At 42.1% G+C, this 57671-nt stretch carries 47 protein-coding genes and 2 pseudogenes; 32 read left to right on the forward strand and 17 right to left on the reverse strand.

All coding sequences use genetic code 11. The features are described from left to right. Positions 1-635: calcium-binding protein (locus G511_RS22760; RefSeq protein ID WP_036551988.1), on the forward strand; the 635-nt coding region annotated here is incomplete at its 5' end. Positions 636-1102: 467 nt separating this feature from the next. On the opposite strand, the gene G511_RS0112430 is transcribed toward G511_RS22760, so the two are convergent. The 5 genes and pseudogenes from G511_RS0112430 to G511_RS22765 form a co-directional block, all read right to left on the reverse strand. Then, positions 1103-1657: a M23 family metallopeptidase gene (locus G511_RS0112430; protein ID WP_169565773.1), complete on the reverse strand. Its 555-nt coding sequence runs from the start codon at positions 1655-1657 to the stop codon at positions 1103-1105. 335 nt (positions 1658-1992) lie between these two features. After that, positions 1993-3186 (reverse strand): hypothetical protein, encoded by a 1194-nt coding sequence (locus tag G511_RS0112435; protein WP_028469919.1) that lies wholly within the window; start codon positions 3184-3186, stop codon positions 1993-1995. Beyond that, positions 3183-4610 (reverse strand): hypothetical protein, encoded by a 1428-nt coding sequence (locus G511_RS0112440; protein WP_028469920.1) that lies wholly within the window; start codon positions 4608-4610, stop codon positions 3183-3185. The genes G511_RS0112435 and G511_RS0112440 overlap by 4 nt, the downstream gene beginning before the upstream one ends. A 21-nt stretch (positions 4611-4631) precedes the next feature. After that, on the reverse strand, positions 4632-5780 hold the full coding sequence (locus tag G511_RS0112445; RefSeq protein WP_028469921.1) for a hypothetical protein: 1149 nt from the start codon (positions 5778-5780) through the stop codon (positions 4632-4634). 862 nt (positions 5781-6642) lie between these two features. Then, positions 6643-7192: pseudogene (locus tag G511_RS22765) on the reverse strand (transposase); the annotation flags it as partial. Positions 7193-7262: 70 nt separating this feature from the next. On the opposite strand from G511_RS22765, the pseudogene G511_RS0112455 reads away from it, so the two are divergent. Continuing rightward, positions 7263-7532: pseudogene (locus G511_RS0112455) on the forward strand (transposase); the annotation flags it as partial. A 216-nt stretch (positions 7533-7748) separates the two neighbouring features. Here G511_RS0112455 and G511_RS23885 read toward each other — a convergent pair. The 3 genes from G511_RS23885 to G511_RS0112470 are packed head-to-tail and all read right to left on the reverse strand — an operon-like array spanning position 7749 to position 9862. After that, positions 7749-8774, reverse strand: a complete 1026-nt coding sequence (locus tag G511_RS23885; protein WP_051222005.1) for a toll/interleukin-1 receptor domain-containing protein — start codon at positions 8772-8774, stop codon at positions 7749-7751. Further along, positions 8764-9249, reverse strand: a complete 486-nt coding sequence (locus G511_RS0112465; protein ID WP_028469924.1) for a hypothetical protein — start codon at positions 9247-9249, stop codon at positions 8764-8766. Before G511_RS0112465 ends, G511_RS23885 begins: the two co-directional genes overlap by 11 nt. Before the next feature lie 19 nt (positions 9250-9268). Continuing rightward, the gene (locus tag G511_RS0112470) at positions 9269-9862 is read right to left on the reverse strand and encodes a TIR domain-containing protein (protein ID WP_028469925.1); all 594 of its coding nucleotides are present in this window, start codon (positions 9860-9862) and stop codon (positions 9269-9271) included. A 250-nt stretch (positions 9863-10112) separates the two neighbouring features. Between G511_RS0112470 and G511_RS0112475 the strand changes: the two genes are divergently transcribed. The 17 genes from G511_RS0112475 (at position 10113) to G511_RS0112555 (ending at position 27955) form a co-directional block, all read left to right on the forward strand. Continuing rightward, a complete protein-coding gene (locus G511_RS0112475; RefSeq protein WP_028469926.1) occupies positions 10113-10862 on the forward strand; it encodes a hypothetical protein in 750 nt (249 codons plus the stop codon). 5 nt (positions 10863-10867) lie between these two features. Continuing rightward, positions 10868-11377 carry a PIN domain-containing protein gene (locus G511_RS22775; RefSeq protein WP_051222007.1) on the forward strand — a complete coding sequence of 170 codons (510 nt, stop codon included), beginning with the start codon at positions 10868-10870 and terminating at the stop codon, positions 11375-11377. Positions 11378-11455: 78 nt separating this feature from the next. Further along, complete coding sequence (locus G511_RS0112485) at positions 11456-12238, forward strand: hypothetical protein (RefSeq protein ID WP_028469927.1); 783 nt, start codon at positions 11456-11458, stop codon at positions 12236-12238. Between the two features lie 215 nt (positions 12239-12453). Then, positions 12454-14547, forward strand: a complete 2094-nt coding sequence (locus G511_RS0112490; RefSeq protein WP_028469928.1) for a COR domain-containing protein — start codon at positions 12454-12456, stop codon at positions 14545-14547. A 1319-nt stretch (positions 14548-15866) separates the two neighbouring features. Continuing rightward, complete coding sequence (locus tag G511_RS22780) at positions 15867-16679, forward strand: peptidoglycan-binding domain-containing protein (protein WP_036551990.1); 813 nt, start codon at positions 15867-15869, stop codon at positions 16677-16679. A 21-nt stretch (positions 16680-16700) separates the two neighbouring features. After that, complete coding sequence (locus G511_RS0112505; RefSeq protein WP_156905211.1) at positions 16701-17159, forward strand: hypothetical protein; 459 nt, start codon at positions 16701-16703, stop codon at positions 17157-17159. Positions 17160-17772: 613 nt separating this feature from the next. Further along, positions 17773-19857, forward strand: a complete 2085-nt coding sequence (fusA, locus tag G511_RS0112510; RefSeq protein ID WP_028469930.1) for an elongation factor G — start codon at positions 17773-17775, stop codon at positions 19855-19857. Positions 19858-20304: 447 nt separating this feature from the next. Continuing rightward, entirely contained in the window at positions 20305-21153 is an 849-nt protein-coding gene (locus G511_RS22785) for an MFS transporter (RefSeq protein WP_211224904.1), read from the forward strand. Beyond that, positions 21154-21531 carry an MFS transporter gene (locus G511_RS24640; protein WP_211224905.1) on the forward strand — a complete coding sequence of 126 codons (378 nt, stop codon included), beginning with the start codon at positions 21154-21156 and terminating at the stop codon, positions 21529-21531. Between the two features lie 387 nt (positions 21532-21918). Continuing rightward, positions 21919-22212: a hypothetical protein gene (locus tag G511_RS0112520; protein WP_028469931.1), complete on the forward strand. Its 294-nt coding sequence runs from the start codon at positions 21919-21921 to the stop codon at positions 22210-22212. A 56-nt stretch (positions 22213-22268) separates the two neighbouring features. Continuing rightward, positions 22269-22832, forward strand: coding sequence for a c-type cytochrome (locus G511_RS0112525; protein ID WP_245574007.1), 564 nt, complete (start codon positions 22269-22271; stop codon positions 22830-22832). A gap of 222 nt (positions 22833-23054) precedes the next feature. Then, positions 23055-25088 carry a DNA polymerase III subunit gamma/tau gene (dnaX, locus tag G511_RS0112530; RefSeq protein ID WP_028469933.1) on the forward strand — a complete coding sequence of 678 codons (2034 nt, stop codon included), beginning with the start codon at positions 23055-23057 and terminating at the stop codon, positions 25086-25088. Between the two features lie 16 nt (positions 25089-25104). Then, positions 25105-25431 (forward strand): YbaB/EbfC family nucleoid-associated protein, encoded by a 327-nt coding sequence (locus tag G511_RS0112535; protein WP_028469934.1) that lies wholly within the window; start codon positions 25105-25107, stop codon positions 25429-25431. Positions 25432-25434: 3 nt separating this feature from the next. Further along, the gene (gene recR, locus G511_RS0112540) at positions 25435-26031 is read left to right on the forward strand and encodes a recombination mediator RecR (RefSeq protein WP_028469935.1); all 597 of its coding nucleotides are present in this window, start codon (positions 25435-25437) and stop codon (positions 26029-26031) included. 9 nt (positions 26032-26040) lie between these two features. Then, positions 26041-27219, forward strand: coding sequence for a ribonuclease D (gene rnd, locus G511_RS0112545; RefSeq protein ID WP_051222009.1), 1179 nt, complete (start codon positions 26041-26043; stop codon positions 27217-27219). 5 nt (positions 27220-27224) lie between these two features. Next, positions 27225-27512, forward strand: coding sequence for a YcgL domain-containing protein (locus G511_RS0112550; RefSeq protein ID WP_028469937.1), 288 nt, complete (start codon positions 27225-27227; stop codon positions 27510-27512). Next, the gene (locus tag G511_RS0112555) at positions 27512-27955 is read left to right on the forward strand and encodes a YcgN family cysteine cluster protein (RefSeq protein ID WP_028469938.1); all 444 of its coding nucleotides are present in this window, start codon (positions 27512-27514) and stop codon (positions 27953-27955) included. The genes G511_RS0112550 and G511_RS0112555 overlap by 1 nt, the downstream gene beginning before the upstream one ends. Positions 27956-28059: 104 nt before the next feature. Here the strand turns inward: G511_RS0112555 and rpsA are convergent, their stop codons facing one another. The 3 genes from rpsA to G511_RS0112570 all read right to left on the reverse strand — a co-directional run bounded on the left by rpsA (position 28060) and on the right by G511_RS0112570 (position 32788). Then, a complete protein-coding gene (rpsA, locus tag G511_RS0112560) occupies positions 28060-29742 on the reverse strand; it encodes a 30S ribosomal protein S1 (protein WP_028469939.1) in 1683 nt (560 codons plus the stop codon). 181 nt (positions 29743-29923) lie between these two features. Continuing rightward, a complete protein-coding gene (locus G511_RS0112565; protein WP_028469940.1) occupies positions 29924-30622 on the reverse strand; it encodes a hypothetical protein in 699 nt (232 codons plus the stop codon). A gap of 93 nt (positions 30623-30715) precedes the next feature. Next, positions 30716-32788 carry a carboxy terminal-processing peptidase gene (locus G511_RS0112570; protein WP_028469941.1) on the reverse strand — a complete coding sequence of 691 codons (2073 nt, stop codon included), beginning with the start codon at positions 32786-32788 and terminating at the stop codon, positions 30716-30718. Positions 32789-32931: 143 nt separating this feature from the next. On the opposite strand from G511_RS0112570, the gene bamJ reads away from it, so the two are divergent. Both bamJ and G511_RS0112580 read left to right on the forward strand, forming a co-directional pair. Continuing rightward, positions 32932-33459, forward strand: coding sequence for a BamJ family beta-barrel-assembly machinery protein (gene bamJ / locus G511_RS0112575; protein ID WP_036551992.1), 528 nt, complete (start codon positions 32932-32934; stop codon positions 33457-33459). Further along, entirely contained in the window at positions 33452-34741 is a 1290-nt protein-coding gene (locus G511_RS0112580; protein WP_028469943.1) for a M18 family aminopeptidase, read from the forward strand. The genes bamJ and G511_RS0112580 overlap by 8 nt, the downstream gene beginning before the upstream one ends. A 100-nt stretch (positions 34742-34841) precedes the next feature. Here G511_RS0112580 and G511_RS0112585 read toward each other — a convergent pair whose 3' ends face one another. Continuing rightward, complete coding sequence (locus G511_RS0112585) at positions 34842-35072, reverse strand: hypothetical protein (protein ID WP_028469944.1); 231 nt, start codon at positions 35070-35072, stop codon at positions 34842-34844. A gap of 304 nt (positions 35073-35376) precedes the next feature. Here G511_RS0112585 and G511_RS0112590 point away from each other — a divergent pair, with 304 nt between their 5' ends. The 6 genes from G511_RS0112590 (at position 35377) to G511_RS0112615 (ending at position 42627) form a co-directional block, all read left to right on the forward strand. Next, positions 35377-35859: an FKBP-type peptidyl-prolyl cis-trans isomerase gene (locus G511_RS0112590; RefSeq protein ID WP_028469945.1), complete on the forward strand. Its 483-nt coding sequence runs from the start codon at positions 35377-35379 to the stop codon at positions 35857-35859. A gap of 149 nt (positions 35860-36008) precedes the next feature. Then, positions 36009-36917 (forward strand): AAA family ATPase, encoded by a 909-nt coding sequence (locus G511_RS0112595; RefSeq protein WP_028469946.1) that lies wholly within the window; start codon positions 36009-36011, stop codon positions 36915-36917. Between the two features lie 2 nt (positions 36918-36919). Next, on the forward strand, positions 36920-37876 hold the full coding sequence (locus tag G511_RS0112600; RefSeq protein ID WP_028469947.1) for a DUF58 domain-containing protein: 957 nt from the start codon (positions 36920-36922) through the stop codon (positions 37874-37876). Further along, entirely contained in the window at positions 37876-39918 is a 2043-nt protein-coding gene (locus tag G511_RS0112605; RefSeq protein ID WP_084629101.1) for a transglutaminase TgpA family protein, read from the forward strand. The genes G511_RS0112600 and G511_RS0112605 overlap by 1 nt, the downstream gene beginning before the upstream one ends. Next, positions 39911-40633 carry a M48 family metallopeptidase gene (locus G511_RS0112610; protein ID WP_028469949.1) on the forward strand — a complete coding sequence of 241 codons (723 nt, stop codon included), beginning with the start codon at positions 39911-39913 and terminating at the stop codon, positions 40631-40633. The genes G511_RS0112605 and G511_RS0112610 overlap by 8 nt, the downstream gene beginning before the upstream one ends. A 203-nt stretch (positions 40634-40836) precedes the next feature. After that, positions 40837-42627, forward strand: a complete 1791-nt coding sequence (locus G511_RS0112615) for a methyl-accepting chemotaxis protein (RefSeq protein WP_028469950.1) — start codon at positions 40837-40839, stop codon at positions 42625-42627. 96 nt (positions 42628-42723) lie between these two features. Here the strand turns inward: G511_RS0112615 and G511_RS0112620 are convergent, their stop codons facing one another. After that, a complete protein-coding gene (locus G511_RS0112620) occupies positions 42724-43527 on the reverse strand; it encodes a response regulator (RefSeq protein WP_028469951.1) in 804 nt (267 codons plus the stop codon). Positions 43528-43806: 279 nt separating this feature from the next. Between G511_RS0112620 and G511_RS0112625 the strand changes: the two genes are divergently transcribed. Next, positions 43807-44985 carry an MFS transporter gene (locus G511_RS0112625; RefSeq protein WP_028469952.1) on the forward strand — a complete coding sequence of 393 codons (1179 nt, stop codon included), beginning with the start codon at positions 43807-43809 and terminating at the stop codon, positions 44983-44985. A 20-nt stretch (positions 44986-45005) separates the two neighbouring features. Here G511_RS0112625 and G511_RS0112630 read toward each other — a convergent pair whose 3' ends face one another. Together G511_RS0112630 and ptsP are read right to left on the reverse strand one after the other, a co-directional pair. Then, the gene (locus G511_RS0112630) at positions 45006-45422 is read right to left on the reverse strand and encodes a hypothetical protein (RefSeq protein ID WP_028469953.1); all 417 of its coding nucleotides are present in this window, start codon (positions 45420-45422) and stop codon (positions 45006-45008) included. Between the two features lie 165 nt (positions 45423-45587). Then, complete coding sequence (gene ptsP, locus G511_RS0112635; protein ID WP_028469954.1) at positions 45588-47837, reverse strand: phosphoenolpyruvate--protein phosphotransferase; 2250 nt, start codon at positions 47835-47837, stop codon at positions 45588-45590. Between the two features lie 192 nt (positions 47838-48029). On the opposite strand from ptsP, the gene G511_RS0112640 reads away from it, so the two are divergent. Genes G511_RS0112640 through recD form a run of 4 tightly spaced genes read left to right on the forward strand, consistent with a single transcriptional unit; the run spans position 48030 to position 57004 of the window. Further along, positions 48030-48254 (forward strand): hypothetical protein, encoded by a 225-nt coding sequence (locus tag G511_RS0112640; protein WP_028469955.1) that lies wholly within the window; start codon positions 48030-48032, stop codon positions 48252-48254. A gap of 47 nt (positions 48255-48301) precedes the next feature. Beyond that, positions 48302-51631, forward strand: coding sequence for an exodeoxyribonuclease V subunit gamma (gene recC, locus G511_RS0112645; RefSeq protein ID WP_028469956.1), 3330 nt, complete (start codon positions 48302-48304; stop codon positions 51629-51631). Next, positions 51621-55157: an exodeoxyribonuclease V subunit beta gene (recB, locus tag G511_RS0112650; protein WP_028469957.1), complete on the forward strand. Its 3537-nt coding sequence runs from the start codon at positions 51621-51623 to the stop codon at positions 55155-55157. Before recC ends, recB begins: the two co-directional genes overlap by 11 nt. After that, positions 55154-57004, forward strand: coding sequence for an exodeoxyribonuclease V subunit alpha (gene recD, locus G511_RS0112655; RefSeq protein ID WP_028469958.1), 1851 nt, complete (start codon positions 55154-55156; stop codon positions 57002-57004). The genes recB and recD overlap by 4 nt, the downstream gene beginning before the upstream one ends. 30 nt (positions 57005-57034) lie before the next feature. On the opposite strand, the gene G511_RS24375 is transcribed toward recD, so the two are convergent. Next, complete coding sequence (locus tag G511_RS24375) at positions 57035-57187, reverse strand: hypothetical protein (RefSeq protein WP_156905212.1); 153 nt, start codon at positions 57185-57187, stop codon at positions 57035-57037. A 42-nt stretch (positions 57188-57229) separates the two neighbouring features. Beyond that, positions 57230-57472 carry a GrxA family glutaredoxin gene (locus G511_RS0112665; RefSeq protein WP_028469959.1) on the reverse strand — a complete coding sequence of 81 codons (243 nt, stop codon included), beginning with the start codon at positions 57470-57472 and terminating at the stop codon, positions 57230-57232. Between the last annotated feature and the right edge of the window lie 199 nt (positions 57473-57671).

Consider the following 57671-nt stretch of genomic DNA (forward strand, 5'->3'; position numbering starts at 1 on the left):
AGTCAACTGGCGGTAGCGATACCCTTTTGGGTGGGGCCGGAGATGATACCTTAATAACCCATGGTGTCGGCGATGATATTTTGGATGGAGGCGCCGGTAATGACACCCTTACTGCTGGTTCTTACTCTAATGCGGTACTGTTAGGTGGAGAGGGTGATGATACGCTGAGTGTCTACAACAGTAAGTACACTAAGGATCGCCAATACAGTCACACGGGAGGTAAAGGGAACGATCAGATCAATGGTTTTTATGGGGCTGATACTTACCATTTTAATCGAGGAGATGGCCAGGATACGATTTATGATTACAGTGGAGGTTACAGTAACGAAGACCGGATTGTGTTTGGTGAAGGAGTTGAAAAAGAAGAGTTGTGGTTTTCACATGATGGCAATGATCTTCTTATTCAAACCTTGGGCACCGAAGATGAGATCCGTGTAAGTGGTTGGTATAGCTCTGCCGACTATAAAGTAGAAGAAGTTACTGTGTCAGACCAAAAGCTGGGTCTTGGATCACTGGAGCAGCTTGTGAGTGCAATGAGTGCATTTAGTGCTCCATCTGATGGTGCTATATCACTTACTAGTGAAGAACGTGCTCAAGTAAATGTTGTCATTTCTTCTGCATGGCAACCTGCTTAGTTGGGTATTATCTGGGGAGCCGAAAGGCTCCTTATTTTATTGCTCTAACTTAGGTTGTTATATTGAGTGATTGGTGATTGTTATATGCTAGTTCGAGTACCTGTAGCGTTCTTGTACGTATGGCAGTAAGTACTCATATTTTCTCGTAAGTGGAGAAAATGGTCCGTATGTAGTAAAGCTACATAATTAGTTTTAGATTTGTTCGTAGGTAACTTTATGCAATCTTTTACTGCGTTTTTATGCAAACTTATACTGCATATTTCCCCGTAACTCATTGTTTTGTTATTGTCGCTTATGCAGACTTTCGGTGCAAACGACAAAATGCTGGCTAATATTTAGTTTTTTGTCATTAAGGAATGTGAACTCCCTTAGATAACGTTTGAATGCTGATTTTCGACTTCCCGTTACTATGCTGATAGGGTTCATTTCAATAAAACTAGTGGCGATCACTAAGAGCTATATTTAAGCTACTCTACAGAAAGACCTACTCCTATGAGAAACTTTTCGGGGTTAATACGTTTTGCAGGGGGGGGCATTATTGAGTTTTTTAAACTTCCAGAACCAGTACGTCCTGAAGGGGCACTAATCAACTCAAAATGTATTTGATGTCTTGCCTCTGGGTGTGTTCTCCGGGCATTTCCTGTTGAATCAATGTCCGCATCCGTTCGAACAAAGTACCCCAGAATTGTTCCTGTACTTAGTTCATCACCGACCTGTAAGTTCAGATTGTCTCCTGGGCTTCTAGGCGTAAACGGGTCATTAGCAAGGTGAGCATAGGCCGAGTAACAATCATTTCCATGGTCTACAACAATAATGTTGCCATAGCCTGCCTCCTCGGTACCGTTCATTCTTACATAGGCCACTTTCCCACTTGCTACAACAAATACAGCATATGCAGATTTTTCACTATGGCTTGCTCGAACAACGATATCGGTTCCTCCATGAACTCCCTCTTTGCGTTTTGCTCCAAACTGCCCATTCCCTTGACGAATATGTGTTGTCTCCGTATCTGTTGGCGACATATTGATACTATTAAACGAGCATCCATCATTGGCGTTTACGATAGGAGACTGAGATATGCCAAAAAGCGAAAGGGCTATTACCAAAAGAATTTCATTTAATTTATTTTCTGTGATCATTTTATTTAACCCTCATAATCCACCGGCCAACTACATGCGGAGGTTGATACTCCGAAGTTGATAAGTCGAAGTTTTGTTCGTTGATGATGTGTGAGCCTGATAGATTCCCATTTAACAAAAATGGATAATTAAATATAGTGACTTAGCGAAAAGTATCATAACAAGCAAATTAAGACAGGAAGCTAACAGTTATTTCGGTTCCGTTTCTCTATATATTTTTATTTGTTATTGTGTTCTACCTCAGTTATTTTACTAGAAATATTGAGCGTAGGAATTTTAGGCAACACACGAACGATGTATCCAATTAGATTAATCTCTTTAGGGGTTGCATATATTCCGAGGGGATGTCCTGGAACACTCGTCAATCCATCCGGTAAAGAAATATCTCTAACTAAAATTAATTCTGTGGCAAATGAAGAAAATCGTCCGCTGGGTAAAACCCCCGATGAGGGAGTAGTGCCATCACTCAAAACTAGTTTCTCCTTGGGTTTGAACTTTAATCGGCCTGATACTAGTCTTTCAATATCCATCCAAGGCCGGTGCAATTTGACTGTCGCTACCTGATATGAGATCCGTTGTTGTTCGTTGCCTATTTGGGCACGTGTTTTTATCCATGACCCCATGGTACCCCAAGCTGACGGTGGTGGAATAATGTATGTTTCAGGAAGATTTATATGTTGTTCGATAGGTACTCTATGTGCATCAAAATGAGCTCTTGCAATTGACCACTCTTTCCATCTTGCCCCACCCGCAGTTGCTTCAAAACTCCACAGAGCAGAATCTACTTCAGACTTGAATCCAGATTTTTGCCAATCACTTAAGACACCATATATAGCGGAATCGTAATCCTTATACTTCTTTAAATTTGAATGAAGATTCCATAAGCCACTACTTTTTCCGTTTATTAGAATATGGAATAACTCTTGGGAAATTTGATACCTTTTCACATATTTTGAAGGTTCTCTGGTGTACCCAACTACTTTTCCTCCTCGTATTATAGGCTGAAACAACCACTTGTAGACTTTCCAGCTCTCTCTCCGGTCCCTAGGTAACGGCGGTGCTGGGCGTGTTTTCTCGAGAATGTCCTCCCATAAGGACTCCATTGATCGCGATCCAAGCTTTCCATAGCCATTTTCAATCATAATTGGTTTATCAAATATACTGTTGTTAATAGCCTTCTGAATAAAATTGTCTGGCAAACCATCGTAAGCCGACGAGACTTGAGCAATTGAGGTTCCTGGCGGTACAATTACAACACCTTTCCAGCCAGTTCCTGGGTCCATTTCGACAAAGTCGTGAGAACCTCCAAAAAAGAGTGTCGCCAATTCACTTGAGAGGCGGGTTACTTCACTTCCCCTTACTTCTAATGTAAAAGTAGAGATACAACATAGCGCAAATATTATAGTTTTCATTTCACTAACCATGCATTTTGTGGCCACTTATCCTCTAAGTTTGGTTCGGGAAGTATTGGCAGTTTCTCTGAAATGAGCCCGATTACGGCGATAGAAGGCGCTTCAATTTTGAAAGTTACATCAGTACTCGTTTCATCAATTTTCGTAGTTGACCATGTCTTCTTTTTACCTCCAAATATTCCGAAAAATCCCCCACCACCTCCAGATGAACCCGAAGAGACAATTGAAGCATAGCTGTCCTTCGATACTGTCGCTATCAGATTACGGTTACGTGCTATTACCATCTCTGTAGGAAGTAAAGTACAATCGATCGGCACATTGTTATAAACGCTAACGGTACTTGGCTTAGGTACTCCTTCCGAATCAGGGCCAGGAGATACTTGGGGATATTCAGGTGTATTGTCAGCTTTTTTCCAGGTCCAACCTTGGGGTTGGTAAAAAACCTCTGTATCCAACCAAGGTCGCCTAATAGTAACGCGCCCAATATCAAATGAGTATGAGAACTTAGAAACCTCAACTTTACGAGTTTCGGTAGAATTTCCATTTCCTTTGTTCACACCAAGCTGCAAAAAACCAAGGGAACCAAATGCAAACTTTCGTTTTTGTGTGTTTGTAGCATCATAGTCTGTGGTGACTTCGTCTTGAGAAAAGCTAACATTTACCCAGTCCGTTGCCTGTTCCCATGTTTCAACCTTAGGCGAAACCTCAGATCTAGGAGATTTGTAAGCTCCTTCTATATCCCCATTGTTAAAGTCCAGGCCTAGCCTTTTATAACTGTCCAAAAGCTGCTTTCGTTTTTCGTTTTGAGCATTTCCAAAATAATCACCCAAATTTCTCAACACAAAGAGCGCAGCATCAACTTCTTGCTTCTGTCCTCTTATTCTCCAGTTTCTTTCCGCAATTCTTATATCATTTTCTGCTTTTGCCTTTTCTATCTTTGATTCGGCGAATTTATAGCGTACCGCAGCATCCAAATAAACTTTCTCCAGTGCACCGTACCGAACAAATAGGTCAGTAAACGTGTTATCAGCTTTCTCTAAAAGAGCTAATGCGGCTTTATATTCTTCAGTGGTTGGCCTGAGTGGTCCTGTCATACCTCCTAGAATATTATTATATATTCCATCCAGCTTACGAACACGCGCATAGCTCTCAATATTGGGCTGTGCAGTTGGGCAAAAATTTGCCAAATCATTTATAGATGCAGGATCATCTTTGTCAGCAACAGCGCCCACTATCGATAGACTAAGCCAGTGCTTACTCTTATTATCGGCACTGTCTTCAAACCCAAGTACTCTGCGCTGTGCGTCATAAAATGTCGAAATAGCTTTAACAGGATCCACATCTTGTGCACTGGCGGAATCGCCGTATGTTAAACTTAATGCGAACACTGAAGCAGGTATCATTGTGGATAAATTATTGTTCATTTGAATCTCCCTATTTTCCAGTCACCATTTAATATTATGGTTCTGTGCAGCGGGTATTCTGGGAAGCTCCCTTTGAATTTTCGCTACTATCAAATAGCCAACAACTTTCAGGATATTCCCTTGAATATAAAAGGGCCCCGTAGCTAATTTTTCTCCAGATTTGTTAATCAAACTATTGGTCGACGAAGTTTCATCAAAAACAATTTCAAGATCTTTTAAGATGATCGACTTTGAGTAATATGACGAAATAGCCTCTTCTGTATTTTGAAAACCGGGCTTGCCGTTTGATATCACTTTGCCGTGTATATGTCTCCAAAGTGGGCTCATAAAAAATGAGTGATCAAAGATATTATTTTTATGATTAATGATAATAAAAGAAAATGATAATCTCTTGATATTTTTACCGAAATTGAATGAGTTATCATTAATTTCAAAAGCTACTTTTACGTTTTTTATTAAGTTACTGCTTTCAGAAAGTCTAATCCAATTTGTATCATCAAGGCCTGCCAATATTATTTCAGCAGTGTTCCGATTACTCAAAGTAGATAATCTTTTTGTTAAACTATCATTTAGCTTATCAGCATCTTCTGTTGTGGTTTCAGCAACCTCTCTAAGCGCATGCTCAAACTTAAATCGTTGACCAAACGCTTCCCAATCTCGTTCTAACCTGATCAACCGGCTTTTCAGGTTGACTGTGCGTGCAGAATTAATTTCTTTGCCAATTTCATTTTTTAGCTTCTCATATCTTTCTTTATATTCAGAATATTTCTTATAGCCCTCTGTTTTTTCCTTTGCCTTAATATCTTTGTATAAAAGGTCAAGAGTGGATGAATAAGAAGAGGATTTTTTTTTGCTGATATTTCCAAATTCCAGTTCAGAACGAAACTCATCAATCACCAGATATAGATTATTTTTTGAATCTGGAATGTTATCAATGTATCGGGAAGACTCAGTAAATAACGGATCTGAAATCGCGTTATTAGGTATCAGCAATGCATTTTTAAATGGTGTATAGTTTTCTGAACTATCTAGTCCTTTATTTATTACTTTAGAAATTAAAAAATTTGTCGCCTTAGTTAACTCTATGTCGGCATTATTTGAAGATGCTGCGAGTGGTTTTAAAAGAGCCAAGACGAAAATTACTAACTGAGGAACTAATTTGTATCGCATACATTTTCCCTCCGATTTGAATGTATGTGAGCATATTTTTTAATAGAATTCAATATTTATCTAGATATTAATAAAGTGTCAATTATCACGAATTCTAGGTGTGATTAGTATCTTTTAAAATCTTATTAATATTTTATAAAGATTAACTTAAGCAGGTTTATTGCGACTAAAGTACTGATGATTTAATGCGTTTTTTATTATTTTTATATTTTTTTGTTTAATAATCAATTGATTATGTTGAAACTTATATTGTCTTGAAATTAATTGAGTGTTCAGATAAGCATTGTATTATTGATAAAATTTATTACATATTAGAAAAATATACATCTGATTCTAACTATAGCTTGGGTTATAAATAACCCATATGAGCTATATCAGTATAATTGAATTAAATATCTGATATTAGTTAAATAATATCCAGTAATAATTATGGTTTTTGTTAATTTATGGGTTTTTAATGACCCGGTTTTGTTTTTTGAAAATTAATTGAATATCAATAAATAATTCTTTTTTTTTGACGTGTTTTTCGTGTTTTTTATAAAGTATTGCGGATGTCAGTCGCCGCGACATCGCATAGTTATGCCATGCTTAACGGATGGTATCGAAAACGTTCAATTTAACACTTTCCTGAATCAGTGACTCTATCCGTTCAACATTCACCAACCGGTTAAAATCAGCACCGCTCTATAAAAATCAAACCTTATCTGACTCGTTGAGAGTATTATTCCTGTTCACGCTCGATTTTAGCTAGCATGTGTCGCTTGCTCAACGGCTTTTGTTACATTTTGTTAGCATTTGAGTGTACAAATACTCGACGTGGGTACCATCTAAAAAATGTGTTATTTCGGCCCTTGGTTCAATGCTATACGCTTCCGTAAACTGAACTGAAAGCTTTGAATTTCGGCAATGTTTTCCAAATCTGAGTTTGATTTGTTGTCCGCTGCTTGCCACCTGACAGGCCATGTACATTAGCTCTTGTATGAGCGTTTTCAAACGATCACGTTTGGCTTTATGGTGGACAGGTGCGTCTATTCCCATCAGGTCGCGAAGCCTCATTTTGCGTAAAAGATTGTAAGCTAAGACCGCAAATATTATGACCAGATCGTTAGTATCGAATTTACAGGAAGACACGCGTTCAAGATATAAATCTGTTTTAAATTCACTATGACATTGCTCAGAAGTCGCGTCGTCGCCGTATGGGGCAATTACTGCATGATCATCGGCAATTTCGGTAGGCAAAGTGGTTAGTCAACCTTCCAGAGTGATCTGCAGCTCAAGAAATATCTGCTCGCGTCACTTTGACGCACGGTGATTCTGATTGCTTAACACGTATAACTTGTTCTGTCAAGTAATTCAGATAAAATCGCTTCCATTTTCTCTAGATGGAGATTGCACCAAATTGTCACGGCAGCCGCTTTTGATCTGCTTTAATTAAACAGGACACTTTCATAATGGAATATAATCCAATTATCGAGGTGTTAAATGGCAAAACGAACAAACAGAAGTTACACGACTGAATTTAAAAATGAAGCGGTCGCATTAGTAACTGAACAAGGTTACAGCGTCCCTAAAGCAGCAGCGTCTTTAGGTATCACTGATAAATTACTTTATAACTGGAAAGCTAAGCTGGAAGCTGAGCAATCAGGTTCAATTTTAAGCGTGGGTGAACGAATTGAGCTACTTAGGTTACGAAAGGAAAATAAAGAGCTGAGGATGGAAAAAGATATCCTAAAAAAGGCCAGCGCCCTCCTGCTAAGGGAAACCAAGTAACGTTTGAAACCAGAAAACTCGATCTTTGAAATTAAGATCATATTTACCAGTATTAGATATTATTTAATCAACTACAGGATGTGAAAGAGAGGCTTATCATGGACGAGTGTGCATCTGACCATTCTTACGTGAATCAAGGTCAAGTAATGAGAGCCAACCATTGGTCTTTGACAGAAATTCATCGCTTTTGTTTAACTCTTAACCGCCTGATCTTAATTTAAGCCAATCTGTTTCGGTATGCTCATAAACCCTTTCCCATTCATATTCATCATGTATAGCTGGAAGAGAGGCAGCCATAGCAGAAGGTAATGTGTTTGAGAATAGCGAATGAAGTTGGTTGCCAACTTCATGATGCAGGGGATAATAGCTGCGCTTACCAGAATAAGATTGGAGGTATTTTAGTAGTATCAAATAGATTATAAGTACTGAGCGGTTTTTGTTTGAAAGGTTGGAGTTTGAATCGATAACTGTTTCGCAATTGTAAATGATTTCGTTAAGATCCATATCTCGGTCTCGAGAGCCAGATAAAAAAGTGCTGCAGTGCCCAATACTTATTGCTAGTTTTCCTTCACTATAACCATCGAAACTGTCCAGTCTGCAAAGAACTCGGCAGAGATTATCAACTGCAGAAGTGAGTGAGTCATTCACGCCCTCTAAGAATAAGTTGTGTCCGTAGAAAAAGCGCTGGAGTGCAGAAAAAAACTGCTCCGTTTCTTTTTGAGGTACTGGGCGAGCGGTCCAATGCATTACCGCATTGAATCTACTCATGTGAGAAAGGAAGTCACTAAATAGTAAATTATTATTAGGGAAAGCAGTTCCTTGGAGATAATGCTGAAGATCATGAATCAATTTGTCTAATTCCGTCCATTTCAAAAACTTACGACCACGCAAGAAACTATATTTTGTAAGTATTAGCTCTTGAGAAACATCTTCCAGTATAGGTAAAAGGATAATTTCGTTTTCGGTTTCTTCTCTATCCCGAATAAGTTGTAGTTCTCGGTTAGTCCACTCCTTAGAGAGAAAGTCTTTTGAAAAAATTACTAATACGAATCGAGCGCTGTTCAGCGCTTGGATAATGCTTTGATCAAGATGATCGCCCACTCTAAGGTCTTCGGAGTCAATCCAAAATGATATGTCATTATCTTTTAGACGCTCAGTAAGCGGCTTTATATAGCTATCCTTGTCTTCGGATGCATGACAGATAAAAACGTCTTTACAGCTCATTAGTGGCTTCTAGCTCCGTTAAATCTTCCACGCCTGCCATGTCGGATAGCATACGAGTATAAATTGTTAGCTTATCTTGTAATGAGTGAAGTTCTTCTCGGAATTCAAGGCAGCACAGTGAATCATTATCGAAGCCATTACGCTTGGCAACAGGGTGCCATTTAGATGTAAATGGACGAATGATTTGATTTAGTACAACAGCTGCTATCTTTGTGAATTCAAGACAATGGCGGCCGTTCTCTTTTAATATGTCTCTGGTTAATGGAAACATCTGGTGCACGCTATCTAATGCGGCGTATTCATCCCCATCCCTGATTTCCAGTCGCTGAGTTGTCACACGTGTAAGTAGCTCAATATATAGTTGCCATGCAGCCACTTTATCTTGTTCCTGAGGCTTCCATTCCGCATCAAGAAAAGGCGTTTTTATTTTAAGAGAAGTCATTCCCCAGTTATCGAGCCATTCACTCCATTTCATGTGTGTATCCTTTAATTTCTTAGCGTTGCCACTCCGCCCCGGATCGGTTATTCACAAAGTTTGGGAATGAATTAACGGGAATTATTTTCTTTCGGGTCATAAATGCCTCATGAATCCATTTCTGCACTTCATTGGGGTTGCTTGACCAATCATAGATTTGTGCGAAATCACCAAGAACATTATCCACTAAGCGAGGTGGTGTCGTTTTTTCATAGTATTGCCGGTCAGGATTATTGGTCGTATTAAAGTAACCGGTACGTTGAATCAACCCCTGTGTAGGTGGCCGGTAGCTTGGTAGAAGAATGCCGATAAGACCAGAACGAGGACTGTACTGAGTATGCCGAAGTGAAGCTCCTATCTCCCAGTCTACATGCTTGCGTTTCCATGTTTCGGATCCAATAAGGACAACTGTAACTGAAGAATCTCGAAGATAGTTTTCACGGATGATTTGTCGAATACGGTCAGTTTGCATGTATTCATCGATATCTCCGATCTTGACAGACTGAGAGACCATGATGTTGTGATGATATACAAACATCTCTTCAAATTTATTGCGGTAAGTTTGGTCGTTGTCGTGGTGGTAACTTACAAAGACCTTGTGACGTTGGTTCATTAGCAGGACTCCTTTCCAACATTCCTCTGATAAACAACTATAAAGATAATAGCTGATTTTTTATATGCCAAAACTGCATTATTGGTTATGGGGGACAAGAGTTTAATATCTTATTGTCTCAAGTGTAGGTTTAATATCGGTATTAGCATCTTTTATATAATGCTATCTTTGGACTAAGGTGGTTTGTTCATATAACAGAACCGACTAGAATTAGAGCTCTAATTTATTGAGCTCGCAGGGAAAGCAAGTAATGAATGATAAAGTTGAGTTTGAGTTCAGCATAGATGCTCTTACTCCAGACACTCTTTCTATGAGGAGGTTGGCGGAGTACCTTAAAGCCCTATCTTCTTTAATGGGGGTGGATAGCTCTGTTTTTCGTTATGTAGAGGAAGGAAGTGCAATCCTCAAGCAAGATGTATTAGAGTCTTCGGATGTAGTTCAGGTTATACAGCGCATAGATGGACTACGGCAAAATAGTGCTCCCGCTGAAGCTGAAAAGGCTTTCCAAGATTTGAACCGATTGCTTAAACACGATAATGCAGTTGGTCGGTTTCGTTTGGCATCTGGCCATCTAGCAGCAAATGCCGACCTTTACTTCCCTGGGCGAGAAATCGAGGGTCCTGAGCCTATTTATGCCGTTGCTGAAGAAGGGCAGCTTGATGGCACACTAATTCTCATTGGAGGTAAGGATGACTCTGTTCCCGTTCATATACAGCACAAACTTGGTTCTGATGGCGTTTACAAGTGCACATGCAATAGGGCCTTAGCAAGGGAGATGGCAAAGCATCTTTTTAGCGATATCCGAGTTGCAGGGGTAGGTGACTGGGTTCGGGATGAAAAAGGTGAATGGAAGTGCAAGAAATTTAAGATCTGCGATTATTGGTTACTCCAACAAGGCACTCTTGCTGAAGGTTTGGATGAATTGGGTAAGCTCATAGGTAGTGATATTGGTGAGTTGAAAAAGCCAACCAAGTTTATAAACGATTCTAGGGAAGACTGAGTTACATGGTAGTTATCGATACCAACGTGCTTGTGTACATGATCAATCCAAAAGCACCATCTCCAACCGACCCTACAACAGGTAAGCAGGTTGAGCATGTTAAAGAACGGGTTGAGCACCTCGTAGCAACCCTCCAGGAAAAGGGGATTAAAGTTCTCGTGCCAACGCCTGTGCTATCAGAGTTGTTATTGGTAAATCGTAAAAAATATAAAGAAATTCTTGAGGTGATTCGAACTAGGACTGTCTTTCGGCCAGTAAGTTTTGATCAGAGAGCTGCTATAGAACTTGCGATTAATCTTGAGGATGCCAAAGTTACCCAAAATTTAAATGTTGGGTTAACTTCAAAAGCAAAACTTCGATTTGATCGTCAAATAATTGCTATAGCGTGTGCCCAAGGTGTAAAAGTCATATATAGCGACGACGCAAATGTATGCTCACTTGCTACCCGAAAGGGTATGAGAGCGTATGGGATCAAAGATATGGATTTGCCCGCGGTGAACCTTGCATTGTTTTAGATGCTAGACAGGCTGTACTATGCTGAGAGAATAACCTCGCACGACTTAAACGGATGTTAGATGTACAGGGAGTAAACAATGTTCAGCATACTCAAGCAGAATATATTGAAAGGAATCAGCCTAATGATGAAATACATTGGGAGGCTTATATCTGGCGCAATGGGAGCATTTAATAAGAGTCCATTTTGGTTTGTTCTTTCTTCTGTTATTAGTATTTCTATTGGTATCACCTTCTTCGCTCCTATAAGTGAAATGTATAAAGGTTTAGCTTCATTGCCCTCCATCGGAGGCCTACTCACGGCTCTTTTTCAAGTGGCAAGAGATGATGCTGCACACAAACGCTCTATTGATTTTCAAAATAAGCAGCAGCTTTTTAACTTAGGAGCTACTTCGCATATGGCTAATACCGTCTTTGATAAGCACGTAGAGTTTTCAGAAAAATATCTTTCTGAAGTTCATAAGTTGGTCGCATCCCTGACAAGTGAAGGCCCTACCAAAAGTGCACTCGCCCATGCCAATAATCTCAATAATTTACGAATTGATTACACTGCTTGGATCACCCCTGAGATAGAAGATAAACTTCTCCCTTTTGAAAATGCTGTTAGAACTATTGGTGCAAAAGCTAGCTATGTTGAAGCTATAAGGGGGCAGGAGGATAGTTCGGAAAGTCGATCAAAAGCGATTGGAGAGATGTTCGACACGTTCTCTACTATCATGGGTCTTGAGTCAAGAGAATCCAAAGATGCTGAAACAACTATAAAAGAAGTAATGAATCGAGTTCGAGAGATATTGAATATTGTCGAGCTTGTCTCAATAAGGGACTTTTTAATTGACCTAGCAGCCTCTGCAGCTAAAAAATGACTGGCTTTCCAAAGTTATACTAATTTTAAAAGTGATTTCACATTAGGAATAGATGAGTGAGAAGACTAGGTTACATACCTCACTTACTAATAAAAATCTTCATGTTATTTAATCCAAGTAAATATTCGGCGCAGTAAAAAATCTTATGCATCAGTGCCGCTAATAATTGTCAGCTCTAAGTATGTATTAAAAATTCGAATAGATTAGAGGCACTTATGTATAAAAAAAATCTTAAAGAAATTATTGACGCCCGAATAAAGAGTTGCATGGATAATGGTGGATTTAGACTGGACCTTAGTCAAATAAGACTAAGCTCAGTGCCGAGCGAAATACTTAAAATTCCCGAACTAGAACAATTAAATCTTTCTAAAAATCATATAGATGAGCTGCCAGATTTTTTATTTGATTTGCATAACCTAAAAATTATTTCTCTCCAAAGTAATAGAATTAGAGTTATTCCAAGCGGTATCGAAAGATTAATTAACTTAATTAGAATAGATTTAAATGATAATGAGCTCGAAAGCATAGAAGAAGGTTTAGGTAATATAGGAGCACTCACTACAGTATATTTAGGAAGGAACAACCTGAGATCTCTTCCTTCATCTCTAGCTAATCTTAATAATTTAAAAGTTCTGTCTTTAGCAGGTAATCGGCTTAATATTCCAATTGAAATATTAAATGGAGATATTGGAGGGTTAATGAACTACCTTTCTGCTATCGAAGGTGAAAAATACACTCTTTGTGAGGCAAAGTTTCTTATAGTCGGTGAAGGAGATGTTGGAAAAACCGAACTTTGTAGATCTATCTTGGGACTTCAAGACGGAAATCCACCTGACTCTACTGAAGGTATTAGTATCCTTCGCTGGAATGTTAAGCCAAAGGATCAAGAGTATATAATCAATTTATGGGACTTTGGCGGCCAGGAAATATATCATTCCACCCATCAATATTTTTTAACTAAGAAATCGGTGTATGTATTGGTATGGACTGCTCGGACAGATGACGACTTTTATAGTTTTGATTACTGGCTCAATATAATAAATTTGTTGAGCGACTCTTCGCCGCTGATTATTGTTCAGAACAAATGCGATGAACGAATAAAAGAAATAGACACATCCAGAATTACAAGGCAGTTTAAAAACATATCAGGTTTTTTTAACGTCAGTGCTCTTAATGAAACAGGTATTGATGTACTCAAAAAGGAGATAGTGAAGCAAGTAGAAAAATTGGACCATTTTAACCAAGTCGTACCTATTGCATGGGTGAAGATTCGTGAGGACTTAGAAGGTTACCAAAAACCCTATATGTCATATGGAGAATATTTGAAAGTTTGTTCCAAATATGGCCTAAATAAGAATAAAGCTGAATGGCTAAGTGAATATTTTCATGTATTGGGAGTTTTCCTTCATTTTGATGACAACCTGATTTTATCGGACATAGTTTTCCTTAAACCAGAATGGGCAACTGCCGCTGCGTACATAGTATTTGACGAAAAAGAAGTTATCAATGGTAATGGCCTTTTTTCAAACCGCACTCTAAAGCGGGTTTGGAAGGGTTACCCAATCGATAAGTATCCGGCTCTTATAGAGCTAATGAAAAAGTTTGAATTGTGTTTTGAAATAGAAGCAACTGGGAAGTACATAGTTCCCGCACGACTGCCAGCGGTACCTCCCAGCGTACTTTTCAAACCTAAAGAAGAACTATCTTATAGATATGAATATCAATTTATGCCAGCAGGTATAATTGAGCGCTGCATCGTAAGGTTACATCGATTAATATTTAATAACAGCTACTGGAAAAACGGTGTTCTTGTAAAAAAAGGAGATACTTCTGCCCTTGTTGAGTCGGATCGATTCAAGCGAAGCATATCTATTAGATTAGAAGGGTCATCGAAAGCAGAATTGCTTACTATTATCCGGAATGAGATCGATCAAATTCACCAATCTCTTAACTACCCGCAGGTTACGGAAAGAATTCCTTGCGTATGTAAAGAATGTATAGGCTCAGAACCATATTATTATGATATGAGCGTCATGGAGCGTGCTAGAAGCAAAGGTAGGAAAAGTATTGAATGTAGGAAAAGCTTTGAGTCGGTAGAAATTAGGTCAATCCTAGGCGGAATAGATGGTACTTTAGAAAGTAAAGAAAATGAGATACTCAATCTTTTAAATGAGATAGTTGACAGGTTTGACACAAAAGAATCTTTAGCACAAAAGGTAAATTCTTCTTTACATTTAAAGCCGAGTATATTTGGTGTAGGTGTGAACTTAAATTATTTGATTGAGAAAGTTTTAAGAGATAAAATATAAGAGACGTTCTAGCTAAATAACCTAAAGCACGAAGTAACTATCGATAAATAGAACCGCTAGCAAGGCCTCAAAATTATTATAATATCCGATAAAATAATTACCTGCATTAGTTTACGTCGACAAGCAGTAGCTTGTTAAATTGTTGGGGGATAGGCATTTAGTTATACCTGGATTTTCTATCATTACAATATGTAGTAAAATTACAGAATAGGGTTGAGGTTTTTTCGTGGATAACTGTATGCAATCTTTCACTACATTTTTATGCAATCTTATACTGCATATTTCCCCGTAACTTGTTGTTTTATGGTTGTCGCTTATGCAAGCTTAGGGGGCAAACAACACAAGTTTGTCGTTTGCACCGAAAGTCTGCATAAATTGAACATAAGTCTGCATAAGCACTATTTTTGTAGTGAAACTACGAAGATGGTGGCAATGCTATGTATTGACGTAACCTTAAACATTCCCGCGTAAAAAACCTTTTTAAGTTTGCCAGTCTTAAAATGGATAGCGTTATGACCGTTGAATCCGCCCTAGAGTTCGACACCTGCTTCCACTTTGAATATTCACCCGATGTTATTTCTTTCGAAGCTCAGCCTGAAGGGTTTTACTATGGTTTTTTGTGCAAAGAATTGCCTTATACACCTGATTTCCTAGCAAAGTGCCATTATAGGTGCTTCGAAATATTGAATGTTTTCTAATTGTTATATTGACTGTTTTCTAATTGTTATATTGGTTGGCATTCTTACTGTTCTTGCTCAAATAGAGTTCGAGTCTCCTCAAACTGTGCAAAGCAGCTGCTGGGTTACATTTTTATGCGCCATTTTTTCAAAAAATAATTTGCTTTGTTACGACTAATGACTGGGTTTTTTCTGCCCCAGCATAACTTATCAGTAACACTTTGATTGTCCTTAAAAAGGCCACGTTGTTGTGAATTTTTATTGAAGATGGTGGGGTGCTTTTGACCCGGTTAGGTGAATTAATGATGAGGTTGTATTTAATATTTCTATATATTTCAATTCATTAGGCAATAAAAAGTTCTGGCACGAAATTTGTATTGATAGTTGTAAGAAGCGAAAAGTAATCATTTGGGGCACTGACAAATAAGTTAATTTGAAGACACTAACTAGCGCGGGCATGTGACTCTACGTTCCTGATTGCTTGTTATAAGTAGGTGTATTCAACCTCTAAAATGACAAGAGTTACATTAACTTGATAGTACCGCCAGGGAGCGTTGAGGTTTCTGCGCGTGACACATCGACAGCTATCAAGCTCGGCAGCACAAGAATGGACCAGTATAAAACCGCACCGAGGGAGCTAAAATGACCATCAACTTCAACAAGATTCCAGGTTACATCAAGCGTGAGATCGATGAACCGCGTAGCACCGTAAAACGCGGCATGCGTACCCAGACTGTCAAGCGTATTCAGGAGTGGTTAAATTACCATACCTGTAGGACCAGTATTGACGGTGACTTCGGCCCGGCGACTGAAGTCTGCGTTAAGGATTTCCAGAGAATGCAGGGTACGCCCCCGACGGGTGAAGTTGACGCCGCGCTGTGGAATCTGCTGGTCGAACCCATGAAGGCTGCATTGAAAGTACCTCCGAATATGGGGCAGTTGACGCCCCAGCAAGCAGTGTTGAGCGTAGCTAATCAACATGTCGATCAACACCCGGTGGAGATCGGGGGCGCAAATTGTGGTCCTTGGGTGCGGCTTTATTGCTCGGGAAATGACGGTCGGCAATGGGCTTGGTGTGCTGGTTTTGTTACCATGATTATGCAACAGGCATACTTCTATCAAGATGCCGGGCCGCCCATCAAAGGTTCGGTTTCATGTGATACGCTGGCGGCACAGGCGAAAAGTGCCGGTTTATTCGTTTCGGAGAAAGAAATTACGTCAGGACGACAGGATTGGCAGCAGTTCGGTGGATCTTGTATTTTCCTGCGTCGCCGAACAGACACTGATTGGACACATACGGGTATCGCCACTGCGGGAGAGGGTAGTTTAGCCAATACCGTTTTTTCAACTATCGAAGGTAACACCAACGACGAGGGTGTTAGAGAGGGCTTCGAAGCCTGCCGGCGTACCCGTAGCGTCTCTGGAAGCAATTATGATTTTATTACTTTTATCTAAGACTTCGTTGGGGTTTGACCGGTGGTGCCCGAATTGATGCTAAAGGTTATCCGCTTTTCAATGTTGATCGTAGTGTTAAGCATTGGAGCTTTAAGTTGCAGCACTGTATCAACATCGGAGCGCGGTTCGGCAACACCTAGACTCGCTGTAATTATGGGCATCTCTGAATATCTACAAATGCCGATTACCCTGCAACTTGATGCCTCCAATACATATCAGAACTGGGCCTATCTGTCAGGGTTTCCGTTAACCTTGGAGGGGAACCCCATTGACTATCGACTAACACCGCTGTCTAAGGATTTTGAGGAGGGTTTTGTCGATGATAATTTCGCTGCATTGGTAAGGTTCGCCGAAGACGGTTCCAATGGATGGGAACTGGTGGAGCTGTCTGTTGGAGCCACTGATGCGCCATTTATTGGTTGGTTAGAACAGTATAGTTTACCGGCTAGTCTGATAGAAAATATGGTAGAAAAAAGATAACGGCAACAGACATGCTTTTTCTTTAAGTATCGGCTAGGCACGACCTACGCTAGCGAACGTTTATCTTCTTAAGGCCTCTAAATAACGCCAAAGCTTTCTTTGTTGCGTAATAAAGCTACAAGAGAAGCTAGCGTATTATTTGATAAGTAACTTTATGCGATCTTTCGCTACATATTTATGCATACTTATGCTGCATATTTCCCCATAACTCATTGTTTTTCTATTTGTGCTTATGGTGCAAACAACATTTTTGCCGCTTGCACCGAAATTTTGCATAACATAAATTGAACCTAAGTCTGCATAAGCTATATTTTTGTAGTGAAACTACGAAGATGGTGGCAGTGCTATGTATCGGCGTAATCTTAAATATTCCAGTGTCAAACCCTTTTTAAGTTTGGCAGCCAGGAGAAAGAGCAGTACTCAGTCTGCTGATAGAATTGAAATAAAAATGAGTACGTTGGGAGCCCAGAAAGTGTTGAATTAGCAATGTTTGAAGAAAATCTGCTCTTTTATCTAAAAAAGGGCTTTTCTTCTATGAAAAACCTCCACAATTACATTCGAAATCCTGTACTATATAGCGCATTTTTACGCCCCCTAACATTTGAGTGAAGACATGGCTGACTTATCACACTACCGTAACATCGGTATTTTTGCCCACGTAGACGCGGGAAAAACGACCACTACCGAACGTATCCTGAAGCTGACAGGTAAAATCCATAAAACAGGTGAGGTTCATGATGGTGAATCTACTACCGATTTCATGGAGCAGGAAGCTGAGCGCGGAATAACCATCCAGTCAGCGGCGATCACCACTTTCTGGAAAGATCACCGTATGAACATCATCGATACTCCAGGGCACGTTGACTTCACTGTTGAAGTTTATCGTTCTTTGAAAGTACTGGATGGTGGTGTTGGTGTATTCTGTGGTTCTGGTGGTGTTGAGCCTCAGTCAGAGACTAACTGGCGTTATGCAGATGAATCGGGTGTTTCTCGTATCATCTTCGTAAACAAGCTAGACCGTATGGGTGCAGATTTCCTTAAAGTTGTAGATCAGGTTGAGAATGTATTGGCTGCTAAGCCACTCATCATGGTTCTTCCTATTGGTCGTGAAGAAGATTTTGTAGGTGTTGTTGACCTGCTAACTCGTCAGGCTTTCGTTTGGGATGATACTGGCCTGCCTGAAAACTTCAAGATTCAGGACATTCCTGCCGACATGGTAGAAGATGTTGAAATGTACCGTGAGCAGCTAATCGAGACAGCTGTAGAGTTAGATGATGATCTAATGATGGCTTACATGGACGGTGAAGAGCCTGCTATGGAAGACATCAAGCGTTGTATCCGTACTGGTACTCGTGATCTTACTTTCTTCCCAACGTACTGTGGTTCTGCATTCAAAAACAAAGGCATCCAGCTTATTCTTGATGCGGTTGTAGATTACCTTCCGAGCCCAACAGATGTTATTCCACAAGATCTGACGGATGAGTTTGGTGAGCCAACAGGTGAAGTTGCGACTGTTTCCACTGACGAGCCTTTCCGCGCATTGGCATTTAAAATCATGGAAGACCGTTTCGGCGCTCTGACCTTTATTCGTGTGTACTCTGGTACGTTGAAGAAAGGCGACACTATCCTAAACTCGTTTACAGGTAAAACTGAACGTGTTGGCCGTATGTGTGAAATGGAAGCTGATGAGCGTAAAGAGTTAGACTATGCTCAAGCTGGTGACATTTTTGCAATCGTAGGTATGAAAAACGTACAAACCGGTCACACGCTTTGTGATCCTAAGCACGAATGTACGCTTGAAGCTATGGTATTCCCTGAGCCTGTAATCTCTATTGCAGTTACACCTAAAGATAAAGGTGGCGCTGAGAAAATGGGTATCGCGATCGGTAAGATGGTTGCAGAAGATCCTACTTTCATCGTTGAAACTGACGAAGACTCTGGTGAAACTATCCTTAAGGGAATGGGTGAGCTTCACTTGGATATCAAAGTAGATATTCTGAAGCGTACTTACGGTGTTGAGCTGGTCGTGGGTCAGCCACAGGTTGCATACCGCGAGACTATTACTCAGCCTTTGGAAGATTCTTACACACATAAGAAGCAGTCTGGTGGTTCTGGTCAGTTCGGTAAGATCGACTACCGTATTAAGCCGGGCGAGCAGAACACTGGCTTTACGTTTGTATCTTCAGTGGTGGGTGGTAACGTACCTAAGGAATTCTTCCCAGCTATCGAGAAGGGTTTCAAGAGCATGATGGGTACAGGCCCACTGGCTGGCTTCCCTGTACTTGACGTTGAAATTGAACTTTATGATGGTGGTTTCCACGCGGTTGACTCCTCTGCAGTTGCGTTTGAAATCGCTGCGAAAGGTGCTTTCCGTCAGTCTATGCCTAAAGCAGGTCCACAGCTGCTGGAACCTGTTATGAAGGTTGATGTGTTCACCCCTGAAGATCACGTTGGTGATGTTATCGGTGACCTTAACCGTCGTCGTGGCATGATCTCAGGCCAAGAAGCTGCAGGTTCAGGCGTTCGTATCAAGGCTGATGTTCCTCTGTCTGAGATGTTCGGTTATATCGGATCTCTGCGTACTATGACTTCTGGTCGTGGTCAGTTCTCTATGGAGTTTTCACACTACGCTGCATGCCCTAACTCAGTTGCTGAGAAGGTTATTGCTGAAGAGATAGAGCGTAAAGCTAACAAGTAATTTTTCTAAGTCTTGTTTCGAAACCCCGATGATGCAAATCATCGGGGTTTTTTTGTCTGGATTCTCTGTTTTGGCTAAGTTCGATAAAAACACGGCGACATAAAAATAATATCTATAATTCTGAATACGTTAGGGATCCTGTGATTAAGTCCTCAATATGAGGTAATCCTACACCCTCATGATTAGAGGAATGTTCGATGGGTCACCAGCTAACCTTTAGCTACTTTTTTATGTAATCTTGTACTGGATTTTCATCGGTAGCTTGTTGTTTCACAGTTGTTCTTTAAGCGCACTTATTGTGCGAACAACAATATCTGTTTTATAACGTAGTTTCTAATTGCTGTATTGTTTTGAATATAAAGAAATTCAATCATATGGTTGATTGCATAACATCCCTGCTTTTTATAGCCTCCTCATACTTTTGTAAAACCTCAGTTGGTATATGTAATGTCTAAATTAGACAGTCGGTCTGGATCTGGCTTTAAAGAGTTTGTTGTTCTCGTGGCATTGCTTACCTCTTTGGTCGCGTTAGCGATAGATGCAATGCTGCCTGCGCTAGCGCAAATTGGCGCAGATTTTAATGTAACAGACAGTAATGATACTCAGCTTGTTGTGGTAATGATTTTTATTGGTTTGTCCCTCGGACAATTCATTTATGGCCCATTATCAGACAATATTGGTCGTAAACCCTCCATTTTATTAGGTATGGGTCTGTTTATTGTTGGAGATCTGGTTTCTCTTTTTGCTAACGATTTTAATACATTCTTGTTGGGTCGGTTTTTACAAGGCTTGGGTGTAGCCAGTCCGAAAGTTGTCTCTATCGCACTGATTCGCGATCTCTACGTGGGGAAGGCGATGGCACGTGTTATGTCATTTATGATGACTATCTTTATCTTGGTGCCGGTATTGGCTCCGGGGTTGGGCCAGCTAGTATTGATGGTTAGTGAGTGGCGCTCAATATTTATAATTTTTCTATTATTGGCTATAGTTTTGAGCATCTGGTTTGGTGTACGCATGCCTGAGACGCTTGCCCTAGATAAGCGTCGCCCGATGACTCTTGATTACCTTGTTACTAGTAGTAAAGAGGTGCTGACTCATCCCACTGCTATGGGTTATACCTTGTTGTCGGGTATCGTATTTGGTGCTTTTATGGGGTATCTCAACCTTGCTCAGCCTATTTTGCAGCAGCAATATCAATTGGGTGAACAGTTCCCAATCTATTTTGGTGGGTTAGCAGCCGCGATTGGGTTATCGACTTTGGTTAATGCCCGTTTGTTAAGCCGATTCGGCATGTAGTTGTTATCTTTGGTTGCGCTAGGTTCTATCGTTATTTTCTCGCTTCTCTATTTGCCTGTGGTGCACTGGTTTGACGGGCAACCTCCGCTTAAAACGCTCATTTGTTATCTGTTGTTGGTTTTCTTTTCGGTAGGTTTGCTATTCGGTAATCTCAGTGCTCTTGCGATGGAGCCTTTGGGTCATATAGCGGGTATCGGCGCGGGTCTGGTTAGTTCTTTATCTACCTTGCTGGGTGTGATCCCAGGAGTAATTATTGGACAGCTTTATAATAATACTCTCTATCCCATGGTGATTGGCTATCTAATTCTTTTCAGTCTGGGTTTTTTGCTCGGCTTACGGCTTTATAGAAATGCAGTAGGAAAAGTTAAAGTGGTGTGAAGAGCTGATTTAAGACCTTAATATATCGGCCGCCCTCTCGATAAAAAGCTATAAACGGGGGGTGTCCTTCCACTCATTCGGCGCATGTATGGTTTATATTTTCTGATATGAAATCATGCAGTAATCTGAGCCTGTGTGACGTTGTTGGGTTTCTAAGCCTTAACAGATATAAGTTCAGTTCAGTGGTTTCAAAGTTCTGTAATATTGGCATGACTCTTTTTGAGTTAATAAACCGCGGCATTATTTATCGTTGTGTTAGCGGCTTCTTTATACAGGTGGTATTGCTGATTGGCGTCTTGAAAAAACCAAGCTGATATTGCTTGGTGTCCTGCGTACAATGTTTACTTTGCTACATAGCAGTTTTCAAAAATATTTTAGGAATTGATAATGAAGAAGAAATTCAGCGTATTGGTTGCCGTTCCCGCACTAATATTAGCGTTTTCTGCGCAGGCTCACGATGAGAAAGAGCACATGAAAACAGCAGAAAGTCCAGACTGTGCGGCTATGAGTGGCATGGATCATAGTAAAATGGATATGAATGACCCTGTTGTCATGGCGATGATGACGCAGTGTATGAGCACTGTGGAACATGGCGAGGAAGAATCTGACGCTGCTTCTCATGCCCATAGCCATAGCGATCATATGACAGGTGCAGGGAAGGCTGGTGAGTCTTCTCAGTAATTAAATTTAACAAGCTTTGTCAGTAGAGCGGCAGGGTTGCTTGCGGCGGAGATGATGTGGTGATCGTTTTAAAAAAGGGAGCTTGTTTCAAACGACTGTTAAGCGCAGTTGGGGTAATAGTCATAGGGGGAGTCGCGTTTCTTTACTCTGGTTTATATCCGGTGGGGGCAGATGATCCTCACTATGACGTGACTACCTGGGCACTAGAAACGTTACGTGAAAGCTCCATTGCTCGTGCTTCTTTGAGTGTCGACGTGCCACCGGACCTAAGCTCAGCGGAGCGTTTGCTTAAAGGGGGCGCTGATTACAATGATATGTGTGCGGGCTGCCATCTTAAGCCGGGCGAAAGTGAAAGTGATTTCACATTAGGCTTATATCCATCGCCGCCAAATTTAGTGGCTATCCCCCGAACGGATGCAGATAAAAAATCAGAAGATCAGCGTAGTTTTTGGATTATAAAGCACGGTATTAAGGCTTCCGGGATGCCTGCATGGGCACCGAGGCATGATGATGAGCGTATCTGGAATATGGTGGCTTTTCTCAAGCGCTTGCCTGATTTAACGTCAGCTCAATATCAAATTATTACAGCGCGAGGCACCAATAAAACAGGGCATCATTAAGATTTTAATGTCTAACTTTTGATTGATGTATATTTAGAGCTGTTGAGTTTTAATGGTTTTTTATTGGAGTGTGTCGCGCTTTTTTTCATAGCTGCTCTGGCTGCTCGGTGGCACTCGTTTTAATGTTGGAATGAGTGCGTAGGTGTGCTTTAACAGCTAGCCATATTAGCCCGTAACCGGTAGCATAAGCGTTTGTTTTTCTGGTGATGGCGTCTTCTATTTATGAGTTATCAGGTTCTTGCACGTAAGTGGCGTCCTAAGCGCTTTAAAGAGATGGTGGGGCAGGAGCATGTCCTAAAAGCGCTAGTGAATGCGCTGGATCAGGATCGTCTGCATCATGCTTACCTTTTCACCGGTACGCGGGGTGTTGGTAAGACATCAATCGCACGTTTATTTGCTAAATCACTGAACTGTGAAACCGGCGTCTCGTCAGAGCCATGTGGTGAGTGTAGTGCTTGCCGGGAAATTGCTGAAGGTCGTTTTATCGACTTAATCGAAGTGGATGCAGCATCACGTACTAAGGTTGAAGATACTCGTGAGCTACTTGAGAATGTCCAATACGCGCCTACCCATGGTCGCTTTAAAGTTTACCTGATAGATGAAGTTCACATGCTTTCCAGTCACTCTTTCAACGCCTTGTTGAAAACGCTGGAAGAGCCGCCTGCACATGTTAAGTTCTTGCTTGCTACGACCGACCCGCAAAAGTTGCCGGTCACAATCCTATCGCGTTGTTTGCAGTTTAATCTTAAAAACCTGATTCCCGAGCGGATTGTTGAGCATCTTCAATTTGTTCTTTCTGAAGAAAACGTCGGTTTTGAAGACCCTGCTTTATGGTTGTTGGCGCGCTCTGCCGATGGCTCGATGCGTGATGCGTTGAGTTTAACGGACCAGTCGATTGCTTTTGGTAGTGGCACCGTTTATGAGGCGGATGTTCGCTCTATGCTCGGTGCTATTGATCAGCGTTTGGTTTACCGGTTGCTTGATGAACTAACTGCGCATAATCCACGTGATTTATTGGGTGTAGTTGCCGAGTTAGCGCTGTTCTCTCCTGATTACATGAATGTGTTGGGTGACTTGATTAGCTTGCTGCACCGTGTTGCTGTTGCTCAAGCTATACCTGATGCTATTGATAATAGTATGGGAGACCAAGAGGCAGTCACTCAGCTCGCGCAACAGCTAACATCTGAAGATGTTCAGTTGTTTTATCAAATTGCCTTGATGGGACGAAAAGATTTACCTTTTGTGCCGGATGCGCGTGAAGGTTTAGAGATGGTTCTGCTGCGTATGTTGGCGTTTCGTCCAGCGGATACTGCACCAAGGTCAGTGGTATTGCGGCAAGGTGCTTTAGTGCCTAAAGAGGCTGGACAAGTAAAACCAGCAGAGCCAATATCCCCTCCAGCTCCAGCTCCAGCTCCAGCTCCAGCTCCAGCTCCAGCTCCAGCTCCAGCTCCAGCTCCAGCTCCAGTGCCTGCGCAGGCTTCAGATTTAGAGCCGCCTCCGTATGATGAGTATGACATTCCCGCAGCAGATACTGACGATGAGGTAAGCCCGGCAAAAAAGCCTTCAGGCCAACCCACTAAGCCTGTTGTTGGTGGCCAAGATAAGTTGGAGCAAGCGCTTTCGTCCATAGTAGACAAGCCTGAACCAGAAGAAAAACTAGAGCAAGAGGTCGGATTAGAACAGCAGCTAGCGCCTGAGCTATTAGCTAAGCCTGAAATTATCGAGCCAGTTGTGCTTGCTTCGGTAACACCAGTACAGTCGGTTCTTGCTGAAAAAACAGAGGAAGCTATTAAGGCTTCTTCTGTTGTAGCGAAAGCTCCTTTGGTAGTCGCAGATGTGCCTGCGGATATTCCACGTACTCTGGCGGATTGTCAGCTTGAAAATTGGGTGCTGTTATTAGGTCATGTTGGCTTAACAGGCATGACCGCAAACATAGCCAGTAACTTATCTTTAGAAGCGGTGTCTGAGCAGCAGATGGTATTTCATTTTCGTGCTGAACAAGATGCCGTGTTGGATGGTGTGCAAAAGCAGCGTATCCAAGATGCACTTTGTCATTATTTTACAACCTCAATTGAGGTAGAATTTGCTAAAGCAGTGCAAACAAGAGAGACGCCTAGCCAATATTTTGCTCGACTCAAAGCCGAGCGACTGGTGGTGGCTATTTCAGCGTTTGAGGGTGATAGCACAGTACAGATGTTAGTATCACATTTTAATGGCACGATAGATCGTGATTCCATTTTCCCAATTGACCCGTAAGAAATGAGGTAAAGAGATGATGAAAGGTGGTATGGGCAATCTTATGAAGCAGGCGCAAAAGATGCAGGAAGATTTGCAGAAAGCGCAGGCAGAAGTGGCTAATTTAGAAGTAAATGGTGAGTCTGGCGCAGGTTTAGTGAAGATCGTAATGAATGGTCGTCATGATGTTAAGCGTGTTGCTATTGATGCCAGCTTGATGGAAGAAGACAAGGATATCCTAGAAGACTTGATTGCAGCGGCAGTTAATGATGCTGTGCGTAAAGTTGAAACGCAGTCTCAAGAAAAAATGGCAAGTGTAACCGGAGGCATGGCTATGCCTCCTGGTTTTAACATGCCGTTTTAAGCGATGTCATTTAGTCCTTTAATTCAGCAATTAGTAACCGCTTTACGCTGTTTGCCAGGTGTTGGGCCTAAAAGTGCCCAGCGCATGGCGTTTCATCTGCTTGAGCGTGACCGTAATGCAGCACTCGAGCTATCTGCTGCGCTTGCGCAGGCGGCTGAAGAAGTATCTGAATGTCAGCAGTGTAGGACGCTTAGCGAAACCGATATCTGTGAATTGTGTGCATCGTTAAGCCGTGATCGAAGCTCTTTGTGTGTGCTTGAGTCTCCAATGGACGTTGTGGCTATCGAGCAAACAAATAGTTTTGCAGGTGTCTACTTTGTACTGGGGGGGCATTTGTCCCCGATAGACGGTGTGGGTCCTGATGATATAGGTATTAGTCAGTTACTTGAGCGAATTGCTCAGGGTGAGGTCAAAGAGGTTATCATCGCGACAAACCCGACGGTGGAGGGCGATGCTACTGCACACTATATTGCAGAGCAGCTTAAGTGCTCAGAGCTAAAAGTGACACGTATTGCTCACGGAGTGCCTGTGGGCGGTGAACTTGAATATGTTGACGGTGGGACCTTGGCGCATGCATTGGCCGGGCGGCGTCTGCTGTGAGGCTAGTGCATGAAAAAGGATAGCTATGATTGGCCAGTATTAGAGGCTTCGGCTCAAAAGCCTATTCATATATCAACCAATGAGTCGCTTGTTGAATGTTGTGCTCGTTGGCAGTCGTTACCCATGATAGCGCTGGATACAGAGTTTCAGCGGATTGATACTTTTTATCCTATCCCAGGTTTGATTCAGATAGCCGATGATCAGCATTGTTACCTTGTTGATCCGTTGAGCATCAATGATTTTACGCCGTTAGCTGATGTCTTCACAAATCCTGACGTTTTAAAAATTATTCATGCAGGTAGTGAAGATTTAGAATTGTTCTACCATTCGCTGGGTGTTTTGCCTAGTCCGATTTTTGATACTCAGTTAGCAGCAGCATTTGTTGGCTGGGGTTTTACGATGGGCTTGCAGCGTTTAGTTGAGCATACCTTGGATATCCAAATTGGCAAGGGTGAAACTACGTCCGATTGGCTTAAGCGCCCATTGAGCCAGGAGCAGGAAGTATATGCGGCGCTCGATGTCGCTTATTTACCGGCTATTTGTAAGATGCAAACAGCGGAGCTTGAGCTTCACGACCGCTATGCGTGGTTTGCAGAAGAGTCGGAAGTGGCGCTTAAAAATGCGCTGGATCAGGACCCTGAAGGGTATGAATATTATCGCCGCTTTAGTCAGATGTGGGGCTTGTCGGACGTTAAGTTGACCGTTTTGCGCGATGTCTCTATGTGGCGTGAGCAGCAATGTCGATTGAGAAACACTCCGCGTAATTGGGTGTTGCGCAATCAGACGATACTTTCTATTGCTCAGAAGTTACCAAGAAACGCTTATGAGTTGGGGCGTGCAGAAGACATTCGGCATAAGGTTGTGCGTGATGAAGGAGAAGCGATTCTTGCTATTTTATCTAATGCGCAGGCTAGCCTAGAAAAAACACCGGTATTGCCTATTAATCGACCGCTACCTATTATCTGGAATAAGCGTCTTAAGAAGTTAAAGGCTGTGGCACGAGAAGTGGCTGAAAAAATAGGCATAGCTCCAGAGATTTTGCTACGCAAGAAAGATTTAGAGGCGTTGGTTCGTAGTGGTTTAGAAACCTATGACTATCAGTTGCCTAATGAGCTTAATGGCTGGCGACGTGAAGTGGTTGGCTTGGCGCTGTTGGATCAGCTAAAACAGTTTGATAAAAATGGTTAGTATTCATGATTATTTGCACGATTTATAAAAGTCCTCTTAAAGATGAAATGTATCTTTATGTTGATAAGAAAGACGAGTTAAAGAAAGTTCCTGAAGCATTAATTCAAATGTTTGGAGCGCCTTCGCATCTGATGGATATGCCGATGTTGCCAGGGCGCAAACTGGCAAGAGTCGATGTTGAGAAAATGCTTGAGGGTATAAAGGAGAAAGGATTCTATCTACAGATGCCGCCCCCTAAAGAGGACTATATGCTGGATCTTTATCCTAACCGCCCTGAAACGGGTGTGAGATAGTGGCACAGGAAGTTTTTTGGCGAACTAAGTCTTTGACTGAAATGACGACGCCTGAATGGGAGTCGTTATGCGATGGCTGTGCTTTATGTTGTCTGCACAAAATTGAAGATGAAGATACCGAAGAAGTTTTTTATACAACGGTGGTATGTAATCTTTTAGATTTTGATAACTGCCGTTGCACGCAATATGAAAAGCGTAGCCAGCTAGTGCCTAGTTGTGTGAAGTTGCGTCCCGAGGATGTAGAAAGCTTTCATTGGTTACCTCCTTCGTGTGCTTATCGGTTGATTCATGAAGGCCAGGAGCTGCCTGAGTGGCACCCGTTGATGTCTGGTGAAGAAAACTCGGTTATTAATGCAGGGGCTTCAGTGCTTCATGTATATGCAGTAAAGGATAATGAGATTAGTGAAGATCAGCTGATCGATTATGTATTGCTAGATGAGTAAGCGTTAACGGTTGCTGAGTCAGGTTAATCATTATTTAGAACTGAAAGTTAGGCAATAAAAAAGGAGCACTTAGTGCTCCTTTTTAATGCCTTCAAAACAACGAATTAGTTGTTTTTGTTAGCCATTTGAGCTTTGATCAAGTCACCGATAGTGGTTGGACCAGCAGTTTCGACTTCCTGAGTACGAACAGCAGCAATAGCAGCTTTCTCATCAGCTTGGTCTTTAGCTTTGATAGATAGTGTGATTGCGCGGCTACGACGATCAATGTTAGTGATCTTCGCTTCAACTTCATCACCTTCTTTCAGTACAGTAGTTGCATCTTCAACACGGTCTGTGCTGATTTCAGAAACTTTCAATGTACCTTCAATGCCTTCAGCAAGTTCAACAACAGCGCCTTTAGCGTCTACAGACTTAACAGTACCTTTAACGATAGTGTTTTTGTCGTTAGCTGCAGCGTATTCAGCAAAAGGATCGCTATCTAGCTGTTTAACGCCAAGAGAGATACGCTCTTTTTCTGCGTCGATAGACAGGATAACTGCTTCAACTTCGTCGCCTTTCTTGAACTGACGTAACGCTGCTTCGGCATCGCCTTCCCAGCTAATGTCAGACATGTGAACTAGACCATCAAGGTCGTTTTCTAGGCCAACGAAGATACCGAAGTCAGTAATAGTTTTGATCTGACCAGATACTTTGTCGTTTGTAGCGTACTGTTCAGCGAAAGCAACCCATGGGTTAACTGTGCACTGCTTGATACCTAGAGAAATACGACGACGCTCTTCATCAACATCTAGAATCATAACTTCAACAGCTTCACCGATCTGAACAACTTTAGATGGGTGGATGTTTTTGTTAGTCCAAGACATTTCAGAAACGTGAACCAGACCTTCAACGCCGTCTTCGATAGAAGCGAAGCAACCGTAGTCAGTTAGGTTGGTGATGCGTGCGTTGCACTTAGTTCCAGCAGGGTAACGGTTTTTAATAGCTTCCCACGGATCTTCAGACAGCTGTTTCAGACCTAGAGAAATACGACCAGTTTCTTTGTCGAATTTAATGATCTTAACAGAGATCTCGTCACCTGGGTTCAGCATTTCGCTTGGGTGAGAAATACGCTTCCAAGCCATGTCTGTGATATGCAACAGACCGTCAACACCGCCTAGATCAATGAACGCACCGTAGTTGGTTAGGTTCTTAACGAAACCTTTGGCAACTTGGCCTTCTTCTAGAGCAGCCAGGATCTCATCACGCTGAGCGCTGTTAGCTTCTTGAAGAACTGCACGACGAGAAACAACAACGTTATTGCGCTTCTGGTCCAGCTTGATCAATTTGAATTCTAGTTCTTTACCTTCTAGATGGTCGATATCGCGAACAGGGCGAACATCTACCAAAGAACCAGGCAAGAAACCTTGGATGTTGTTGATGCTAACAGTGAATCCACCTTTAACCTTACCGTTGATAACACCAGTAACAGTTTCTTCAGCTTCAAATTTAGCTTCAAGTACTTCCCAAGCTTCAGCGCGTTTAGCTTTTTCGCGAGAAAGTTTCGTTTCACCAAAACCATCTTCTACTGCTTCCAGAGAAACTTTAACGCTATCGCCGATTTTAATTTCCAGCTCGTTAGCGTCGTTTAAGAACTGTACGCGAGGAATAACCGCTTCAGATTTAAGACCAGCGTTAACTGTAACCCAGTCGCTGTCGATATCGATAACTTCACCGATAACAAGCGTACCTGGTTTCATGTCTACATTAAGAAGGGATTCTTCAAACAGTTCTGCAAAGCTTTCGCTCATGAAAGTGTCCTATATATTGTGGCCGGGGATAGTAAAAAATCCGGCACGTAACCTGTAACGCCAGCTTACAGGGTCAGATTATATAATGTGTAATTGTATTGCTGGCTAGCAGTTACACATTAGAGAAATTTGAGCGCATATTATACATAATCAAGCGGAGTGTAGGTAGGAGTATTTAAATTTATACTTTGTCTCTATCCAGTTTTTTGCGTACAGATAGCTGACACGGAGCGAGTACAGAGGATAAATCTTGAAATAGAACTTCGGATAAAGGTGAAGAATCTTCAGTACGGAAATAGTTGGCAAGCTTACGTTCTTCTGTTCTGGAGTTAGCCGCTACTTCAACACCATCACCAACGCAAAAGGCATAGGCGGGTAAGTAATCACTAATAACCGCTAGTTTCATGTCTTCGGAAAGCATTAAGCGATTACGTGTAATATAAGCTTTATACTCAGCAGCGCCTGCGGCTGACATAATTTCGATCTGTATGGTGCTAAAGCGGTCGGCATCAGGGCTACGTATTAAAAAAGCTTTTAGTTGTCGTTCAACCGATCTGAGCTCGTCTTTTAATTTTTGTGGAGCAAAATGTTCGTTTAATTCTTTGTATTCGGTAAGTTCTTGAATCTTGGACTCAAGTTTCTCAATCTCACTTTGTAGCACTTTGTTTTCATCTAACAGGCCGTCTTTATCACGCATGAGGCCGTGAATAACTTTCTGTGTTGGCGTTAGTTTATCCAGATCAAAAGTCGGAGGCAGCTGTACGGCGCCTAATTTCCCTGTGGTTTCCATGCTGCGGGATGTGGCGACCATTTCATAACCAAAGCGTTCTAGCTCTTTACTGTTTTGCTTATGTTGGGCATCCATTTTTTGATAAACCATATACCCACCTCCCCCTAATCCAGCAAGGATTAGAGGGAGGGTTATAGAGAGTATCAATGTTTTATTGAGTGCCATATCCGTATTGACCCAGTCTTATTGTGGATTATAGGTTGTAATAAGCTGCTTTGTTAGATCGACCATATCTAGGAGGATTTTTCCGCTTTCTTGCAGAATTGCTTCAGACCCTGCTGTAATAGGGCGGCCTTTGTCATCTTTTTTCAGAAGGGCTTCAAGGTCAGCTAATTTGCTTATCGGTTGCTGTCCTTTTGCTAAGCGTCTTCTGTTTTCGGCATCCACTTGCCATTTGTCTGCTTGGTCGCGTTTTGCTAATAGTTTTATTTCATTAAGTGGGAAAGAATCATCTTTTTTAGCTTCCGACTGGCGAACTATTTGTTCACGTAAAAAGTTAAAATCGGGCTGATTACTCGTGCGAAGTGTATGGCGTTTATTTAGTTCATCTTTAAAAGAAGCAATTCCTTTGTAAAAACCATGGCGGGCTTCTTTTACTTGATCCCAAGGAAGGGCTCCATCGAGTGCGCTTTCACCAATTTCTGTGGTGTCGTAAACCTCAGGAAAAGAAATGTCTGGAACAACGCCTTTATGCTGAGTGCTTTCCCCGGAAATTCGATAGAATTTAGCATGGGTAAGTTTAAGCTGCCCGTGGCCTAAGGCCTGCAGCGTTTGAACTGTTCCCTTGCCAAATGTCTGATTACCAACAATTACACCGCGTTGGTAGTCTTGAATAGCACCGGCGAAAATTTCTGATGCCGAAGCGCTTAAGCGATTAACGACTACAGCGAGTGGGCCGTTATAGGCTATTTTGGGGTTGAAGTCGCCAAGAATATCAACACGACCGTTAGGGTCTCTAATTTGAACCGTTGGGCCGCGGTCAATGAATAAACCTACTAGCTCATTGGCTTCTCGTAACGAGCCACCACCATTATTTCTAAGATCTATTATGAGGCCGTCTACTGCTTCAGCTTGAAGTTCAGTTATTAACTTTTCAACATCTCTTGTGGTGCTTTTATAGTTTTTCTCACCGCGCTGAAGTGCGGCAAAATCAATATAAAAAGCAGGAATGTCGATTACACCGAGCTTGTAATCCTTGTTGTTATGTTTAACTTCAAGAATACGTTTTTGTGCTGCTTGCTCTTCAAGTGCAACCGTATTTCGCTTGATAGAAATGGTTTTGCGTCCCGCTGTGTCTTCGCTATCTGAAGGAATTATTTCTAGTCGTACTATCGAACCTTTAGGGCCACGAATAAGGTCGACCACATCATCTAAACGCCAGCCGACTACATCTTCAATTTCCCCATTCTCTTGACCAACGCCGACAATTAAATCCGCAGGCTTTAATTGCCCTGTTTTATCGGCAGGCCCAGCAGGTACTAAGCGTACAATTTTGGTGAACTCGTTTTCGCTCTGTAGTACTGCGCCAATCCCTTCAAGAGATAAGCTCATGTTTATTTTGAAATTTTCTGAGTTTCGAGGTGAGAAATATGAAGTGTGTGGGTCAAAATATTTAGTGAAAACATTAGCAAATCGCTGGAATACGTCTTCGCTTTTATTCTGTTTAAGGCGTTTTAACTGATTAGAATAACGTTTTATCAACGTAGCTTTTGCTTCCTGCTCAGACTTGTCAGCTAGCATTAAATTTAAAATGGCGCTTTTGATTCGTTTACGCCAAAGGTTGTTCATCTCTTCTAGTGACGCTATCCACTGGTCATTTTCACGGTCTGTATCGAGTGTTTCATTCAATTCGAAATTGAAGGGGGTTGGGTCTTTTAATCTATCAATAGTCCAGCTGAGTCGCTCTACAACGCGCTCTTGCTGTCGATTGTAGATAGCAAAAGCGCTATCTAGGTTGCCTGCAAGAATCGAGTCATCAATCTCATAACGGTATGCTTCAAAATCGTTTATGTCTTTTTGGAAAAAATAACTACGTGATGAATCCAGCTCAGATAGGTATTTATCTAACAAGCCACTAGAAAGGGTGTCATCAACATTAATTTTATTATAATGGCCGATATTTAAGGAACTGATAATATCTTTCATAGTCTGTTGGTGTACTGCTTCTGGGTGCAATTGCTGAATATCAGCAGTCGCTAAAGCAACGAGTGGTGTTAACAAACATAGGGCAAGAGAGTTACGTAAACCTTTCAACATATTATCTAGTCTGCTTTTAATTCAATTAATGTTATGACAGGAAGAGTAATTGATTGTTCCATTGATCATCTAATCTGAGTGTAGCTATCGGTCTGTCTAATGTAAAATCAATGCTTTAATTCATTTACTCTATAAGGTCCCAAATGAAATCACTACTTATTCCGCTGATGCTTATCTCTAGTTTGTTTTTGAGCGGTTGCGGAGAAGACCCTGAAAAAGAGGCTTTCCGCCAGCAGTTGATGGAAAAGGCGCTCAATGATAAAACCAGCAAAGCAGGTAGTGCTTTCCTGGAAGAGAATTTAAAGCGTGAAGGTGTGCATGTGCTGCCCTCAGGTGTTCAATATAAAATTTTACAAAAGGGTGAAGGTAAACGACCCACGTTTCAGGGTTCTGTTGAAGTTCACTACGAAGGAACAGGGGTTGATGGTGTTGTGTTCGACAGTTCTTATGAGCGAGGAAAGCCTTCAGTATTCCCTTTGGAAAAAGTAATTAGAGGCTGGCAGGAAGCGCTACTACAAATGCAGCAAGGAGATATTTGGATGCTTTATATTCCTGCACAATTTGCTTATGGTGCAACGAGTCCTAATGAGTTGATACCTGCCAACTCAACGTTAATTTTTAAAGTAGAGTTACTTGGTGTTCTGGAGCGTAGTGAGATGGATAATGAATAAAAGAAATAAAACACTTAAGCAGTTAATTAGCTTCCTAAATGCATCACCCACTCCGTTTCATGCGGTTCAGCAAATGACAAGTTGCCTTGTTGAGTCGGGCTATAAAGTGCTCAATGAAGAAGATAGTTGGCAGCTAGAAGCCGGCGGACGTTATGTTGTGACACGTAATGACTCATCTATTATTGCTTGGAAAATGCCCCAAGATAGATCCTTGTCTGAGTCTGGTTTCAGGATGCTCGGCGCACACACAGACTCACCGTGTTTGCGTGTTAAGCCTAATCCTGAAGTACATAAGCATGGCTACTATCAGCTAGGCGTTGAGGTATATGGCGGAGTGTTGTTAGCACCGTGGTTTGATAGAGATCTTTCTCTTGCTGGCCGCGTAAGCTTTATTAATGATGAAGGTGAGCTTGTTTCTGCATTAATTAATTTTGAAAGCCCAATCGCAGTCATTCCAAGCTTAGCTATTCATTTGGACCGTGAAGCTAATAGCGGGCGGGCTATCAATGCACAAACTTTTCTACCACCACTATTGGGTCAAAGTGACAAGAAGCCTGACTTTCGAGCACTATTGAAAGTTCAGCTAGAAAAATCTGGAGAGAGTGTATCTCGTGTTTTGGATTATGAGCTATCGCTATATGATACTCAATCGGCTGCTCTAATTGGGTTGGAGCAAGAGTTTCTGGCTTCTGCTCGTCTAGATAATTTGTTGAGTTGTTTTATGGGGCTTGAGGCGTTATTAGAGTCCGATAGTGGAGAGGGAGCCTTGTTGGTTTGTACTGACCATGAAGAGGTCGGAAGTATGAGTGCTGCTGGTGCTCAAGGTCCAATGCTGGAGCAGTTGTTCGAACGGTTGCAACCTGATGCGGAAAGTCGAAGCAGAATGTTGGCAAGATCTATGATGATATCGGCTGATAATGCTCATGGTATTCATCCTAATTTCGCAGATAAACATGACGCTAATCATGGGCCCATACTTAACCAAGGGCCTGTCATTAAGATTAATGCGAATCAACGCTATGCAACTTCAGATATAACGAGCTCAAAATTTCGCATGCTAGCGGCATTGGATAGTGTGCCTGTACAAGAATTTGTTGTGCGTTCGGATATGGGCTGTGGTAGTACTATTGGGCCAATTACATCAGCAGAGATTGGTGTGAAGACGCTTGATATTGGCGTACCGCAGTTGGCTATGCATTCAATTAGAGAGCTAGCCGGTACTGAAGACCTTGTTAATACTATTCGTGTTTTTAACCGCTTTTTCGAACTAAAACAGGTGTGACCCTAAGCAGGAATAATACTTTTTAATAGGTGTGAAAAACCGCTCTAGTGTGAGGAGCGGTTTTCTATTGGGGTATATAATTTGTTCGTAGAAAGATGCTTTAAACAGCGACTAGTGCAGGTTGGGCTGAGGAAGCGTTGTCTGAAAATTTGCCGTAATAGCCTTCAATCAACACTTCCCATTTTAGATCATAGCAATGGAGATATGCATGGCATGCAACGCACTTATAAAGCTGGCTATTAGGTAGCGTGCTGATCAGTGATAAAAAATCGTGTGATTTTTGGTGCTTGTTTGTCATTAAGCTTTGGCAATCGGGGCAAATGTTATCCATAACAAGTTAAACTCCTCTATCTATTATATACCTTAACAATATCTTACTGAATTATTAGGGCTAATAAGATAGGAAAAATTCCTATTTATTGAACTGTCATTCACTATTTTCATTATTGTTGCATAATGCCTACAAAATTTACCGTTTTTCTAGATAAATAGGGATCTTCTCAGGCTAGACGTTTGCATATCCGCAGGGTAGGATTACGCCTGATTTCAGTGCGGATATTTTGAGTTTGTTGGTAATCTGACGACATATTCTGAGCCTCCGGCTATTTATTAATTATATTTTTTGGGAGTTTCTCATGCAGATTGCTGAAAATTCAGCTGTTACCATTCACTACACACTAACGAATAGCGAAGGCGAAGTGCTTGATTCATCTCAAGGGCAAGAGCCGTTGGCTTACTTGGGTGGTGCAAGCAACATCATTCCTGGTTTGGAAAATGCGTTATTGGGTAAGCAGGTTGGTGATAAGCTGGAAGTGACTGTTGAGCCTGAGCAAGCATACGGCCCACTACGTGATGAGCTGGTTCAAAAAGTCGATCATGAAAACTTTCAAGGCGTAGAAGATATTCAGCCTGGAATGCAGTTTATGGCACAGGCCCCTTGGGGGGAGCAACCTGTGACTGTCATGAGCGTCGAAGAAGATGGTATTACGCTAGATGGTAACCACCCACTTGCAGGTCAAACACTGACTTTTGCTGTAGAAGTAATGGAAGTGCGTATTGCTACTGAAGAAGAGACTTCTCATGGCCATGTACATGGTGAAGGTGGTCACCAGCACTAAGTAAAAGCAAATTTGAGATAAACGCAGCTTTGGCTGCGTTTTTTTTGTCTTATTTTCCAGGCGACTCTATTTTATAGCACTACACTTAGTCTTTATTAAAGACTTTGATTCGTTGCATTTCTTAAGTGTATATCAGGTAGAGGTTAGCTATGCGAGATAGGGTTGAGCAGCTGGTGAGTGTTATCTCTTCAGTAGTTTTAGGAAAAGAGGAGGTTGTCAGGTTAGCGGTTGCTTGCATGTTGGCTCGTGGGCATTTACTCATTGAAGACCTCCCCGGCATGGGTAAGACGACGTTAGCTCAAACACTCGCGCATGTGTTTGGTCTGGACTATCAGCGAGTGCAATTTACCAGTGACATGTTGCCTGCCGATATTTTAGGTGGAGCTATTTTCGATCAACAAACAAGTAGTTTTGTTTATCATCCTGGGCCTGTCTTTACGCAATTATTATTAGCAGACGAGATTAATCGTTCTACTCCAAAAACCCAAAGTGCACTTTTAGAAGCAATGGAAGAAGGCCAAGTCTCATCGGAAGGCGTTACGCGACAGTTGCCAGCTCCTTTTTTTGTTATCGCGACACAAAACCCGGTGAGCCAGTTTGGTACTTTTCCGTTACCCGAGTCACAGCTAGACCGTTTTCTGATGCGCATTTCATTGGGGTATCCTGACCCTGAAACAGAAAAAGGGCTACTCAAACACGGCGACACACGACGTGACATTGAACAGCTTTCAGTATGTATCGATAGCTCGTTATTGATTGAATTACAGGAAGCTTGCTCACAAGTTGTAGTGTCAGATTCTGTGTTAAATTATGTGCAGCGTTTGGCGCAATTTAGTCGAGATTCAGATGATGTTGTATTAGGACTTTCTCCGCGTGGTTCATTGGCGCTTATACAAGCGGCCAAAGCGTGGGCGTATATGTCGGGCCGAGATTATCTAATGCCAGATGATGTGCAGAAGGTTTTTGGTGCAGTAGTTGAGCATCGGTTGTTGCTAAGAAATGAAAGTGAGTCAGGTTCTGCTAGGAGTATTCTGTCACAAGTTGATGTACTGGGTTGATCATGAGAAAGACGAAGCGGGTTAAGGGGCGAGTAAAGTCATGGTTGGTCAATCGATACCCTGCACAGCGGTCTGTTAAGTTAACTCAAAACCGGATATTTATTTTGCCGACAATGGCTGGCATGGCTTATCTCGTTGTTGTTTTGCTTATATTGTTACTCGCTGTCAATTATCAAAATAACCTTGCCTACGCTGTTTGTTTTACTCTCTTATCGCTCTTTGTGACGGCGATTTTGCATACCTACGCTAATCTATCGGGGCTAAAAATCAGTGCTTTATCAACAGAGCCCGCATTTTCAAATGAGATAGCATATTTTCGCTATCAGCTGCACTCTGCCCGAGCCATGAACCAGTTAACCCTAGGCTTTAATAACAATGCACAGATTACTATTGATCTGAAAAAAAATGTAGAACATAACATTGAAGTTCCCTACTTGTGTTCACGGCGAGGCTGGCAACGTGCTGAGCTATTTCGTATTGGTTCTTTGTATCCTCTAGGTTTATTTCGAGCATGGAGTTGGTTGCGCTTTGATCAAACAGTATTGGTTTACCCTAAACCTATTGAAGGAGGGCAGCTGGACTCATTTGTCGGCAGAGATAGTCGCGACAATATGGCGCTGGCAAAAGGTGATGAAGAGTTTGAAGCACTCTCACCTTATTATCCAGGTGCTGCAAAGAATAGTATTGCTTGGAAAGCTTATGCAAAAGGTTATGGTTTACAGGTGAAGACGTACCAAGGAAGCGCTAGCGATGAGTTGTGGCTTGATTGGAGTCTTTGGCCTGAGTTAAGCGAAGAGCAGAGATTGTCGTGTATGTGCTATTGGTCAATTCAGTTAAGCCAAAACCAGACTCATTATGGGTTGCGCCTGCCGGGTGTGACGTTTGAGCCTTCAGCTGGAGAAAAGCACAATATAAAGGTATTAGAGCAGTTGGCCTTGTATGGTATCGAGGGCTGCTGATGTCGACTAAAACCCCCGCGACTCTATTGTCGATACCTTCTAAAAAATGGCTGTTAATCATGTTATTAGTCGTGATAGCGCCGCACGTAGCTTATATTCCTCTTTGGTTAACCTCTATAGCCCTATGTATTATTGGCTGGATAGGTATCAGTCTTTTTTCTCAACGGCCTGAACTGCCGGTGTGGGGCAGAAGATTGTTTGTCGTTGGTGTTATCGCTGGCGTGCTTATTTATGCATCTATGAGTCAGGGGCTTGCTGGGCTGTCATCATTATTGATTGCCGGTGCGATACTCAAAGTATTAGAACTAAGGACTAGGCGTGATGGTTGGGTGCTAATACTGGTTGCATGTTTCATTGCAGCGGTTAGTTTTTTGTTTGACCAATCTATAGTTGCAGCGACCTATGGTGGAGTATCACTCATGACAGTGTTTTCTGCCTTGACGATGATGCATCACCCTAACGAACAGCGCTGGTTTACTTTTCCTTTGAAAAAAAGCGCATTGATCTTGTTACAGTCAATGCCTCTTATGCTTATTCTTTTTTTGATATTCCCAAGGATTTCTCCTCTGTGGAGCATTCAATATAACAACTCAGTAGCAAAAACAGGCTTGTCAGATGATATGGAGCCTGGAAATATAAGCCAGTTAGCTCGTTCTGATAGTGTTGCTTTTCGTGTCAGCTTTTCTACAGGAGTGCCACCTGCAAGTACGGATCGTTATTGGCGAGCAATGACTTATCCTATATTCGATGGACAGCGCTGGTCGATGGCACAAGAGAGCATCGACAAGGGCATTAATAAGAGAAACAGTGAAGAAGGTAAAGATTTAGTCGAGTACCAAGTGATAGCAGAGCCTTCTGCTAACTCGTGGCTGTTCGCGTTAGATTACCCTAGTGGTGTGCCTTCAAGGGAGATTTTACAGTTTAGCGATGGGACTTTTCAGGCTGGATCACCTATTTATGAAAGACTATTTTATAGTGCCAAAGCTGATCTGTCGGGTGCTTACGATGGTCGCCCTTTGTATGATCGAGCTCGCTATTTGAGTGTTCCAAAAAATGGTAACCCTGCAACTAGGGCGATGGTTGCAAAGTGGGCGGCCACTGGATTCTCGCCTGAGCAAAAAATTGCAGCACTATTGCAGCGCTTTAATGAGAAATTTAGTTATACATTGTCTCCTCAAAAGCTCAGGGGAGACCGGATTGATCAGTTTCTTTTTACGACTCAAGAGGGCTTTTGTGAGCACTTCTCTAATGCTACAGCTTTTGCCTTAAGGCTGGGTGGCATTCCCACTCGTGTTGTGGCGGGTTATTTAGGTGGAGAGTGGAATCCTTATGAAAAGTATATGCTGGTCCGTCAGTATGAAGCTCATGCTTGGGTAGAAGCATGGCTAGATGGAAAAGGATGGGTCAGGATTGATCCTACTGCTGCAGTAGCACCAGAAAGAGTTATATTGCCTTTTGATCAGCTGTTTTCAGATTCTCCAGAGTTTATGTCTGATAATGCATTCGCCACTTATCGCATGCAGCAAAGCTTACCATGGTTAAAAACTTGGAGCCTTCGTTATGATGCATTGAACTATAACTGGCACCGATGGGTGCTTGGCTTTCATGAAGAGCAAAGTGGCCTCCTGCAGGACTGGTTTGGAAAAATTAGTATCCTTAAAATGCTACTGTTGTTGTTCATTCCAGTTGGCGTTGCTTTGACGGTCGTTATTTGGATATTGCTGAGGGTGCCTTCGCATAAAATAAATGCCGTTGACCAAGAAGTAATAACCGTGTCTGCTGGGTTATGCAGCGTCGCACCATTGTTGCAGCGAGAAGCGGGTGAAACGGTAACAAGTTATTGCCAGCGTGTTGCCAGGTCTTTGCCTGTACTACGGAGTCGGTTAGAAGATTGGAGTGAGCTTTATCAGCAAATACGCTATGTGCCTGAAAGCCATCAGATTGAACAAAATACCATTTTATTTCTTAGCTGTAGTCGTCAGTTGAAAAAAGATATTAAGCGCTTGAAAAAACAAGATTTTGTAAGAGGTTCTATTGATTAACTGCGTTATTAGGCTGGATGGGAAAGATATTATACCTGTGATTATTCAGAGCCCCAGGCGTAAAACGGCGTCTGTAGAAATCAAGCAGGGTAAGGTGACAGTCCGTGTTCCATCAGGTACTCCAGAGTCTTGGGTTCTGCAGTTTATTGAGCAGCGCTCTGCATGGATAACGAAACATATTACAGGACAGCTAGTAAGAACGAATAAGCATCAGATAATTCCATATGAATCAGGAGAGGTTAGTTTTCGTGGGCGAAGTTTTCCTTTGATTATGTGTAAGAGCGTAGAGAAAAACAGCGTTGGGTTTGATCAAGAGCTCTTTAAAGTGAATCTTAACAACCGTACTCGTCAAGCCGCGGTGGATGCGACCCATTTATTATTACAAAAATGGCTTGCACAAAAAGCTGAAGATTATTTGGTTCCACGGACGTTGGCATTAGCAAAACAAGTAGATTTACATCCTACCAATGTAAGTATCGGTAACTACAAAAGTATGTGGGGGAGGTGCTCTGCAAAAGGGGAGGTTGCTTTGAATTGGCGTTTAATTATGGCTGATGAAGTAGCAATGGATTATGTGATTATTCATGAGCTTTGCCATTTACATGAGTTCAACCATTCCCCAGCTTTTTGGAATAAAGTTGCTATGCACTGTTCGGATTACTCTCAGTGGCGTCAGTACTTTAAAGACAGGAGTATATGGCTTAGTTGGAGATGATGTGTATACAAATAAGTAGTGTAAGCCTCACTGTCAGCGCAGCTGCGTAATACTTCAGTCGTAATATTAGGGTTTTTAGTCCTAAGTTGTCTTGTGATCAATTACTTATTTTAAAGCTCTGCTACAATTATATTTAGTATTAATCTTTTATTCAGGTTAGCTGGGTGAATACCTGCTTATAATAATAAAATGAGAGCGACCAAGTGTTATATAAAACAATTGAACGTATGTTTTTTAATTCATTGACAAAGAAAGTGATAGGGAATGTTCTGTTTCTGCTGACTCCTTATCTTATTTTATTAGTTATTGGGTACTCTTATTTAAATGAAATTACTCAGTTTATTTTTGAATTAAATCTTGATACTAAAGCCAGTGCAAAATTAATTGAAAAGCTAGAAGGGCTCAAAGCTTTTGCTGCAGTGACAGTGTTTTTTGCATTTACAGTCGTTTTATTTAGCATATTCTTTATGCGTCATTTGTTTTTACGTCCTATCTTATCGATCACCCATGTTTTAAAGCAGATCAAAGAAAATGATGGCGATATTTCTGCGACATTGCCTGAGTATACACATGATGAAATTTCGGAAATGGCAGGGAGCTATAATCAATTTTCTGAAAGCTTGAAGGGAATGATTTCTGAGTCTAGACGCCGAAGCGTCAGTGTTGCTTTAAGTGCGACACGTTTACAAAAAGTACTCTCTCAAGCCTCTGTTTCTGTAACTCGCCAAGAAGAGCAGGCTCAGCTGGTATTTCAGTCTAGTCAAGAAGCAACCAGTTCAATTGATGGTGTTGCCAAAAGCACAGGTATGCTCAATGAGCATAATAGCTCTAATATGAAGGACGTGCGCAATTCTGGTAATGAGTTAATGAAAGTACTGGAGCAGGTGCGTTCTATTCGAGAGTTGGTTAATAGTTTTCAAGAGACCGTTCAAAAACTAAGCGAAAATTCAAATAACATTACCAATATCTTGACGATGGTTCAGGAATTTTCTGAACAAACTAATTTGCTCGCTTTAAATGCCTCTATTGAGGCCGCCAGAGCGGGTGAGGCTGGTAGAGGCTTTGCTGTAGTGGCAGATGAGGTGCGCAGTCTTTCTAAAAAAGTTAGCGTTGCTACTCATGAAATTGATAAAAATATCAACGAAATGGGTGAGTTGGTTGAATACACGCGAAGCAGCGCAAATAACATTCAAAGCTATGTCCTTAATACGGAAGGCTTTATAGAAAACACTAATGCCCAATTCACACGTTTAGTTGATGATTTTGAGTTAGTGAGTGCTGAGTTATCAGGTATTAGTACTGCTATTGATGAGCTCTCTTATACGAATAAGCAGTCTCATAACCATGTTACTGAAATCACTAATATTGCTCATGATATTAAACACGAAATGGATGAGTCTCAGACTCATTCAAATGATCTGGAATTAGCAACAGAAGAAACTCAAGAGCTGCTTTCCCGCTTTAATATTGGATACGGTGGTTTTGAAAGCATGATTACAGCCGGGCGCCAATGGGTGGAGCAAACCACGGAAGCAATTAATGTGTTGGCTGAAAATGGGCAAGATGTCTTTGACACTAGATATCAGCGTACAAACGAGGGGCAAAAACCTGAAAAATTTGATGTGAGCTATGTGAATGCTTATGAAGCTTCCTTGCAGCCATTATTTGATGGATTTATCAGTGATAGACCTGAGTTTATTTATGCTATTGCTGTCGATAAAAATGGTTACGCTCCCGCTCATCACACTAAAGTTTCTCATGCAGTAACGGGAGATTTTTCTGTAGATAATCTTAAAAGTCGTCACCGTCGTATTTTTGTAGGTAATCGAGCAGAAGTGCGAAGAGCGACTCATACAGCGCCATTTCTACTACAAACCTTTATCCGTGACACTGGTGAAGTGCTAAATGATCTCTCAATCCCTATCTATATTAATGGGCAGCATTGGGGGGCATTAATTATGGGATTTAACCCCGAGACTTTATTAGAAGAGTAGGCTTGGCGATATAAAAAAGCGTAAACCTATTTGTGTAGGTATACGCTTTTTTGTTAATAATGGTGCTTTCTAAATTAGATTTTTAAATTGAAGTAATTAAAACTCGTTATTGAAAACAAGCTGTTCAATCGTGTTCTTCATTGTGTCGTAAGAGAGCGGTTTTGCACATAAGGCTGATACGCCAGCATTTTGAATGGCTGCAAGCTGGCTCTTGTTCTGTTCAGAAGTGACCATCATTATTGGAATGGTAGTTTGTTCTCCATGTGTTCGAATATACTCAACCATCTCTCGGCCATCAATATTGGGCATGTTGTAGTCTGAAATGATTAGATCAAATGTTTGCTGTTTGAGAGTATTGAGTGCTTCAGCTCCATCGGCTGCTTCTGTAATGGCATGAATCCCTAGGTTGTCGAGAATCTGATGCAAATATTTACGTGACACTAGGCTATCATCGACAAGAAGTATTTTTAAGCTCTCAAATGCTTCTGTTTTGTCTTCATCTGGAGTATCAAGGTCAATCAAGTAATGTAGAGTGCTTTGCAGAGAAATGCCTAATTCTTTGCGTGTAAAAGGCTTAGGTAAGATGGCGATAGCGCCTGATTGTCTTATGGGCTCAAGGTAACGATAGTGCGTTTCAGAAGAGACCAGTAGAAATGTTATATCGCAAAGGTTAGGGTCCTCACGCATTTCTTTAACAACCTCTGTACCTGTCATGTCAGGTAAATGCATGGACGATAAGACAATATCGGGAGTTTGCAGGTGTATTGCGCTTAGTGCAGAGCGCCCATCACTGAACTCGTCAATGTTATTTATTCCAAAGCTTTTCAGATGGTTAACGATAATCGTCCTTTGTACTCTTGATGGTTCAATAATGAGCACAAATAGTTCCGAAAAATTCATATTAGGTCTCTATATGACAAAGCCAGTGTATTAGGTAATCAGTTTAGCACCCGTTTTTGTGTTTTGCGTAGTAAGGCTATGATTGATAATTCAATAATTATTTGTGCTTTTGCTGCGATGGGATAAAGAGCGAGCTTTATTTATGCAGGCCGGTTGTATCCAGTATTAATGCTAACTCTGCAACACTGAATTGTCGGGGTTTATTATATTTGTAATTGCTGATGTTTGAGTCTGTTGCCATACTGGCGAACCGAAAAATACAGAACAGCAGGAGTGAAAATGAACCGCAGTGTTATATTGCTATCGTTATGCCAAGCACTATTAGGTACTGGGAATGTACTGCTGATTTCTGTAAATGGTTTAATTGGCCAATCATTGTCGCCTTCAGATGCCCTCATTACTCTACCAATAGCGATGCAGTTTGTCGGGCTTATGTTAGCAACAATACCTGCTTCATTATTAATGCAGAGGATTGGTCGTCGCAATGGCTTTTATCTAGGCAACTCGCTAGGCATCATCGGTGCTATATTGTCTGCTGTTGCATTGGTGTACCAAAACTTCTTCTTTTTTTGTGTTGGCACTACTTTGCTCGGAGTGGGTATTGGATTTGGTACATTATATCGCTTTGCTGCTGTTGAGGCATGCGAGCCAGAGCATAAGAACCGTGCTATATCGATGGTTATGTTTGGTGGTGTGTTGGCTGCCATTATTGGCCCGGCTTTAGCGGTAGAAAGTCGGGACTGGGTTTCAAGCCAAGAGTTTGTAGGTTCGTTTGTTGGTTTGGTTGGCCTTTATGTACTTGCGTTACTGTTGCTTACAGGCGTATCAATTCCAAAGACAAATGCTTCTTCCGCAAATCTAGGGGAGCAGCGCTCGTTATTGACGATTACCAGTCAGCCCGTGTTTGTCGTGGCTGTTGTTGTGGGTATGGTGAGCTATACCGTTATGAACTTATTAATGACGGCGACTCCATTGGCAATGGCCCGCTGCGGTTTTTCATTTCCGCAAACTGCTTGGGTGATTGAATGGCATGTACTCGGTATGTTTTTGCCATCATTTTTTACTGGGCGTCTGATTCAGCGTTTTGGGACAGCACCGATGATGCTTTTGGGTGGCGTTATTATGTTGGCGTGTATCTTTATTAATCTCAATGGGAAAACGGAATGGCATTTTTGGAGTGCGCTATTTTTGTTGGGGCTAGGGTGGAACTTCATGTTTATTAGCGCAACGAGTCTTGTGACAGGGGCGTATACACATCAGGAACGTGCTAAAACCCAAGCAACGAATGAGTTTATGGTCTTTGGCATGGTCACTATATCGGCATTGAGTGCCGGCTGGTTAGAGGTCACTATGGGGTGGGAAACAATGAATGCTTTAATGATTCCTGTTGTTATTTGGGCAATGTTGGTGGTCGTGGCTTTGTCGAAAAAAGTAAAGCTACAGGGTGCTAATCAGTAGGCTTGGTTAGTATCTAAGCGCTAAAAAGGATTAGCGCCTTTCTTTAAACGAACAATTTCATGTTTTAGTTTAATGAGTTCGTGTCGGTTTATCTCATTGTGTAACGGCTGGATTTTGGTATGCCATTGCCAAAATCCAATGATCATCGCTAAAAGGCTCCAGCCAATCAGTACACCAAGAGTAATTGAATAGAACTGTTTGTTCGATGCGTCTAAGTCAGATTGGCGATCTATAACTTGTAGTGTTACTTTTTGTTCTAGTGTGGGTGCTCTGATACCTTCAAGAACGGACGCTTTTACGTAGCGATCAAACACTCGGCTGTTATATTCTTCCGTCAATTGGAAAAAGAGAACAACTAACGTGATCGTTGAAAGTAGACCTGTAAGGGCATAGAACTTATAGATGTTATCAGTGGGTACGGCTGTTTTAGGCTGCACGATACTACCTGGCTGCAGTTAAATATACCCAACATCTTAATGAAAAATTCAAACACCATCTATAGATGAGTGAACTTTGTTTGAAAATATTTTTAAATTTACTGGTAAATATTAAAATATAGGCTAAAGGATCGATTTTATAGTCTTTAAGTCCTTTTGTAAAACTTATAAACCGAACTCTTTAATTTTTTTAGAAAGCACTTTTCGCACTTCTGTTTCATCTTCAGCAGCGTTAGCTTTGGTCAGTAATTTCAGCAAGTCTTCGCGTTTTAGTTGCCGTATTAGCCATTTTATCTTGGGGATTCTATGGGCGCTTAGGCTGAGTCGGTCAAACCCCATAGCTATGAGTAGTAGTACAGAGGCTGGATCTGCAGCCATTTCACCACACAACGAAACAGGTAAATTGAGTTCTGAGCATTTTTTCTTGATCATTTGCAGTGCAACCAGTACTGCGGGATGAAGGTGATCAAATAAGCTGGAGACTTTAGGGTTGTTTCGGTCTACAGCGAGTAGGTATTGCGTCAGGTCATTTGAGCCAATAGAAACAAAATCTATATAGGGAGCGACTTTATCTAACAACAGCATAGCAGAAGGCACTTCTATCATAATGCCGAGCTTGGGTTTAGTAACTTGTTTGCCTTCCTTCTTTAGCTCAAGTAATGATTGTTGGATAAGCTCTTTAATTGCTTTTATTTCATCAATACGGCTAACCATTGGTACAAGAATCTGCAGGTTATCTCGACCATGAGCGGCACGTAACATGGCTCGAATTTGTGCGATTTGTAAAGCGGTATTATCTAACGTGAAGCGGATGCCTCTCCAGCCTAAGTAGGGGTTATCTTCTTTGAATGAGAAGTAAGGAAGCTGCTTATCTCCGCCAATGTCCAAAGTACGCATCGATACAGGGCGCGGGCTGTAAGCATCTATGACCTCTTTGTAAACTTGGTATTGCTCCTCTTCTGTAGGGAAGCTGTCGTGTACCATAAATGGGATTTCAGAGCGGTATAGACCGACGCCTTCAGCACCATTTCGCAAGCCAGGAGATACGTCGGCTAATAATCCTGTATTTGTGTGCAGAGTGACATGAAATCCATCCAGTGTGACAGCGGGTAAATCTTTATATTTCGCTAAGGTTTCGTTGAATTGTTGCTCATGTTTAGCGAGCATGCGGTATTCGTGTACCATTTCTTTTGGTGGTGATATAACAACTTCGCCACGATTACCATCGACTACGCTGAGCTGGCCGCTGAAGCGCTTAATGTTGAGGTCAGAAACACCCATTACTGCAGGTAGGCCAAGGGCGTTTGCTACAATGGATGTGTGAGATAGTGCTGAACCTGATGTGCTGATAATTCCCTGGATTTGAGAAGAATTGTATTCAGATAAATCAGCGATGCTGATTAAGTCACCAGCAATAATGATAGGCGTTTGACTGTCTGGAGATGTTGTTCGCTCATGCTTCGCCATCTGTGTCATCAGCTTGATAGCAATATTTTTGACATCTTCACCCCTAGCCCTCATATAGGGATCATCTGCCTTCTCAAATACAGTGGCTAACTCAAATGCTGTCTCTCTAACAGACCACATGGCGCTGCTTCCTGACTGAATTTTATCTAAAGTCCCATCTTTTAACTCAGGGCTTTCAAGCATCATTCGATAAACCGAAAACAGAGAGGCAATGTCTTCTGGTAAGTCTTTCTTTATTTTATTCGCGCCATTCTCAAGATCACTAATAACTTTTTGTAAGGCTGTTTCAAACAGATCTTGTTCATCTTCTAGGTTAGAGGCACTTTTATCGGGTTCAATTTTTAAATCAATATGGGTGTTAATATGAACGAGCTCACCAATGCCCACGCCCGATGAGCTGACAATACCGTTAAAGCGTTTATATAACTTTCCTGGTCGGCGTTTAGGTATCCACTCACCGGATTTTTGAATGTTAGAAAGCGTGGCTGCTAATTGAGAAGCAATGGTAATAAGGAAGGCTTCAGCTTCTTGAGGGAAAGGCTTGTTTACTTTGCTTTGTACTACGATGACACCGATTAATTGACGCAGGTGAATTAGTGGAACGCCCATAAACTGTTTATACGGTGCCTCTTGGGCTTGTGGGAAAAGTACGAACTTGTCATGCGAGGGCGCATCAGCAAGGTTCATTGAGTGTTTAGTTGAGGCGATAACACCCACTAACCCTTCATCTAGCCCCAGTTTTATTTTACCCACGGAGGTTTTTGACAAACCTTGAGTTGCTGCCAGAATAAGTTTAGAGCGCGCCGGTGATTTAAGGTAAAGGCTACAAACTGGTACGCCCATCAATTGGCTAAGGCGGGCTACAATAGTTTGCATTGCAGTCATGGCATTTTCGGCGTCTGAAATCTCTTGAACAAGTGTCGTTAGGGTAGCCAATGAGTGCTGCATGCATGCGTCCTGTATGGATTTTGACAGGGAGAAAAACTTATAATCGCACATAAAACAATTATTTATCAATGGCTGCTGTAATTGAGTTCCAGTAAGATGCAGTATTGCGTTTGTCTGTGAAATATGTGGATATTAATACAAATAGAAACAGCCAAAATATAGGTGTTTTGATACTAAAAGCAGGAGATTCAAGTGAAAAGTTTTCTGTTTTCTACGGAAGATGATCGTGGTGGTGTGATGCTATGCGATATCGATACATTAGAAGATGCAGTCGTTTATCTTGGTAAACGTTTTAATGGTGTGATTAGGGTGGAACAAGGCAAAGATGTATGGACTACTGACGGAGGGTTTGTCTTTGTCGATAAACCACATGCCGTTGATGATAGTGCTGAATATACTGAAGTGCTAGCTACTTAGATGCAATCAGCAGACTAAAGATATCTATAAAAATACAGAGTAGGCTCATGCTAAGGATTTATCATTCGAACGCGTTGGATACCCTGCGTGATGTATTGGTTGAGATGATCAAGGGTGATCCTCAAGCCGACCCTTTTATCGCAGACCAGATCCTTGTTCAGAGCCCTGGTATGGCGCAATGGCTTAAGTTGGAGTTGGCCGAGCGTTTGGGTATTGCTGCTAATATAGAGTTTCCGTTGCCCGCTAGCTTTTTATGGAAGGTCTTTGTCGCAGCGTTGGAAGATGTACCAGAGCGTTCTGCGTACAATAAAGCAGCCATGACATGGGTGTTGATGAGAATTCTGCCAGAGCATCTAGATGATGAGCAGTTCTCTATACTCAACCAATACCTTAAACAAGACGATGAGCCTCTGCGCCTTTACCACCTATGTTCCCGAGTGGCTGACCTTTACGATCAATACCTTGTATACCGCCCCGATTGGATTGCATCGTGGGAGCAAGGAGATAATCAGCCAGCGAGTGGCGAGGATCAGCGCTGGCAGCCTGTGTTGTGGCGGGCCATTGTGACTGATACAGAGCAGAGAGAATTGCCACATTGGCATCGTGCAAACATGTATGAAACCTTTATTGGTGCTCTCAGTGAAAAGCATGTAAGCCTTGCAGGTATACCGCAACGTATTTTTGTTTTTGGCATCTCAGCGTTACCTCAAAACTATATTGAAGCATTGGCTGCACTAGGGCAAAAAATTGATGTTCATCTAATGTTGGCTAACCCGTGTCGGCATTATTGGGGAGATATTGTTGACCCTAGCTATTTGGCTCGACTAAACCGGATGTGGTTATCAAAACCTCAGGGCTTGGGTGGTGCTTCTGGATTAGATCTTTATCAAGTGGGCCATCCCTTATTAGCATCCATGGGAAAGTTGGGTAGGGATTATTTACATCTTATTCAGCAAATGGAGTTACCCGAAGTAGGGCTGTTTGAGGAAGCGGGTTATGAAACACTTTTGGGGGCGCTGCAAACAGACATTTTGGAGTTGAATAACAGAGGTTCTACTCCTGAATCAGCTATTGATGAAAACATTGACCAATACAATATTGATCCAAACATTTTACCAATCTCTTTCTCTGCCAATGATAGAAGTATTCAGCTACATGCTGCCCACAGTGCATTACGCGAAGTGGAAGTGTTGCAAGACCAGTTATTAGCCATGTTTGACAGTAATGCTGAATTAAAACCTCGCGACATTATTGTGATGATGCCGGATGTAACACATTACGCACCCTATATTGACGCTGTTTTTGGCAACGCTGAGCACAAGCATTTTTTACCCTACTCAATCTCTGACCGCTCGGCGGAGCAAGAAATTCCTTTGCTCAGTAGTTTTTTACAGCTTATCGGCATTAAGCATAGTCGTTTTACTGTCTCTGAAGTCATTGAGCTTTTAGAACTTCCGGCAACACTGCGACAATTTGAGCTGGAACAAGAAGACTTCGAAAACATTCGTCATTGGATTAGTGAAACAGGCATTCACTGGGGATTAGACCAAACTTCACGTGCGGATGTGGGAGGAGCTCTTTTTGAGCAAAATAGCTGGCATTTTGGTATGGACCGCCTTTTTAGTGGCTATGCGTTAGGGTCTGCTGAGACGGTGTGGAATGATATCGCACCCTTTGAGGGAGTCACTGGCTTATCTTCTGCTGCATTGGGGCAATTATCAGCGTTTTTGACATCATTAGATGAATTTCGTAGTAGCTTCGCCGGTGAGCATTCACTGACTGAGTGGATTGTTCAGGTACAGCAGATGATTGATGCGATGTACCTGCCTGACGAACGTGATCATGAGGCTTTGGAACTTATCTACCGAGCGCTTGAGTCGTTGCGTGAAACGTTTCAGGAAGTCGCGTTTGAGCAAAAAATAGATGTCGCTATATTACAGGACTATCTTAAAGAGCAGTTATCGAGCCAGCGATCTTCACAACGCTTTTTATCGGGGCAAATCAATTTCTGTACTTTAATGCCAATGCGAGCCATACCTTTTAAGGTTGTCTGTTTACTTGGTATGAATGATAGCGACTATCCTCGCTCAATACCGCCGATGGGCTTTGATCTTATGGTTGATCACCCGCGCAAGGGAGATCGCTCTCGTCGAGATGATGATCGTTATCTGTTTCTTGAGGCCTTATTGTCTGCTCGTGAAACACTTTATATCAGTTATGTTGGTCGCTCGATTGCGGATAATTCTAAACGGGTGCCATCGGTACTGGTAAGCGAAGTGTTGGAGTATTGTGATCAGGCCTACCGGATTGAAGAGCAAGACCTCTCCGTTAAGGAAGGCTTAGTTCAAGAACATCTATTGATAGGGCATCCTTTAACTGCTTATAGCGGTGCTTATTTTGATGGAACGGCTGATAACCTGTTTAGTTACAACACTCGGTGGGCTATTCCTCAGAATAAACAATGTAAAGCAGAAAGCTTTATTAAAGGAAGGTTAGCTGCAATAGAGAGTGATGTACTTGAGCTGGATGATTTGATTGCCTTTTACCGCCACCCCATTCAGTTTTTCTTTCAAAAAAGAATGCAGATTTATTTTCGTGATGACGAACTCGTTCTATCAGATGAGGAGCCTTTTAGTCTGGAGCCGTTGATTGATTATAAATTGCGTAAAAGGTTGTTGCAGTCAGCGGTTCGCGGTGATGGGTTACAAACAACAGCGCATTATATCCGCCAAGCAGGAATACTCCCTGTTGGAAAAGCTGGTGACATCGAGCTGTCAAAAAGAGTCCATGATATTGGCGAACTCTACGAAAAGATGCAGCCCTTAATGGCTGGTTCATCACGTCGTTTGGAAATTAACCTCACATTTGAGCTGTTAGAGCAAAGCTTACAACTACAGGGCTGGGTTAATGATGTCTACTCAGGTGGTGTGCTGAAATATGATGTGTCGAAAGTTTCCGGCAGACACCGTTTTATGACCTGGATTCAACATTTAGCCAGTTGTGCAGCAGGACTTTCTGAGCGTACGGTATATCGTGGGTTGAGTGAGCAATTTAGTTTTAAGCCACTCTCTGCTGATTTGGCTTACGCACAATTGAGCCGTTTAGTGAGTGTTTATCTAGAAGGGCAGCGATTGCCACTTAACTGGATACCTGAGCCGGCATGGAAGTGGTTAAGCTTACGTCAAAAAGATGAAGAAAAAGCGCGTAAAGATGCCCAAAATCGTTTTGAAAGTGATCGAGGTGGAGATTGTAGTAACCCGTATGTTCGTAGAGTCTATCCTGAGTGGCGAATGCTAGCACCAGGTGTCTATGATTATTCTGAGCAGTTATTTGGTGAAATGTTGAATTATTTGGAAGTGGATAAAGATGACAATTAAACTTCTTGATCCGATTACGCTTCCGATAAAAGGGCAGTGCTTAATAGAGGCCAGTGCAGGCACGGGTAAAACCTACACATTGGCTGCCTTGTATCTACGTTTGCTATTAGGGCTAGGTTCCGGGGCGAACAATAACGAGGAAGAAGAGGGTAGTGACGAAGACGGACAGATGCCTTTAGGTGTTGAGCAGATTCTGGTAGTTACCTTTACAGAAGCCGCCACCCAAGAGTTGCGAGATAGAATTAGGCAGCGTATTCGGGAAGCACGTAAAGCTTTTATGAGCGGGCAGACGAGTGATCCTCTTCTATCCCGATTGTTGGAGAAAACATCGCAACACGCAGATAAGGCCCGGCTTTTGGAGCTAGCGGCGGCCGAAATGGATCAGGCGGCCATTTTTACTATTCACGGCTTTTGCCAGCGAATGTTAAAGCAGCATGCTTTTGAGAGCGGAGCTCTTTTTAATCAAGAGTTAACAACTGATGATGCTCCGCTTATTCGCCAAGCGCTTCTTGATTACTGGCGAGATACCTTTTACCAAGCACCTGATGAGCTGGCAGCACAGATGCTGCAACAGTTCAAAACGCCTGATCTGTTATTGCCGGCAATACGTAGTTTTTTAGCTATTCCTGAACTTGTGCAGCAGCCTGATTATAGCCAATTTAACCTTAAAGAAGGTTGGCTGGCTGAAAAGCAGGCTTTATCTGCATTTAAACAGGATTGGTTAGAGTCGGTCTCAGATATTACTACTTTAATTGATGCTTCAGGTATTAATAAGCGTCGCTACAGTAAGCGCAATTTACCTAATTGGCTGGAGGCTGTCTCTGCGTACGCACAAGGGGAAACGCCACATGCACCTTGGGATAAACTGAACTATTTTCGTGATTCAGTTATTGCTGAGGATTGTCCTAAAGGCTCCCCCCCGAGCCATCCGATCTTTCAGCAAGTAGATGACTTATTTGATTTACGTGTGCCTGTAAAAGCCGTCGTGGTTTCGCAAGCCATTGGAGAGGTGAAACAACGTTTACAGGCAGAAAAAGCGCGTCATCAATTACTGGCATTTGATGATTTACTGACACAACTAGCTTATGCCTTACGTAAAAAGGATGGGGAGCGGCTAGCTGATGCTATTCGCAAGCAGTATCCGGTCGCTATGATTGATGAATTTCAAGATACCGATCCGTTACAGTATGCAATTTTTAACCAAATTTATCCGGCAGCACCTTCTGCTTTATTGATGATTGGCGATCCTAAGCAATCAATTTATGCATTTCGTGGTGCTGATATTTTCACTTACATGCAAGCCCGTAAGCAGGTTACTGCGCACTATACATTAGATACCAATTGGCGCTCGTCTAGTGCTATGGTGACGGCAGTTAATGCTCTATTTTCATATGTGCCATCCCCCTTTATTTATGATCGAGATATTCCATTTCATGCGGCAAAAGCATCAGCCCACGCTGATAAAAGCCCTTTTACGTTTAATGGGAAGGTTCAGTCTTCACTGAACTTTTGGGTGGCAGAGGAGGCGCTGAGTGTTGCTGACTACCTGAAACAATATGCATTGGGTTGTGCTCAGCATATCGAGTCAGTTTTAGCTTCTGGGCTTTATCAGATAGGTAGCCGGGCTGTTCAACCTGCGGATATTGCAGTATTAGTACGTGATCGTAAAGAAGCGAAGGAGGTCCAGCAAGCATTACGTCATTGTGGTGTCGATTCTGTTTTTTTATCGAGCCGTGAAAGTGTGTTTAGTACTGTCGAGGCACGAGAGTTTTTTTATATTTTACAGGCGATTGCTGAACCCACAGACGAGCGCATGATGCGTACCGCACTGGCAACAGGGCTATTTCATCTGGATATGTCTGAATTAGATGATTTATGCCAAAGCGAATTGGAATGGGAAGCGCTGGTGGAGGAGTTCCAGCAGTATCGTGAGCACTGGTTACGCCTAGGTGTTTTGCCTATGTTGCATAACTTGCTAGCAACCAGAGGTTTGTCTTACCGAATACTGGCAGCTAATGACGGGGAGCGCTGCTTAACGGACCTGTTGCATTTAGGAGAGCTGCTCCAGAAAGCGAGCCAAGAAGTGGAAGGCTTGATGGGTGTTATTCGCTGGTTTGCCGAACATTTAGCGACGCCTAACCAGAATTCAGATGAGCAGCAGTTGCATTTAGAAAGCGATCGCTCTCGTGTGACGATTATCACTATCCATAAATCCAAAGGCTTAGAATACGAATTAGTCTATTTGCCCTTTATTTGCCGGTATCGAGAAAGTAGCTCATCGCTGTTTCATGATGATGAAGGACGAGCTGTGTTGAGTTTGGCGCATGACGATGAGATAGAAGCGCAGGTTGAAAAAGAGCGTTTAGCTGAAGATTTACGTTTGCTCTATGTGGCTATCACGCGTGCAGTGCATGCGTGTTATTTGGGTGTGAGTGATATTCGTTACCGTAATAGCAAGAAAGGAAAGACGGTGAACAGTGCGCTGGGGCATCTGTTGATGGGCCAGGAGCCTGATATTATTACGGCTGTTGATCTTTTTTCTGCTAGCTATCCTTCGCTTAATATACAGTCTGTGCCTACTTCTACTCCAGACCAAAATACGCAGGATATGTTTGCAGAACCAGAACTCGAATCACATAAATTAACTACCAGAGAGTTCTCGGGGGATATCCAGCGAGATTGGCGTGTGACTAGCTATTCGGCACTGAGTAGATTTCATACGCAAGAGCCCGTTACGGAAGTGATTCTGGACCTTGAAGTATTGGAAGAACAAGATCTTGTGGAGGATGATCTCACGGGTGTCTTCAATATTTTCACATTTCATCGTGGTGCCGTAGCCGGTACTTTTTTACATACCTTATTTGAAGAAATTGATTTTGCTAATGTTACAACGCAGCAACTTGATGAGGTATTAGAGAAGCACTTGTTGCTGAGTGGTTTTGAACCAGAATGGCAGCCCGTTTTATCTGACTTTGTATTACAAACCTTACAGGTTCCTCTGCTTCAGGCGAATTGTTGTCTGAAGGATATTTCTCTACAAGACCGCTTAGTTGAGATGGAGTTTGTATTGCCCTTTGCTGGGATAAATGCCGCTTCGTTGAATCAATTGTTACGTCAATATGACCCTTTGGCGATGCGTGCAGGAGAGCTACAGTTTGATCAGCTGCAGGGCATGCTCAAAGGTTATATCGATTTGACTATGCGTTACGCTGGCCGATATTACATAGTTGATTATAAGTCTAACCATCTGGGATATAGTGCGGCTGATTATAACCAAGCTGCGATGGAGCAGGCGATGATTGGGCACCGCTACGATCTACAGTATGTTCTTTATACATTGGCGTTGCACCGCTTGTTGAGAAGCCGCTTAGTAGATTACAACTACGAAACAGACATCGGTGGAGTGTATTACTTGTTTATTCGCGGCATGAATTTATCTGATACTCAACAAGGTGTTTTTTATACTAAGCCAGATTTTGCGTTGATTGATGCCCTAGACAAATTATTCGAAGTGGGTTGTGTATGAAGTTGCTAGACGATTTACATGCGCAAGGCTTTTTAAGGGCACTAGATCTTCACTTTGCACGCTGGCTCATGCAGCAACAACCTAACGCTCCAGAGGCGCTGGTATTGCTTGCAGCCTTGACTAGCCAGCAGTTAGGTGAGGGGCATGTATGTATTCACTTGGCTAAATTAGAGCTTATTTGGTCTGCTTGGCCTAGTTCACTTCGTGATCAGGCGAGCTTGCTCGTCTCTTCCCAGCCGGCGAAGACTCTCTTAGACCGTGAGGTTTTGGGAGACGGTGGGCAGTTAACACCGCTGGTCTTAGATAAAGAACGTTTATATCTCTACCGGTATTGGCAATATGAATGTCAAGTGGCAAGAGACTTGTTAGCCAGAGCTAACCCCGTTGAGCTCAATGCTGCTTTTCTTAAAGAAAAACTGGATGGCTTATTTGGAGAGGGTGAAGTCGCTAATAGTGAGCTTGATGTTGCTCCTGATGGGCAGCGGGTGGCGGCGGCCATCGCTGTATTACAATCAATGGCTATTATCAGTGGAGGGCCAGGAACCGGTAAGACCACTACGATTACAAGAATGCTGGCAATTTACTTACAAATTCAGAAGCAGCAGAACCCAGACGTAACCCCTGTTATTTGTTTGGCGGCGCCCACCGGAAAGGCCGCTGCACGCCTCTCCGAATCTATTAGTATGGCTCGTGACTCTCTTGCGGTAAGTGATGATATTAAACAGATGATTCCTGACCAAGGAACAACATTGCATCGTTTGCTCGGCGCTAGGCCCGGACAAACTTCCTTTAAATATAATGCAGATAATCCGTTACATCTTGATTTGCTGGTAGTCGATGAAGCATCCATGATTGACCTGCCGCTTATGGCAAGTTTGTTATTGGCGCTTCCTGAGCACGCGAGGCTCATTTTAATCGGGGATAAAGAGCAGCTAGCATCGGTTGAAGCAGGGAGTGTTTTAGGGGATGTGTGCTCTGTTCCTGAAGAGGTGGTAAACAGTGAGACGATGGCAGCGCTGTTATATGAAACGTGCCATGTACCTATCTTGAAAGCTAATAACGTTCAGCCGTTTGCTGATTCGGTTGCATTTTTGAAACACAGTTACCGGTTCTCTAAAGATAGTGGGATAGGCGCACTTGCTAGGGCTGTGAATGCTGGTGATGCCATACAACTTAAAACTGTGTTTGCATCAGGATATAGTGATTTGCAGCGTATCCCTGTTGCTACTGCTGGTAATGACCAACTGATTCAGCATATGTTGGAAAAGTATCGGAGTTATCTGAGTGTTCTCAATAGAGACGAAGAGCCAGTTGAAGTAATAAAACAGTTTTCTGCTTTTCGTGTGTTATGTGGCTTACGTAAAGGGATTTTTGGTGTCGAGGCTCTGAATATAGCTTTTGAAAAAGAGGCACAAAACCGTGGCCTTATCCAGATGAAAGGGCGCTGGTATTCTGGGCGGCCCGTTATGATCACCCGCAATGACCGTGCCTTACGTTTGTATAATGGTGATATCGGTATTGCTTTGGAAGATGCTGAGACTAGCCAACTAAAGGTGTGGTTTGAGCAAGGAGGGGAGTTAGTTTCCTACTCGACGAGTCGTTTGCCTCAGCATGAGACTGTCTTTGCGATGACCGTGCATAAAAGCCAAGGATCAGAGTTTGATGATGTTACGCTTGTATTGGCAGAAGAAGCTAAGGTTATCAGTCGTGAGCTTGTATATACCGGCATTACTCGCGCAAAAAAGCATTGCGCACTTTATGGCTCGTTAAAAACGATCACAGCTTCCATTGAGAAGCCGACTGTTAGGATGAGCGGACTTGCCGCCAGAATATGGGGTACCGAGTAATTAGGAAGTACCCCGTTTTATGTAGAGAGCTTAGCGGCGGCGCTGATGTCGAGCGTCTAGTGGTCGGTTATCATCAGGTCTAATTTTAATCGGGCGCATTTCATTGTTTTGATTGGATGCTAGTAATATTTTTCCTACATACACAGCGACAATGGCTACAGCAAGTGTGGTTAAAATAATCATAAAGCTCCTCACATTTATCAATAACTAGTATTACTTTAGACTTTAAAGGCCTAATTCGGCAACTTTATTTGAAAATTCAGTGTAACCGCCAATGTGTTCCTGGCCAATAAAAATCTGCGGTACAGTAACAACTGGCTTGCCAATGGTTTTTTCTAGATCTGCTTGGCTGATGTTTTCCTTATGTATGTCTAAATACTTAAAGTCCAAATCCTTTATTTCACATAGCTGCTTTGCTCTTGTACAAAAACCACATCCTTCTTTTCCAAAAATAGTAACGCGTTCCATAGTATCGTCCTGTTGCTTAATAGTAATAAGGTAATGAAACACCCATTTTGGCATGTTCTCAAATGGTATATAGCTATGCCATAGATAAGAAAAATCAATCAACAGTTATAGTAAGGTTTACTCCACAAAATCTGTGGATAACATTGTAGACATCCTCTTTGTGATTTAGTTTAAACGTTATATAGCTTAATTCGGTCTC

Origin of the sequence: Neptunomonas japonica DSM 18939 (genome assembly GCF_000422765.1) — a bacterium.
Taxonomy (GTDB): domain Bacteria; phylum Pseudomonadota; class Gammaproteobacteria; order Pseudomonadales; family Balneatricaceae; genus Neptunomonas; species Neptunomonas japonica.

Excerpts from the sequence above, each read along its gene's own strand:
- G511_RS0112430 (WP_169565773.1), bottom strand. The coding sequence starts at position 1,657 with ATGTCGCCAACAGATACGGAGACAACACATATTCGTCAAGGGAATGGG.
- G511_RS0112435 (WP_028469919.1), bottom strand. The coding sequence starts at position 3,186 with ATGAAAACTATAATATTTGCGCTATGTTGTATCTCTACTTTTACATTA.
- G511_RS0112440 (WP_028469920.1), bottom strand. The coding sequence starts at position 4,610 with ATGAACAATAATTTATCCACAATGATACCTGCTTCAGTGTTCGCATTA.
- G511_RS0112445 (WP_028469921.1), bottom strand. The coding sequence starts at position 5,780 with ATGCGATACAAATTAGTTCCTCAGTTAGTAATTTTCGTCTTGGCTCTT.
- G511_RS23885 (WP_051222005.1), bottom strand. The coding sequence starts at position 8,774 with ATGAGCTGTAAAGACGTTTTTATCTGTCATGCATCCGAAGACAAGGAT.
- G511_RS0112465 (WP_028469924.1), bottom strand. The coding sequence starts at position 9,249 with ATGAAATGGAGTGAATGGCTCGATAACTGGGGAATGACTTCTCTTAAA.
- G511_RS0112470 (WP_028469925.1), bottom strand. The coding sequence starts at position 9,862 with ATGAACCAACGTCACAAGGTCTTTGTAAGTTACCACCACGACAACGAC.
- G511_RS0112475 (WP_028469926.1), top strand. The coding sequence starts at position 10,113 with ATGAATGATAAAGTTGAGTTTGAGTTCAGCATAGATGCTCTTACTCCA.
- G511_RS22775 (WP_051222007.1), top strand. The coding sequence starts at position 10,868 with ATGGTAGTTATCGATACCAACGTGCTTGTGTACATGATCAATCCAAAA.
- G511_RS0112485 (WP_028469927.1), top strand. The coding sequence starts at position 11,456 with ATGTTCAGCATACTCAAGCAGAATATATTGAAAGGAATCAGCCTAATG.
- G511_RS0112490 (WP_028469928.1), top strand. The coding sequence starts at position 12,454 with ATGTATAAAAAAAATCTTAAAGAAATTATTGACGCCCGAATAAAGAGT.
- G511_RS22780 (WP_036551990.1), top strand. The coding sequence starts at position 15,867 with ATGACCATCAACTTCAACAAGATTCCAGGTTACATCAAGCGTGAGATC.
- fusA (WP_028469930.1), top strand. The coding sequence starts at position 17,773 with ATGGCTGACTTATCACACTACCGTAACATCGGTATTTTTGCCCACGTA.
- G511_RS22785 (WP_211224904.1), top strand. The coding sequence starts at position 20,305 with ATGTCTAAATTAGACAGTCGGTCTGGATCTGGCTTTAAAGAGTTTGTT.
- G511_RS0112520 (WP_028469931.1), top strand. The coding sequence starts at position 21,919 with ATGAAGAAGAAATTCAGCGTATTGGTTGCCGTTCCCGCACTAATATTA.
- dnaX (WP_028469933.1), top strand. The coding sequence starts at position 23,055 with ATGAGTTATCAGGTTCTTGCACGTAAGTGGCGTCCTAAGCGCTTTAAA.
- G511_RS0112535 (WP_028469934.1), top strand. The coding sequence starts at position 25,105 with ATGATGAAAGGTGGTATGGGCAATCTTATGAAGCAGGCGCAAAAGATG.
- recR (WP_028469935.1), top strand. The coding sequence starts at position 25,435 with ATGTCATTTAGTCCTTTAATTCAGCAATTAGTAACCGCTTTACGCTGT.
- rnd (WP_051222009.1), top strand. The coding sequence starts at position 26,041 with ATGAAAAAGGATAGCTATGATTGGCCAGTATTAGAGGCTTCGGCTCAA.
- G511_RS0112550 (WP_028469937.1), top strand. The coding sequence starts at position 27,225 with ATGATTATTTGCACGATTTATAAAAGTCCTCTTAAAGATGAAATGTAT.
- rpsA (WP_028469939.1), bottom strand. The coding sequence starts at position 29,742 with ATGAGCGAAAGCTTTGCAGAACTGTTTGAAGAATCCCTTCTTAATGTA.
- G511_RS0112565 (WP_028469940.1), bottom strand. The coding sequence starts at position 30,622 with ATGGTTTATCAAAAAATGGATGCCCAACATAAGCAAAACAGTAAAGAG.
- G511_RS0112570 (WP_028469941.1), bottom strand. The coding sequence starts at position 32,788 with ATGTTGAAAGGTTTACGTAACTCTCTTGCCCTATGTTTGTTAACACCA.
- bamJ (WP_036551992.1), top strand. The coding sequence starts at position 32,932 with ATGAAATCACTACTTATTCCGCTGATGCTTATCTCTAGTTTGTTTTTG.
- G511_RS0112580 (WP_028469943.1), top strand. The coding sequence starts at position 33,452 with ATGAATAAAAGAAATAAAACACTTAAGCAGTTAATTAGCTTCCTAAAT.
- G511_RS0112585 (WP_028469944.1), bottom strand. The coding sequence starts at position 35,072 with ATGGATAACATTTGCCCCGATTGCCAAAGCTTAATGACAAACAAGCAC.
- G511_RS0112590 (WP_028469945.1), top strand. The coding sequence starts at position 35,377 with ATGCAGATTGCTGAAAATTCAGCTGTTACCATTCACTACACACTAACG.
- G511_RS0112595 (WP_028469946.1), top strand. The coding sequence starts at position 36,009 with ATGCGAGATAGGGTTGAGCAGCTGGTGAGTGTTATCTCTTCAGTAGTT.
- G511_RS0112600 (WP_028469947.1), top strand. The coding sequence starts at position 36,920 with ATGAGAAAGACGAAGCGGGTTAAGGGGCGAGTAAAGTCATGGTTGGTC.
- G511_RS0112605 (WP_084629101.1), top strand. The coding sequence starts at position 37,876 with ATGTCGACTAAAACCCCCGCGACTCTATTGTCGATACCTTCTAAAAAA.
- G511_RS0112620 (WP_028469951.1), bottom strand. The coding sequence starts at position 43,527 with ATGAATTTTTCGGAACTATTTGTGCTCATTATTGAACCATCAAGAGTA.
- G511_RS0112625 (WP_028469952.1), top strand. The coding sequence starts at position 43,807 with ATGAACCGCAGTGTTATATTGCTATCGTTATGCCAAGCACTATTAGGT.
- ptsP (WP_028469954.1), bottom strand. The coding sequence starts at position 47,837 with ATGCAGCACTCATTGGCTACCCTAACGACACTTGTTCAAGAGATTTCA.
- recC (WP_028469956.1), top strand. The coding sequence starts at position 48,302 with ATGCTAAGGATTTATCATTCGAACGCGTTGGATACCCTGCGTGATGTA.
- recB (WP_028469957.1), top strand. The coding sequence starts at position 51,621 with ATGACAATTAAACTTCTTGATCCGATTACGCTTCCGATAAAAGGGCAG.
- recD (WP_028469958.1), top strand. The coding sequence starts at position 55,154 with ATGAAGTTGCTAGACGATTTACATGCGCAAGGCTTTTTAAGGGCACTA.
- G511_RS24375 (WP_156905212.1), bottom strand. The coding sequence starts at position 57,187 with ATGATTATTTTAACCACACTTGCTGTAGCCATTGTCGCTGTGTATGTA.
- G511_RS0112665 (WP_028469959.1), bottom strand. The coding sequence starts at position 57,472 with ATGGAACGCGTTACTATTTTTGGAAAAGAAGGATGTGGTTTTTGTACA.